At 65.7% G+C, this 57,671-nt stretch carries 48 protein-coding genes and 1 tRNA gene (1 of these 49 running past the window's edge); 6 read left to right on the top strand and 43 right to left on the bottom strand.

All coding sequences use genetic code 11. From position 1 onward, the window contains the following. Positions 1–464 carry the start of a heparinase II/III domain-containing protein gene (locus AC07WS_RS27970; RefSeq protein ID WP_494732214.1) on the bottom strand. Its footprint begins 1,639 nt before the window's first position, so 464 of the gene's 2,103 nt are visible here — the first part of the coding sequence; it begins with the start codon at positions 462–464; the stop codon falls past the left edge of the window. A 523-nt stretch (positions 465–987) separates the two neighbouring features. On the opposite strand from AC07WS_RS27970, the gene AC07WS_RS27965 reads away from it, so the two are divergent. Beyond that, on the top strand, positions 988–1,974 hold the full coding sequence (locus AC07WS_RS27965; protein WP_494732213.1) for a glycosyltransferase: 987 nt from the start codon (positions 988–990) through the stop codon (positions 1,972–1,974). Here AC07WS_RS27965 and AC07WS_RS27960 read toward each other — a convergent pair. From AC07WS_RS27960 to AC07WS_RS27880, 17 genes are all read right to left on the bottom strand, one after another. Further along, complete coding sequence (locus AC07WS_RS27960) at positions 1,966–2,901, bottom strand: beta-1,6-N-acetylglucosaminyltransferase (protein ID WP_494732212.1); 936 nt, start codon at positions 2,899–2,901, stop codon at positions 1,966–1,968. The two genes, AC07WS_RS27965 and AC07WS_RS27960, sit on opposite strands and share 9 nt — an antisense overlap. A gap of 41 nt (positions 2,902–2,942) precedes the next feature. After that, complete coding sequence (locus tag AC07WS_RS27955; RefSeq protein WP_494732211.1) at positions 2,943–4,049, bottom strand: glycosyltransferase; 1,107 nt, start codon at positions 4,047–4,049, stop codon at positions 2,943–2,945. Beyond that, positions 4,039–4,737: a glycosyltransferase family 32 protein gene (locus AC07WS_RS27950; RefSeq protein WP_494732210.1), complete on the bottom strand. Its 699-nt coding sequence runs from the start codon at positions 4,735–4,737 to the stop codon at positions 4,039–4,041. The genes AC07WS_RS27955 and AC07WS_RS27950 overlap by 11 nt, the downstream gene beginning before the upstream one ends. Further along, positions 4,734–5,999 (bottom strand): lipopolysaccharide biosynthesis protein, encoded by a 1,266-nt coding sequence (locus tag AC07WS_RS27945; RefSeq protein ID WP_494732209.1) that lies wholly within the window; start codon positions 5,997–5,999, stop codon positions 4,734–4,736. The genes AC07WS_RS27950 and AC07WS_RS27945 overlap by 4 nt, the downstream gene beginning before the upstream one ends. A gap of 6 nt (positions 6,000–6,005) precedes the next feature. Next, entirely contained in the window at positions 6,006–7,592 is a 1,587-nt protein-coding gene (locus AC07WS_RS27940; RefSeq protein ID WP_494732208.1) for a hypothetical protein, read from the bottom strand. Positions 7,593–7,673: 81 nt separating this feature from the next. Then, positions 7,674–8,357 (bottom strand): exosortase-associated protein EpsI, B-type, encoded by a 684-nt coding sequence (gene epsI / locus AC07WS_RS27935; protein WP_494732207.1) that lies wholly within the window; start codon positions 8,355–8,357, stop codon positions 7,674–7,676. Next, positions 8,354–9,265 (bottom strand): exosortase B, encoded by a 912-nt coding sequence (gene xrtB / locus AC07WS_RS27930; protein ID WP_494732206.1) that lies wholly within the window; start codon positions 9,263–9,265, stop codon positions 8,354–8,356. Before xrtB ends, epsI begins: the two co-directional genes overlap by 4 nt. Next, entirely contained in the window at positions 9,265–10,140 is an 876-nt protein-coding gene (epsG, locus tag AC07WS_RS27925; protein ID WP_494732284.1) for a chain length determinant protein tyrosine kinase EpsG, read from the bottom strand. Before epsG ends, xrtB begins: the two co-directional genes overlap by 1 nt. A 13-nt stretch (positions 10,141–10,153) precedes the next feature. Further along, a complete protein-coding gene (gene epsF / locus AC07WS_RS27920; protein ID WP_494732205.1) occupies positions 10,154–11,563 on the bottom strand; it encodes a chain length determinant protein EpsF in 1,410 nt (469 codons plus the stop codon). 51 nt (positions 11,564–11,614) lie between these two features. Further along, complete coding sequence (epsE, locus tag AC07WS_RS27915) at positions 11,615–12,403, bottom strand: polysaccharide export protein EpsE (RefSeq protein WP_494732204.1); 789 nt, start codon at positions 12,401–12,403, stop codon at positions 11,615–11,617. 39 nt (positions 12,404–12,442) lie between these two features. Further along, positions 12,443–13,399 carry an EpsD family peptidyl-prolyl cis-trans isomerase gene (locus AC07WS_RS27910; RefSeq protein WP_494732203.1) on the bottom strand — a complete coding sequence of 319 codons (957 nt, stop codon included), beginning with the start codon at positions 13,397–13,399 and terminating at the stop codon, positions 12,443–12,445. Positions 13,400–13,548: 149 nt separating this feature from the next. After that, positions 13,549–14,931 (bottom strand): undecaprenyl-phosphate glucose phosphotransferase, encoded by a 1,383-nt coding sequence (locus tag AC07WS_RS27905; RefSeq protein ID WP_494732202.1) that lies wholly within the window; start codon positions 14,929–14,931, stop codon positions 13,549–13,551. Between the two features lie 9 nt (positions 14,932–14,940). Continuing rightward, positions 14,941–16,125: an XrtB/PEP-CTERM-associated polysaccharide biosynthesis outer membrane protein EpsL gene (gene epsL / locus AC07WS_RS27900; RefSeq protein WP_494732201.1), complete on the bottom strand. Its 1,185-nt coding sequence runs from the start codon at positions 16,123–16,125 to the stop codon at positions 14,941–14,943. Positions 16,126–16,209: 84 nt separating this feature from the next. Then, the gene (locus AC07WS_RS27895) at positions 16,210–16,881 is read right to left on the bottom strand and encodes a CAAX prenyl protease-related protein (RefSeq protein WP_494732200.1); all 672 of its coding nucleotides are present in this window, start codon (positions 16,879–16,881) and stop codon (positions 16,210–16,212) included. 186 nt (positions 16,882–17,067) lie between these two features. Continuing rightward, on the bottom strand, positions 17,068–18,969 hold the full coding sequence (locus AC07WS_RS27890) for an ATP-binding cassette domain-containing protein (RefSeq protein ID WP_494732199.1): 1,902 nt from the start codon (positions 18,967–18,969) through the stop codon (positions 17,068–17,070). A gap of 182 nt (positions 18,970–19,151) precedes the next feature. Next, on the bottom strand, positions 19,152–19,700 hold the full coding sequence (locus AC07WS_RS27885) for a PEP-CTERM sorting domain-containing protein (protein WP_494732198.1): 549 nt from the start codon (positions 19,698–19,700) through the stop codon (positions 19,152–19,154). Positions 19,701–19,852: 152 nt separating this feature from the next. After that, a tRNA-Arg gene (locus AC07WS_RS27880) sits at positions 19,853–19,927 on the bottom strand. A gap of 117 nt (positions 19,928–20,044) precedes the next feature. Between AC07WS_RS27880 and AC07WS_RS27875 the strand changes: the two genes are divergently transcribed. Continuing rightward, positions 20,045–22,159 (top strand): acyltransferase family protein, encoded by a 2,115-nt coding sequence (locus AC07WS_RS27875; RefSeq protein WP_494732197.1) that lies wholly within the window; start codon positions 20,045–20,047, stop codon positions 22,157–22,159. 15 nt (positions 22,160–22,174) lie between these two features. On the opposite strand, the gene AC07WS_RS27870 is transcribed toward AC07WS_RS27875, so the two are convergent. The 14 genes from AC07WS_RS27870 to AC07WS_RS27805 all read right to left on the bottom strand — a co-directional run bounded on the left by AC07WS_RS27870 (position 22,175) and on the right by AC07WS_RS27805 (position 42,487). Next, a complete protein-coding gene (locus AC07WS_RS27870) occupies positions 22,175–23,206 on the bottom strand; it encodes a hypothetical protein (protein ID WP_494732196.1) in 1,032 nt (343 codons plus the stop codon). An 8-nt stretch (positions 23,207–23,214) separates the two neighbouring features. After that, positions 23,215–24,687 (bottom strand): MBOAT family O-acyltransferase, encoded by a 1,473-nt coding sequence (locus AC07WS_RS27865; RefSeq protein WP_494732195.1) that lies wholly within the window; start codon positions 24,685–24,687, stop codon positions 23,215–23,217. A gap of 128 nt (positions 24,688–24,815) precedes the next feature. Then, a complete protein-coding gene (locus AC07WS_RS27860) occupies positions 24,816–25,208 on the bottom strand; it encodes a RidA family protein (RefSeq protein WP_494732194.1) in 393 nt (130 codons plus the stop codon). After that, complete coding sequence (locus AC07WS_RS27855) at positions 25,208–26,371, bottom strand: acyl-CoA dehydrogenase family protein (RefSeq protein WP_494732193.1); 1,164 nt, start codon at positions 26,369–26,371, stop codon at positions 25,208–25,210. The genes AC07WS_RS27860 and AC07WS_RS27855 overlap by 1 nt, the downstream gene beginning before the upstream one ends. Beyond that, entirely contained in the window at positions 26,371–27,225 is an 855-nt protein-coding gene (locus AC07WS_RS27850; protein WP_494732192.1) for an enoyl-CoA hydratase family protein, read from the bottom strand. The genes AC07WS_RS27855 and AC07WS_RS27850 overlap by 1 nt, the downstream gene beginning before the upstream one ends. 11 nt (positions 27,226–27,236) lie before the next feature. Continuing rightward, positions 27,237–27,770 carry a MarR family winged helix-turn-helix transcriptional regulator gene (locus AC07WS_RS27845; RefSeq protein WP_494732191.1) on the bottom strand — a complete coding sequence of 178 codons (534 nt, stop codon included), beginning with the start codon at positions 27,768–27,770 and terminating at the stop codon, positions 27,237–27,239. A gap of 14 nt (positions 27,771–27,784) precedes the next feature. Next, the gene (locus AC07WS_RS27840) at positions 27,785–28,588 is read right to left on the bottom strand and encodes an SDR family NAD(P)-dependent oxidoreductase (protein ID WP_494732283.1); all 804 of its coding nucleotides are present in this window, start codon (positions 28,586–28,588) and stop codon (positions 27,785–27,787) included. 52 nt (positions 28,589–28,640) lie between these two features. After that, a complete protein-coding gene (locus tag AC07WS_RS27835) occupies positions 28,641–31,019 on the bottom strand; it encodes a bifunctional salicylyl-CoA 5-hydroxylase/oxidoreductase (protein WP_494732190.1) in 2,379 nt (792 codons plus the stop codon). A 10-nt stretch (positions 31,020–31,029) separates the two neighbouring features. Continuing rightward, on the bottom strand, positions 31,030–32,658 hold the full coding sequence (locus AC07WS_RS27830; RefSeq protein ID WP_494732189.1) for an AMP-binding protein: 1,629 nt from the start codon (positions 32,656–32,658) through the stop codon (positions 31,030–31,032). Between the two features lie 90 nt (positions 32,659–32,748). Next, entirely contained in the window at positions 32,749–33,465 is a 717-nt protein-coding gene (locus AC07WS_RS27825; protein ID WP_494732188.1) for a response regulator, read from the bottom strand. Positions 33,466–33,590: 125 nt separating this feature from the next. Beyond that, positions 33,591–38,576: a two-component regulator propeller domain-containing protein gene (locus tag AC07WS_RS27820; RefSeq protein ID WP_494732187.1), complete on the bottom strand. Its 4,986-nt coding sequence runs from the start codon at positions 38,574–38,576 to the stop codon at positions 33,591–33,593. 36 nt (positions 38,577–38,612) lie between these two features. Beyond that, entirely contained in the window at positions 38,613–39,788 is a 1,176-nt protein-coding gene (locus tag AC07WS_RS27815) for a patatin-like phospholipase family protein (protein WP_494732186.1), read from the bottom strand. Positions 39,789–39,836: 48 nt separating this feature from the next. Further along, on the bottom strand, positions 39,837–41,636 hold the full coding sequence (gene ggt / locus AC07WS_RS27810) for a gamma-glutamyltransferase (RefSeq protein ID WP_494732185.1): 1,800 nt from the start codon (positions 41,634–41,636) through the stop codon (positions 39,837–39,839). A 92-nt stretch (positions 41,637–41,728) separates the two neighbouring features. Beyond that, positions 41,729–42,487, bottom strand: coding sequence for a 3-hydroxyacyl-CoA dehydrogenase (locus AC07WS_RS27805; protein WP_494732184.1), 759 nt, complete (start codon positions 42,485–42,487; stop codon positions 41,729–41,731). Between the two features lie 142 nt (positions 42,488–42,629). On the opposite strand from AC07WS_RS27805, the gene AC07WS_RS27800 reads away from it, so the two are divergent. Then, positions 42,630–43,574 (top strand): acyltransferase family protein, encoded by a 945-nt coding sequence (locus AC07WS_RS27800; RefSeq protein ID WP_494732183.1) that lies wholly within the window; start codon positions 42,630–42,632, stop codon positions 43,572–43,574. A 167-nt stretch (positions 43,575–43,741) separates the two neighbouring features. Further along, a complete protein-coding gene (locus AC07WS_RS27795; RefSeq protein WP_494732182.1) occupies positions 43,742–44,209 on the top strand; it encodes a ribbon-helix-helix domain-containing protein in 468 nt (155 codons plus the stop codon). A 194-nt stretch (positions 44,210–44,403) separates the two neighbouring features. On the opposite strand, the gene AC07WS_RS27790 is transcribed toward AC07WS_RS27795, so the two are convergent. From AC07WS_RS27790 to AC07WS_RS27745, 10 genes are all read right to left on the bottom strand, one after another. Continuing rightward, positions 44,404–44,799 carry a VOC family protein gene (locus AC07WS_RS27790; RefSeq protein WP_494732181.1) on the bottom strand — a complete coding sequence of 132 codons (396 nt, stop codon included), beginning with the start codon at positions 44,797–44,799 and terminating at the stop codon, positions 44,404–44,406. A gap of 89 nt (positions 44,800–44,888) precedes the next feature. Beyond that, positions 44,889–45,359, bottom strand: coding sequence for a hypothetical protein (locus AC07WS_RS27785; protein ID WP_494732180.1), 471 nt, complete (start codon positions 45,357–45,359; stop codon positions 44,889–44,891). Next, positions 45,356–45,760 carry a hypothetical protein gene (locus AC07WS_RS27780; RefSeq protein WP_494732179.1) on the bottom strand — a complete coding sequence of 135 codons (405 nt, stop codon included), beginning with the start codon at positions 45,758–45,760 and terminating at the stop codon, positions 45,356–45,358. The genes AC07WS_RS27785 and AC07WS_RS27780 overlap by 4 nt, the downstream gene beginning before the upstream one ends. Positions 45,761–45,842: 82 nt before the next feature. Further along, the gene (locus AC07WS_RS27775) at positions 45,843–48,086 is read right to left on the bottom strand and encodes a sodium-translocating pyrophosphatase (protein WP_494732178.1); all 2,244 of its coding nucleotides are present in this window, start codon (positions 48,084–48,086) and stop codon (positions 45,843–45,845) included. 180 nt (positions 48,087–48,266) lie between these two features. Then, positions 48,267–48,923, bottom strand: coding sequence for an adenylate kinase (gene adk, locus AC07WS_RS27770; RefSeq protein ID WP_494732177.1), 657 nt, complete (start codon positions 48,921–48,923; stop codon positions 48,267–48,269). Positions 48,924–49,139: 216 nt separating this feature from the next. Next, positions 49,140–49,886, bottom strand: coding sequence for a 3-deoxy-manno-octulosonate cytidylyltransferase (kdsB, locus tag AC07WS_RS27765; protein WP_494732176.1), 747 nt, complete (start codon positions 49,884–49,886; stop codon positions 49,140–49,142). A 3-nt stretch (positions 49,887–49,889) separates the two neighbouring features. After that, on the bottom strand, positions 49,890–50,066 hold the full coding sequence (locus AC07WS_RS27760; RefSeq protein ID WP_117014700.1) for a Trm112 family protein: 177 nt from the start codon (positions 50,064–50,066) through the stop codon (positions 49,890–49,892). Next, positions 50,047–51,123 carry a tetraacyldisaccharide 4'-kinase gene (lpxK, locus tag AC07WS_RS27755; RefSeq protein ID WP_494732175.1) on the bottom strand — a complete coding sequence of 359 codons (1,077 nt, stop codon included), beginning with the start codon at positions 51,121–51,123 and terminating at the stop codon, positions 50,047–50,049. The genes AC07WS_RS27760 and lpxK overlap by 20 nt, the downstream gene beginning before the upstream one ends. Positions 51,124–51,134: 11 nt before the next feature. Then, positions 51,135–51,572 carry an ExbD/TolR family protein gene (locus AC07WS_RS27750; RefSeq protein WP_494732174.1) on the bottom strand — a complete coding sequence of 146 codons (438 nt, stop codon included), beginning with the start codon at positions 51,570–51,572 and terminating at the stop codon, positions 51,135–51,137. Positions 51,573–51,581: 9 nt separating this feature from the next. Further along, positions 51,582–52,187, bottom strand: coding sequence for a MotA/TolQ/ExbB proton channel family protein (locus AC07WS_RS27745; protein ID WP_494732173.1), 606 nt, complete (start codon positions 52,185–52,187; stop codon positions 51,582–51,584). Positions 52,188–53,547: 1,360 nt separating this feature from the next. Here AC07WS_RS27745 and xseA point away from each other — a divergent pair. Together xseA and AC07WS_RS27735 are read left to right on the top strand one after the other, a co-directional pair. Further along, the gene (gene xseA, locus AC07WS_RS27740; RefSeq protein WP_494732282.1) at positions 53,548–54,909 is read left to right on the top strand and encodes an exodeoxyribonuclease VII large subunit; all 1,362 of its coding nucleotides are present in this window, start codon (positions 53,548–53,550) and stop codon (positions 54,907–54,909) included. 80 nt (positions 54,910–54,989) lie between these two features. Further along, positions 54,990–56,615, top strand: a complete 1,626-nt coding sequence (locus AC07WS_RS27735; RefSeq protein ID WP_494732172.1) for a hypothetical protein — start codon at positions 54,990–54,992, stop codon at positions 56,613–56,615. Between the two features lie 25 nt (positions 56,616–56,640). On the opposite strand, the gene AC07WS_RS27730 is transcribed toward AC07WS_RS27735, so the two are convergent. Continuing rightward, positions 56,641–57,671: glycoside hydrolase family 3 C-terminal domain-containing protein (locus AC07WS_RS27730; protein WP_494732171.1), on the bottom strand; the 1,031-nt coding region annotated here is incomplete at its 5' end.

Raw genomic sequence — 57,671 nt, 5'->3', positions numbered from 1 at the left:
CTCAGGCCCACCAGGCTGATCGACTGCTCGGTCACGATGGGCACGGCGGTGATGTTGGCGTTGACCTCGTTGGTCAGCGCGGTCAGCGCGGCGCCGCGCGCGGAGATCATGGCCAGCGGCCAGCTGGCGTACGGCAGGAAGTTCTTCGACAACATGCGCGAGCGTCCATGGGCCAGGATGCGGGTGCGCAGGTCGGCGCTTTCCGGCACCTCAAAGGTCTTGGCGGTGGTCGGGATGTTGAAGGTGCGCGGGGTCGACCAGTCGATCACGCTGAGGTTGGGACGCACGCGCCAGCTGTAGCTGCCGGGGGCCATGGCCTTGCTGGGCAAATAGAAGTTGCGCGGCGCGGTGTAGCTGGCGACCAGGGTGGCGCCGGACCAGATTTCCAGGGTATAGCCGGGCGGCTTGGGGTAGACCGGATAACGCGGCCAGGTGAACGCCGGCGGGTTTTGCGGCTGGGGCATCAGATTGGTCGGCGCCGGCTGCATCGTATAGGGGTCGACGGCTGCCTTAGCTACCCATTCGACGACCGGTGCCGTTGCCGCCTGAGCTTGCCCGAGGGCGATTGCCGTCCCCATGAGCAGACCACAAACAAGACTTGATTTAAGAAAAGCCATGAGATTCCTCCGAGGGGAAGCGTTGACAGCACAAACATTAGCTACAGGCGGGCACGTGCACATCTGGCGGTGGGACTCGCTTGCATCGAAAAAGTTGCTTACAAGAACCAAAATTGCGCTTGAGAAATGAAAATATACACTAAAGCGGGCTGCTCGTGTTTATTCAGAAGCAACTTCCCGCAAAATTAGTGGGCATGGGGGTGTTTCGTGCGTTAAATCTTATTTTAGCGCATCCAATCTTGATTCCTAGCTGTATTTGTTTCCGTTTTGTTGCTTCCACGCCCAAGCCAGGCAATTCGGGCCGCACGCCAGGAATCGGCGGCGCGCCGGCGATAGTAATGCGATAATGTTATCTTTTTCGAGGTATTCCATGCTTTACGTCCTCCTCTCCAAGCCTGACAGCTATCGCGACATCACCAAACATCTGGAAGCCGGCGGCGCGCGGCTGCTGCTGGTGGGGTCGGACAAGCCGGGCCCGGCCATTCCAGGCAAGCTGGCCATCCTGGCCGGTATGTTGTCGCCGGCCCTGCTGCGGGCCCGCAAGACCTGGACCGCCAGCGACCGCGTGCTGGTGGTCGGGTGGCAGGCCCTGCCCGTCCTGGCCATGATACGGCTGGGACTATTGCCGCGTCCAGCCAAATTGCTGGTGATGGCCTGTTTCATCCACGGCCGCCGCGCGCGCCAGGTGATCAACCGCGCCTGGCGCCTGCTGAAGTTTCCCGGGCTGGGCTTCGTCACCTTCTCGCCCAGCGAAACGCGCAACCTGATCGAGGAGGTCGGCATGGCGCCGGCCGACGTCCACTTCCACCTGTGGCGCCAGGAACTGGACGGCAAGCCGGCCGCCGGCGCCATCGGCGACGACGGCTACATCTTCAGCGGCGGCTTCTCCAACCGCGACTACGACCTGCTGCTCAACGCCAGCCGCGAGCTGGCGGCGCCGGTGGTGCTGGTGGCCGCCGAGCACAACACCATCAACGCCGGCCTCAATCCGCGCGCCACCATCCACCGCAACCTGCCGGAGGCCCAGTTCGAGCAGCTGCTGGCGCGCAGCAAGGTGGTGGCGATGCCGCTGCGCAGCCAGGGCGAGGCCTGCGGCCAGAGCGTGCTGCTGCGCGTGCTGCGCAACGGCAAGCCGCTGATCGCCACCCGCCACGAGGCGATCGAGGCCTACTTGGGCAGCGACTACCAGGGCTTCGTGGCGCCGGACGACGCCGGCGCCATGCGCGAGCGCCTGCAGCGGGCGCTGGGCGACGACCAGTTCCGCGCCCAGCTGTCGGCCCAGATCGCGCAGGCGGCCCGCCAGCTGGACGGCCAGCACCGGCCGGGCCAGGAAATCGAACAGTTCCTGCTAGCTTGACGCGACCGGCTGGCCGGCTGCGCGCCGGCCGGCGTCCACCCGCTCCAGCAGGGCGGCCGAGCGGGTCTGGTCGAATTTGCGGGCGAAGAACTTGCCCGAGGCGGCCAGCCGCGGCAGGTCGCGCAACTCCAGCACCGCCGGGTTTTCGCGCGCCACGTCCCAGTCGATGTAGTGCAGCGACACCTTGTTTTCATTGCTGCCGGCCGGCTGCTGCAGGAACTCCTGGTAGCCGGCGCAGTGCGCCGCCAGCGGCGAGTTGAGCAGGATGGTCTGGAAAAAAATCTCGTCGGCGCCGGTCACCGAGCGGAAGAAGCGCAGCAGCGGCCGGTTGCGCGGCTGGCGCACGAACGCCAGCAGATAGTCCACCGCCGCCGCGCTCAGGCACCACGAGGTCGAGCCGCGGTAGGCCGTGTAGCCGGCCGGGAAGCGGCGCCTGGGCAGCAGGCGGTTGGCGCCGCGCACCAGCATGATGGCCAGCCGGCGCAGCGCCCCGGAGCGGATGCGCGCGTAGACGTCGCGGAAGGCATGGATTTCAATCAGGTGCGAGAAATCGGTGCCGGGCGCGAGCCGGTAGAAATTGATGTAGTTGCGCTGCGGGTCCTGCGCCAGCTGCGCCCGCAGTTCGGCGTTGCTGCGCAGCGGGTAGTCGCGTCCGCTGAGGAAGATGTAGTGGTCGTGGCCGTCCCGCGCTGCCGCCTCCAGCAGCTTGAGCATCGCCGCCACCTGCGAGTAGCCGCCCCAGTTGACCTCGATGGGCGGCTCGACAAAGCGCACCGGCAGCGCGCCGGCGGCGGCGCGGAACGGCTGGGCGTCCTGCTTGCCGTCGATGTGGGCATACAGGGTGGCGCCGTCGTGCTGCAGGGCGGCGGCCAATCGTCCGAACAATTGGGGTTGATCGTGAGCCAGGATCAGGTAGGCTATCTTCATCGTCTCGAAACTTTCTGCGTCAGGGCTGGTGGCTGTGTAGGTCAGCGCAAATCATATTCCAGTTCCTCGACGAAGCGGCGCTCGACTGCGGTGCGCGCATGCTCGCCCATGTTGTCGCGCTGGCGGGCGGCGGCCGCCGCCAGCGCCGGGTAGCGCGCGCGCAGCTGCAGCACGCCATCGTACAGCGCCTCGGCGCTCCAGCCGGTCACCACCGCGCTCTCGCCCACGTAGTCGGTGTGCGTGACCAGGTCGTTGCACAGCACCGGCAGGCCGGCCGCCATGTATTCGAAGATTTTTTGCGGCGGGCTGGCCGAATAGAATTTATTGCCGGCCAACAGGGACACGCCGGCCTGCATGCGGCCGTACATGCGCACCACCTCGCCGTACGGCATCGGCGGGTAGACGCGGATCGCCTGCGCCAGCTCGGGCGCCTCGGCCAGGGCCTGCTCCAGTTGCGCGTCCTCGCAGCCGACCAGGTGGAAGGTGGCCGCCACGCCGTCGGCCACCAGGCGGCGGGCGCAGGCCACGATCAGGTCCAGCCCCCTGCCCTGGCCGCCGGAGCCGGGATAGACGATGTTGAGCCGGCCGTCGGCGGACGCGGCCGGATGGCAGTCGCGGTACAGCGCCAGGTCCACCCCCATCGGGATCAGCGACACGCGCGGCACGCGCCCCTGGTAGAGCGCGGCCAGCTGGCGCGAGATCGCCATCACCGAGGTGACGCGCGCCAGGCCGCGCAGGAAGGTGGCCAGCTTGAGCGAGGCGACCGCGCGGAACGGCCGCTGCCGTTCCGGGCCGTAGGTCTGCTCGAAATGGGTGGGCGCGTACGCCACCACCGGGCAGCGCGGCCGGAAGAAGCCGAAGGTGGTCACGGCCGGCAGGCCGATCACGTAGATGAAGTCGTAGTCGCGCCGCTTCCACAACAGCGTCCACGCGGCCTGCAGCGAGAACAGCAGCGGATTGACGTGCGGGATCCGGTAGGTGCGGCGGCTGCCCTCGGCCCCGGTGGTGGGCGAGGTCAGCACGGTCGACACCGCATAGTGGCGGCGCAGGAAGTCGAAGCGCGCCATCTGGTCGGGGAAGCGCGCCAGTTCCCGCTCCGGCAGGTAGACCACCGCCAGGCATTGCTTTTTTTTCGACTCAGAACTCAAGCGTCAATCTCCAGTCGGGTTGACGGCTGAGCTTGTCGGTGATCATCGCCAGCCAGCGCGATTTCTTCTTGAAGTCCCACGACGAGGCGTAGTGGTGGATGCCGACCGTCTCCGGCACGATGTCGGAAAACAGCAGCTGGCCGGCGTTGAGCGGGTTGTTGTCATCGAAGGGATTGAACGGGTAAAAGCTCGGCGGCGCCAGGATGTTGAGCGGGCGGTCGCCGGCCACGTCGTCGACCGCGCGCTTGAGCACGCGCGGCGCGGTGGCGAACTTGCGGATCGGGATCAGGTTCTCGAGGATCAGCTGGCGCGCGCGCTGCATGATGGGGTCGTGCTGGACGGCGGCGATGAAGCCGGCACCCATCAGCCCTTCGCTTTCCCAGGCCGAGCAGAAACGGTCGTCGGTCAGGATGGTCGACAGCGGCTTGATCAGCTCGATGTCGGTGTCCAGGTAGACGCCGCCGTGGCGGTACAGGATGTCGAAGCGCACCCAGTCCGAGATGAAGGCCCAGTTGCGCTGGCGCGCGGCCTGGCGGCAGTATTCGTTGTCGATGTCGGAGTTCGACTCGTTCCACAGGATGATCTCGTACTCGGGGCTGTACTGCTTCCACGAGGCGATGCAGCGCTGCGCCATGACCGGCAGCGGATTGCCGCCGAACCAGCAATAATGGATTTTCTTCGGTATCATTTAACGGCTTCCTTCTCTTTCAATACCAGCGTAACCTTCACCACCACCACCAGCGTCACATGCAGCAGGAACGCGCCGATGGCGCCGGTGATGCCAAAGAAATGGCTGAGCACCAGCAGCTCGCCGATGTACAAAATATTCGCGCACACCGTCACCACCGAGGTCTGCTTGCGCTTGCCCAGCGCCCAGTAGAACGCGTGGGTGGTGATGAAGGAGCCGCCGATGACGGCGGTCAGCATCATGATGAACAGCTCCAGCCCGTAGTGGTCCAGCCCGCGGTAGATGACGGGCACCCACAGCGGCCGGCAGACAAAGGCCGACAGGCCGATGAAGCTCGACACCGGCAACAGGATCAGGATGGTCTTGCGCCACAGGGCGAACGCGCCGGCGCGGTCGCCGACGTTGAGCTTGTGCGAGAACTCCGGTATCGAGTTGGTGTACACCGGGCTGGTCGCCATCGAGATGATGGCGTACAGGCGCTTGAGGATGTTGTAGATGCCCAGCGCCTCGGGGCTGAGCGCCACGCCCACCAGCACCTTGTCGATGTAGGCCACCGGCAGGTCGGCCACGGCCAGCATGGTACTCCATTTGCCGGTGCTGAGGATGGCGCGCGGGTCCACCTGTGCGGCCTCGCTGCCGGGGTCGTCGTTCGGCTGGCGGTGGATGATCAGCGCCAGCAGCGCCAGGCGGCAGAACTCCGGCACCGCGTAGCACACGATCACCGACGACGGCGTCGGGCTCCACCGGGCCGCGGCCAGCAGCATCAGCAGGCGCAGCACGTTGGCGCACAGGCCGGCCATCAGCAGCACCTGGTATTTGTTGGTGAGCCGGTAGAACGCCACCAGCGATCCGAGCGAAGGCAGCAGCGTCGACACCACGATCAGCACCACGTCGAGCACGCCGAAGCCGTGGATCTGCGGGATGTGGAACACCGGCAGCAGCATCACCAGCACGGTGGCCAGCGCGGCCGCCATGCCGCCCAGCTCGAACAGCACGCTGCGCCGCACCTGGCGCTTGAGCGTGGTCACCGACGAGCTCTTGCCCGGCAGTTCGACCAGCAGGCCCTGCCAGTACTGCACGGTGGCCAGCGTGAAGGCGATCATCGCCACCGACTGCATGAAGACGAAGCTGCCGTAGTACTCGATGCCCATGATGCGCAGGGTGATCGGTATCGCGAAGAAGCTGATCGCCGTGCCCGAGACATTGAGCAGGAACGACATCACGCTATTTTTGAGCAAATTACCCTTGTTACCTGATTTCACACAGCCTCACCAGGTCAGCGTCGAGGCGGGCACGCCCGGCGACGGATGCTGCGCCGGCGCCGCGGGGCGCGGAACCCGGCGGCCGAAGCGGCACTGGTGCACCACGCAGCCGACGCAGAACAGGAACAGCAGCTGGGCCGGGGTCTCGTCGAGCAGCGAGCGGTTGTAGATCACCGTCGAGCTCAGCAGCACGAGGGTGGCGACGCAGGCTTCCACCATCGCCTGTTCATGGGGCGTGCCCTCGCCGTGCACCAGATAGCGCCAGCCCGACCAGATCGGGAACAGCAGCACGCCGCCGAAGGCCAGCGCGCCCAGCACGCCCACGTCCCACAGCAGCAAGGACAAGGCGGTCGAGGCGATCGCCAGCGGCCGGTAGCGCTTGGCGATCATGCCGCGGCCGGTGGTCTGGCTGACCGCGACGGCGCCGGGGCCGTAGCCTATCATCCGGTGCACCATGTCGACGGTGGGGTCGCGGTACCAGATATGCAGCGAGGCGAAGCGGCCCACCTCGCCCGTGTCGTAATGCACCTCGTAGGGGTCGAAGAAGTAGTTGCTGGCGTGCTGGGCCTTTTCGCCCACCGTGTTGCCGCTGATGGCGCCCTCGCCCCAGTACATGGCCTTGTAGGCGGTGAAGGTGCCGACCATGAACAGCACCATGACGGCGCCGTAGACGATCACCGTGCCGAGGTTGCGGAAGAAGCGTTCGCGCAGCACCAGCAGCAGCCCCACCGGCACCCAGATCATGACGGCCTTGACTTCGCCCAGCAGCATATTGGCCACGGCCACCACCACCAGCAGCGCCAGCAGCCACGAGCGCATCAAGCCGCGGCTCCACAGCGCCACCGCGTACAGCAGCGCGGCGATGCAGAACATGGCCATGACCGCGCTCATGCCGGGGCCGAAGGTGCCCACCACCGCGTCCCAGCCGATCCCGCCCATGCCGAACAGGTGCTGGTAGGCGACCAGCGGCAGCTGCGCCACCATGATGAACAGCACCAGCTTCCACAGGAAGCGCAGGCGGCCCTCGGTCAGGCGGGCGTTGGCCAGCAACAGCAGCACGCCGAACATCGGCAGGCCCAGGCGGATCGCCGAGATCAGCTGCGGCGTGGTGGCGCTGGTGGTGGCCAGGCCGAAGAAGAAGAACATCAGGTAGATGCCGGTGGCGATCATCACGGTGGCCGCGCCGGTCCAGCCGGAGACCTCGGTGCGGTCGCTCAGCTTGGTGAGGAACATTTCCAGCAGCACCCGCAGCAGGAACAGAAAGGCCAGGCCGCTGCCGACCCAGGCGATGGCGTTGATGTGCAACAGCGTGCTGACCATGCCCTGTATCATGAAGATGAACACGAACAGCAGCGGCAGCAGCGTGCGCGCGCTGATGAACCAGACCAGCGGGATCACCATCAGCACGCCGGCCACGACCGCGGTCAGGCGCAGGCCGCCCAGCGCCGCCACCAGGCCGAGAAAGACCGCGAAGAAGATCACCGCGATGCCGGCCAGGCCCAGCTTCCACCAGGCCGGGCCGGAACGCCCGCGTTTGCTGTAATTGCCCTGCGGCGGCAGCCCGGCCGCCGTTTTTTTCTTAAAGAATTTCATTCTTGCCTTCGTCTCAAACCGGCTCGGTTCAAATCGGGTTGTGAGGGGGAAGTCCGGCGCGGCGCGCCGGCACTACCGCGCTCAGCGGGCGCGGCCGCTGAAGTGGTCGCGCAGCTTGGGCGGGATCGCGGCCAGCATCTCGCCGACGAAGCGCTCTTGCAGGCGGTAGGAGGCGGCGCTGTCGCCGCCGATGCTCGACACCCGGATCAGGGTGGCGTCGGGGATTTCCATCTCCAGCGCGTAGGCCAGCCTGGCCTTTTTCAACTCCCACGAGTTGCGCACCGCCCGGTCGCCCACCACCACCCAGTAGGTGATCGGCTCGACCCGGTTGTTCAGGCTGGCCACCAGGCGGGTGGCGGGAATCTCGCCGGCCGCCGCGTTGAGCGTGCCGAAGCTGACCGGCGACACATTGAAGCCCTGGGCGCCGTAGCAGCCTTCCGGATAATGCACCGCCAGGTTGTCGCGCTGGTCGGTGCCGTAGGCGATCGCCAGCATGATGCGCTCGCCGTCCGGGTTGACGTAGGTGCGCGACAAGGTTTGCGCGTAGATGCGCTTGATCTCGGCGTCGACCTGGGGATTGATCACGGCCGACACCTGGTTCACGTCCTCGGCCCACTGGCCGAAGCGGGTGGGGATGGCGTCGGCCAGCACGATTTTTTCGTGCAGGTCGGCCAGGCGCACGGTCGGCTTGACCGCCTGCGCGGTCCAGGCCGTGGCCACCATGGCGGCGCACAGCACCCAGCCTGTCACTAGGGAAGTTTTCATGGGGTCGCCTTTACAACGGATGCGCGCTTGCCTTCGTGCCGGCGCACCAGCCACTGCAGGAAGGTGTCCAGGCTGAGGATCAGCACCAGGGCGCTGACGAACAGCACCATGCCGGCGAAGCCGTGCAGGAAGCCCTGCCCGGCGGCGTCGCCGAAATAATAGGTGATCAGCGTGAGCGTCATGACCCGCGTCACGTTCGCGGTAAACGAGATCGGGATGATCAGGATGGCCAGCGTGATGTTGCGGAACGCCGAGGTGTGCTGCACCACGTTCAGGTAGAACAGGCCCAGCGACTCGAGCGCCAGCAGGGTCTGCAGGCCGGCGCAGGCGTCGGCCACCAGCAGCTGGTACTGGCCGATCTGCAGGATCACGCCGCTGCGGGCGATCGGGTAGCCGGCCCAGAACAGCAGGTGCTCGGTGGTGTAGGACACCGCCATCTTCATCGGCATGGTCAGCATGGTCACCAGCGTGCCCGGCAGCGGCACCATGAACAGCATGAAGAAGAACGCGAACCACACGGTGCGCAGCGCGCGCAGGCCGAACTTGATGACGATCAGCGAGGCCATGGTGCCGATGAAGCCCAGCATCTCGGCCGACAGCACCTCCTGCGAGCGGCCGACGATGTAGAACAGCATGCTGACGACGAACAGCACCCAGCCGAAGGCCACGCCGGTGGGCGCGCCGGGCAGCGCGCGGATCTCGGGCGCGCGGCGGTAGATCAGCCAGGCCGACAGCATCAGGATGATGGGGCCGTGCGCCTGGTCTTCATGCATCCAGACGTCGCTGAAGTTGATCAGCGTCGGCACGAACAGCAGCAGGCAGCCCAGCACGATGGGCAGCCAGTCCAGCGCCAGCCGGCGCGGCGGCAGCGCTGAACTGATGCGGTCGGCGGAGGGCATGGGCATCATCAGAAATCAACCAGGACCGAGCCGACCACTTCGGCGCCGCTGTGCGCCATCTGCTCCTGCATCGCGTGGATGTCGCGCACATTGGTGTGGTTCTTGCGCGCCACCAGCAGCACGCCGCCGGTGCGGGCGGCCACGGCCAGCGCGTCCGAGCCGACCGAGAACGCCGGCGCGTCGTACAGCACGACGTCGAAGTTGGTCTGCAGCTGGATGCTGAGGTCGCCGAACGAGGAACGGCTGAGCATTTCCTGCGGGTTGGGCGGCAGCGTGCCGGCGCCCAGCACCGACAGCGCGACAAACGAGTCGATCTTGGTGATGGCGTCGGTGCCGGCGCGGCCGGCCAGCATGTCGGACAAGCCCTGGCGCGTCTGCAGGTCGAAGATCTGCTGCTGGCGCGGGGTGCGCAGGTTGGCGTCGACCAGCAGGGTTTTTTCGCCCAGCTGCGAGAACACGATGGCCAGGTTGGCCAGGAACAGGCTGGCGCCGTCGCCCGGGTTGATGCCGACCACGGCCAGCGATTTGCGGCCGCGCGCGAACCAGCGCAGCATCAGCTGGCTGCGCACGGCGCGCAGTTTTTCCACCTGCTGGCTGAACGGCTGGTAGGCCGCCACCAGCTCGGTCGGGAACTTGGCCTCGCCCTGCAGCAGGTAGGGATAGTCGAACTGGCGCGCCAGCACTTGCTGGATGTCGGCCTCGGTGATCAGGCCCAGGCGCTGGGCCGCCTCGCCGAAGCGCATGCCCAGTTCTTTTTGCATGCGCAGCACGCGTTCGGCGTTCTCCGGCGTGATCTTGCCCGAGGCCAGCAGCAGGCCGCCGATGCTGGAGTCGCGGCCCGGCTGCACGCTGGACGGAATGATAGGGGTGGCTTGCTGGTTCATCTTGTCGTCCATATTAGTTCAGGCGCATATTGCGGGGCAACACGGCATTGATCACGCGGTAGCGCTGGTGGGCCGGCGCGTTCCATTCGATGGCGCCCAGCACCGGGATGCCCAGCACATCGTTCAAATCGTCGCCCGAGCGCACGCGGCGGTCGAACATCTCGGCCAGCATGGCGATGCCCAGGCCCAGCAGCGAGCCCAGGAAGGCGGCCAACGCGGTGTTGAGCCAGACGCGCGGGCCGGCCGGCGAGGTCGGCACGATGGCCGGGTTGAGCACGGCGATGTCGGACTGGTCGGACTGCCCTTCGATCTTGGTCTGCGAGAAGCGCTGCGAAGTGGTGTCGAAGGCGCGCTGGGCGCTTTCGACATCCTTGGCCAGCACGTTCATCTCGTCGCGGGTGCGGTTCAGTTCGAGCACCTTGTTCTTTTGCTCGGCCAGCGCGGCGCGGATCGCGCCTTCGCGCTGGGCCAGGATGGCGGCGTTGTTGCCCACGCTGTTGGAGGTGATCTTCATCTGCAGCGCCAGTTCGCTGCGCATCTTGTCCACTTCGGCCTTGGCGCTCTGGTATTGCGGGTGGTTGGTGCCCAGGCGCTGCGCCACTTCGGCCAGCTTGGTCTCGGCGCCGCCCAGGCCCACCTTCAGGTTCTGGATCAGCGGATTGGTGGCCACGTCCGGCGATTCGGCCGACTGGGTGCCCTGCGCCATGTTGCGGCGCGAGGCCGCCTCCATCGACTGGCCCTGGGCCGCCACCAGCTGGGCCGACAGGTCGTTCAAGCGGTTCGATTCGACGTCCAGGCGGTTGTCGACGCTGACCAGGCCGTGTTCCTGCTGGTATTTGGACAGGCGGCTCTGGGCGGTTTCGACGTTGTCGCGCAGCAGCTTGGTCTGTTCGTTGAAGTAGACCGAGGCCTTCTTCATCGGATCGACCTTGAGCTGGATGCTGACGCGCTGGTACTGGTCGGCGAAGGCGTTGGCCACCGCGGTGACGAACTGCGGATCGCTGCCCTTGAAGCCGATCTCGATCACGCTGCTCTCGCGCGAGGGCACGATTTCCAGCTTGCTCAGCAACAGGTCGGCCAGCCAGTCCTGGATCGAGCCCACGCCGCGCGTGGCCTCGTTGAACTGGGCCACGACCGCCGGGCTTTCCGCCAGTTTCAGCTGGTCGACCACGCGGCGCGCGACGTTCATGCTGGTGATGATGTCGACCTGGGTCGCCATATAGCCGGGCAACAGCTGGCTGGGCATGGCCAGGCCGGTCAGCGGGTCGACGCCCTTATAGTTCAGCAGCAGCGAAGTCGACGCCTTGTAGGTCTTGGGCAGCAGCTTGCTGACGACCAGGGTCGCCGACACCGTGACCAGCAAGGTGATCAAAAATATCCACTTTCGCGCGCGCAAAATGAGGAAAAACTGGGAAAAATTCATGGCCACTCTCTTCTAAAAATGTCTAATCCAGGCAAGGCCGGCGGTGCCGGGTCAGAACAGGCTTTCCTTGACGTAGATGACGTCGTCCACCTGCACCAGGTCGTCCTGCTTGGCGTCGATCACCTGCAGCACGCCCTTGGCGTCGCGGCGCTTGATGCGGATGCCGCGTTCGGTGCCGCGCGGGGTCAGGCCGCCGCCGGTGCTCAGCGCTTGCAGCAAGGTCATCTGGCGTTCCAGGCGGAACGGGCCGGGACGCTGCACTTCGCCGTAGATGTAGAAGCGCGGCGCACGTTCGACGTACAGGATGTCGCCGCCCATGACCTCGAAATCGCGGGTGAAGTCGTTGCCGCGCACCATGTCGACGACGTCGATGGCGTCCTTGGTGGTGACGCCGTTGCGCTTGCGGATCAGGCTGACGATATCGCCGCCCTCGGCGCCGAAGCCGCCGGCCAGCGCCAACATGTCCATCAGCGTGCGCCGGCCCTCGATCGGGTAGCGGCCCGGGCGGTTAACCTGGCCCAGCACCGAGACCTGGGCGCTTTGCAGCGAGGTCACCAGCAGGTTGACCTGGGCCTTGCGGATGAAACCGCCGCTTTCCAGCATGCCGGCGATCTTTTTTTCCGCCGCCGCCACCGACAGCCCGCCCAGCTCGACCGTGCCGATCAGCGGGAAGGTGATCGAGCCCGTTTCGCTGACCCGGGTCTCCAGCGTCAAGTCCTGGTTGCCGTAGACCGACACCTTGACCACGTCGCCCGCCCCCAGCAGCACATCGGCCGCGCCGGCGGTCTGCGCCAACAAGGCCAGCATGCCGGCCACCATCCACATTGCAAGTCGCTTCATGATTTGCCTATTCCATTTTAGTTATAAAAACTCTGATGCTTATTTCAGGCCGGCCACGCCGCGCGCGTTCGAATCGCTGGCGGCGGGCGCGGCGGCGGCAGGCGCCGACGCGGCGGCCGACGCGCTGGCCGACGCGGCCGGCTTGTTCAGGTACTCGATCTTGGCGGCCGCGCGCAGGCGGGCCAGCTCGGCGTCGGCGGCGGCCTTGCTCTTCTTGTTGAACAGGAACTGGCCGATCTGGCTTTCCGACGCGCCCAGGGTCTGCGGCGCATCCTTGACGTCGGTGATCTGGATCAGCAGGCTGCGCTCGCCTTCCTTGATGATGAACAGCTGGCCCTTCGGCAGCGACTGCAGCTTGGTGCTCAGCTCGGGCGGCAGGTCGGCCGTGGTGCGGCTGATCTGGGCGCGGCTGTAGGCTACCTTGTTATTTTCCAGCCAGTTGGCCACCTCGTCCAGCGACTTGGCGCCGTCCATGGCCGCCTTCAGCTCCGGCGTCATGGCGCCGGTGGCGATGACCAGTTCCTTCATGTCGAACTGCTTGCGCTGCGAGAAGAATTCCGGATGCTGGTTGAAGTACTCGGTGATTTCTTCCTTGGTGGGCTTGGTGATCGTGCCCAGGCGCTTTTGCATATAGGACTGGGCGATGATCAGCGCCTTGGCGCGCTCGACCGCCTGCACCACCTTGGGATCGCGGTCCAGCTTGTCCTTGGCCGCTTCGTTGAGCAGCAGCTGGCGGTCGATCAGCGATTCCAGCAACTGCTTGCTGGCGGCCTCCTGCTGGGCGGCCTGGACGTTCGCGCGCTGCAGTTCCTCGTTCAACTGGGTGATCGTGATTTCTTCGCCGTTGACGCTGGCCAGCGACTGGCCAGGCTTTTTCTCTTTGCTGCCGCCGCAGGCAGTCAGGCCTGCCGCGGCGACCAACAGCAGCGCAGCGCACAGCACGCGCTTGTTCGACGGGATACCCTTGCCTACGACACGACCGGTGATAGCGTTCAAAATAATTCCTTCCAAGTACATTCTAAAAAGCGGGCAGCGCTGAAGCCCGGAACGAGAGATTGCGTTATTATAAAGAATGACACTTAATTTTACGTTAGACAACGCTGTTTATTTTTAATTCCGCCACAATATAAACAGTGGGCGCTTCCTCAGTGTGCGTTTTCCCGCTGGGCAACAACCAATACCGTCCGGGCGATAATCCACAGGTCCAGCAGCAGCGACCAGCGGCGCAGGTAGTCCAGGTCGTACTGGATGCGCGCCTCCATCTTGTCGAGCGTGGCGGTCTCGCCGCGCAGGCCGTTGACCTGGGCCCAGCCGGTGATGCCGGGCTTGACCTTGTGGCGCAGCATATAACCCTTGATCAGCTTGCGGTACTGCTCGTTGTGCGCGACCGCGTGCGGGCGCGGCCCGACTATGCTCATCCGTCCCTGCAGCACATTGATGAATTGCGGCAGTTCGTCGAGCGAACTCTTACGCAGGAAGGCGCCGACCCGGGTCACGCGCTGGTCGTTCTTGGTGGCCTGCACCACCTTGGCGCCGTCCTCGCTGACGGTCATCGAGCGGAATTTGTAGACGATGATCTCCTCGCCGTACAAGCCGTAGCGGCGCTGGCGGAAGATGGCCGGCCCCGGCGAGGACAGCTTGACGCACAGGCCGATGACCAGCATGAAGGGCAGCAGGCCGATCAGGATCAGCGTGGCCAGCACGATGTCGCTGGCGCGCTTGATCATGCTGTTGAAGCCGGTGAACGGGGTTTCGCAGATGGCGATCACCGGCATGCCGCCGACGTTGTCGAAGCGCGCCTGCATCAGGTCGAAAATATAGATGTCCGGCAGGAAGTACACGGAGGCGGTGGTGTCCTGCAGTTCGTCGACCAGCGTGCGGATGCGCGGCTGGGCCGAGATCGGCTGGCTGATGAAGATCATCTTGATGTTGTTTTCGCGCACGAAGCCGGGGATGTCGACCATCTTGCCCAGCATCGGGTGCTGCATGCCGGGCGGGCGGCGGTCTTCGGTGCGGTCGTCGAAAAAGCCGCGCACGGCCATGAACAGATTCGGGTTCTTCTCGATGGTCGACGCGAACTTCAGGCCGACGTCGTTGGCGCCGACGATGATCACCGAACGCACCTCGCTGGCGTTGCCCGGCGAGCTGCCGAGCTTGCGCACCGCCAGATGGCTCAGCAGCAGCAGGAAGGGCGTGGCCGCGAACCAGGCCAGCACCATGCGCGCATGGTAGTGGCGCGTCAGGCCGCTGGCCATACCCAGGAAGATCAGGATCGCCGCCGAGATGACCCAGCCGACGATGATGTCGCGCCCGTACGCCCACATGCGGCCGCTGCGCCAGGTGCGGTAGGGGTCGACGTGCTGGTACACCGACGAGGTGATGAAATACGACAGCGTCATCAGGATCAGATCGTATCCGGTGAACGGCTGGCCGAATCCGACTGAAAACAGGTACAGCGTCCCCATGATCAGCAGCGGGTCGAGCACCCGCTGGAAAAACGAAATTAATGGTATATCGTTGACAGTCATATTTTTCTTTTAGAACTGAATGCTGCCATTCAGCGAAATCGTGTTGGCCAGGTAGCTGCCCGAGCCCACCAGCGGGCTGCCGGTGCGGCGCTGCCGATTGGCGTTGAGGCTGATTTGCGAATGCGCGGTCGGCATATAGCTCAGGCCGGCCTGCAGCGAGCTGCTGCTGTCGCTGGCGCCGGGCGGCAACTGGGCGCCGGCCGCGGCGTTGAAGTCGCGCCGCTCGCGGATCACACGGGTGTTGACCATGATCTTGCTGGTCAGGTCCCACGACGCCGAGGCGCTGGCGCCCTTGTTCAGGCTGTTGTTGACCACCGTGCCCTCGACCGCCTCGTACACGCGCCAGCCGGAGAACGACAGGTGCAGGCGCGACGCCGGCGACCAGTTGAAGGTGGCGCGGCCGGTCGGCCCCTTGGAGTCGCGCGAGGTGATGGCGGCGTGGGTGCGGCGGGCATAACCGCCCAGCAACTGGAACTGGGTGGTGGCGCTGAACACCCAATTGATGTTGGCGTTGATCTCGTCCTGCTGGAAGCCGTTGTCGAACTGCTGGCCGCCGGCGAAGCGCTGCAATTCATAGTTGCCGCGCGTGTGGCGCAGCAGCAGGCCGACCCGCGACGAGCTGGAGGCGAGGAAATCGAGCCCGGCGTCGGTGGTGTCCTCGGTGCGGTTGTTGAAGCGCTGGGCCGACAAGTCGTATTCGAAACGGTTGCGGTCGAAGCCTGCATGCACCCGCCAGCTCGGATGGAACAGCCAGTTGGCGTCCACGTACTCGTGGCGCTGGATGCGCAGGTTGCGCTCGGTCGAGTGATAGTCGGTGAACGGCGTCAGCGTTTGCACATAGCCGAGGCCGGCATGGCCTTCGACATGGCTGCCGATGCGCCAGTGCAGATCGGCCAGGTAGTCGCGGCCATCGTAGTTGAAGCTGTCGTAGTGCTCGAAACTGACCTTGGACACCTTGACGTGGCCGCTCAGCTCCTGGCGGCCGATCGGACGCTCGAACAAAACGCCGACCTGCAGCTGGCGCATATTATCGTCGCGCTGCCCCAAAAAACCCGGAATACTGTCATCTATACGCAACAAATTGTCTTCATGGGTGTACGTGGCGGCAACAAACGGGTGGATAGTGTCGCTCAATTCGGCTTGCGCCGGCAGGGTCGTCAGGCCGAACAATGCCAGCGACAACAGGCTCCGCATTGGACGCAGGCTGCGGGAAGGAGTTTGGACAGGGCTTCGCATTATCGTTTTCTTTTGTGTGATCAATGTATTAGTGCTTGAATATTACCAATAAGTCCACTGGCCGGTCAGTACCACCCACCCGCCCAGCACGCCATTGGTAACCCCGTGCGCGATGATGGGCGCCCATAAATTACGACTACGCATGTACAACAGACTATAGGCCGCGCCGGCGACGATGCCGGCAAACCATAAATTGTGTTCGATACCAAACAGCACCACGGAAATGGCCACGGCCTTGAAGCCGACGCGCGCCGGATCCTGGCGCAGGAAGTCGCCGTGGGCAATCCAGCGCATCAGGAACGAGCGCCAGAACAACTCCTCCATCACCGGCACCACCAGCGCCGCGCCGGCGATGCGCAGGCCCACCAGCAGCCAGTCGATGCGCCCGCCGGTGCGCGGGTCGAAGCCGGCCGAACTGCCGACCTGCATCCAGGGGGCATCGAGCGTGATCCACAGCACCAGCACCACCAGGCCGGCCGCCACGGCCAGCGCGGCAGCGCCCCAGCCCAGGCGCCAGTCGCGCAATTCCTCGTAGCTGCGCCAGTACCACGCCAGCACCGCCAGCACCACCCCGATTTTGACCGGATAGAGCCAGCGCAGTTCCTCCTTGCCCAGGCCGAGACGCCCGGCCATGTCGGCAATGAAGATGAAGGCGAGATAGACAAAAAAAGGCAGGACCCGGCGCAGCGCCGCCGGCTCAAACACTGCCGGCACTCCCCCCGGCTGCGGCGCCCCGCCGCGGCGATAGCGCCGGCGGCGGGGAAAACGGCGTGTTGAAAGCGTAGCGCATGCGAGTCCCGTGTTTGCTATGGAAAAAGAAAATTGCCGACGTCCAACGTCAACTCAAAACCATGCACATACTACAACAAAACTGCGCTTTGTTGTTGCTACCGTGCGCACCTAGGCGCGGGTGGCGGCCTCGATCGCTTCCCAGCGTTCCAGCGCCGTCAGCAACTCCGTCTCGATCTCTTCCATGCGGCCGTTGACACGTTTGGCCTCGGCCGCGTTTTTCTTGTAGAAGTCGGGGTCGGACAGCTGCAGCGCCAGCGCGGTCTGCTCGTCCTCCAGGCGGGCGATCAGCGCCGGCAGCTCGTCGAGTTCGCGCTGCTCTTTGAAGCTGAGCTTGCGCTGCTTGGCGGGCGCCGGTGCGGCGGCCGGGGCCGGCTCAACCTTGGCAGCGGCCTTGGCCGGCGCCGCCGGCGCGGCGACCGTGCGCACCCGCTCCCAGTCGGTGTAGCCGCCGACGAATTCGCGCCACTTGCCCTCGCCTTCGGCAACGACCACCTGGGTCACCACATTGTCCAGGAAGGTGCGGTCGTGGCTGACCAGGAACACGGTGCCGGTGTAGTCTTCCAGCAGTTCTTCCAGCAACTCCAGCGTATCGATGTCGAGGTCGTTGGTCGGTTCGTCCAGCACCAGGCAGTTGGCCGGCTTGGCGAACAGGCGCGCCAGCAGCAGGCGGTTGCGCTCGCCGCCGGACAGCGACTTAACCGGCGAACGGGCGCGCTCCGGCGCGAACAGGAAGTCGCCCAGATAGCTCATCACGTGCTTGCGCTGGCCGTTGATCTCGACCCAGTCGCTGCCGGGCGCGATGGTGTCCATCAGGCTGGCGTCCTCGTTGAGCTGGGTGCGCATCTGGTCGAAATACGCCACCTGCAGCTTGGTGCCCAGGCGGGCGACGCCGCTGTCCGGTTCCAGTTCGCCCAGGATCATTTTCAGCAGCGTGGTCTTGCCGGCGCCGTTGGCGCCGATCAGGCCGACCTTGTCGCCGCGCAAGATGGTGCCGGTGAAGTCGCGCACGATGACGCGCTCGCCGAAGCTCTTGCTGACGTTTTCCAGTTCGGCGACGATCTTGCCGGAGCGCTCGCCGGCCGTCACTTCCAGCTTGACCTGGCCCTGCTGTTCGCGGCGGGCCGTGCGTTGCAGGCGCAGCGCCTCCAGGCGGCGCACGCGGCCCTCGTCGCGCACCCGGCGCGCCTTGACGCCCTTGCGTATCCACACCTCTTCCTGCGCCAGGAATTTATCGAACTTGGCGTTCTCCACCTCTTCGTTTTCCAGCTGCTCGGCCTTGCGGGCCTGGTAGGTGCTGAAGTTGCCCGGATAGGACAGCAGGCGGCCGCGGTCCAGCTCGATGATGCGGGTGGCCACGTTGTCCAGGAAGGAGCGGTCGTGGGTGATGAACAGCACGCTGCCCTTGAAATCGCGCAGCAAGCCTTCCAGCCACATGATGGAGGTGAAGTCGAGGTGGTTGGTCGGCTCGTCGAGCAGCAGCACGTCCGGCGCCGACACCAGCGCGCGCGCCAGCGCCACGCGCTTCTGCATCCCGCCCGACAGCGTTTTCATCAGCATGCCGGCGCTCAGGTTCAGGCGGTCCAGCACGGTTTCGACCTTGTTCTGCAGGCTCCAGGCGTCGGCCGCGTCGAGCTTGACCTGGATGTCGTGCATGCGCTCCATGACGGCGTCGTCATTGCCCTGGCCGAACTGGCCGGTCAGCGCATCGTATTCCTTGAGCAGATCCTGCAGCTCGCCCATGCCGGACGCCACCGCGTCGAACACGCTCATCTCCGGGTCGAACACCGGCTCCTGCTCGACATAGGCGATCTTCAGCCCCTGCTGCATGACCAGCAGGCCGTCGTCCAGTTTGAAGCGGCCGGAAATGATTTTCAGCAGCGACGATTTGCCGGTGCCGTTGCGTCCGATCAGGCCGACGCGTTCGCCGGTTTCCAGCGAGAATTCAGCATGATCGAGGAGCGCGACGTGGCCGAACGCCAGTTGCGCTGAGGAAAGAGAGATGACTGCCATAGTAGAATGAGGAGATCGAAGCGCACTGCGTGATGCGAGCCCGCCGATTTAGGTGAGTAAAGCACGCATTGTACCGATAGTCGGCTCACGCGCGCCATTTATTGCGGCCGGGTCGGCCAGGCGCGTCGCATCGATCAGCCGCAACGGCCGGGCGTGGCCCGGCCGCATTGGTTGCAGCCGGCTCAGGCGCGGCGGCGGCGGGCTGCCACGCCCAGGCAAGCCAGGCCGGCCAGCAGCATGGCGTAGGTGTCCGCCTCGGGCACCGGCGAGGTCAGCTCGAAACGGGTGTCCGAGGTCCACAGCATGGTGGAGTCGCTCGACCCGCCGGGCGTGTTCAGGTAGCGGTATTCCTGGTCGCCGGACTTGATCACCTGGCCGCGGGCGACGAAGCCTTCCGGGTCGGTCGAACGCATCCAGGTACCGAACGTCAGGGCGCCGTGGTTATAAGAGAAGTCCGACAGGCCGCAGGAAAAATAAGGAATGCCTGGATTGGCGCAGCTGGCGTATTCCACGCCGTCCACCAGGAAGCTGGAGATCTCGCTGCTATCGATGGAGCCATTGCCATTCCGGTCGCTGCCGACAAAGGCGCCGCCGATCGAATAAGCGGCGTCGAAGGACTGCGTGCCTTCATTGTAGAAGCCGGTAAAGCTGAAAGTCCAAGTCTGATCCGCAGCCTGGGCAGCGGTGGAACATACCAATGCGGCAACAATTGCAAGGATTTTACTTTTCAAGATACCGCTCCCCGATGAAGAAATTAGCTAATTAGCATGGATAGTATAATGCAAATGAACAAAAGAACAATCCGTATTACATTTTTTTTTGTAATGATGCAACGGTGCCGCGATACGCTGGCAAGCGGCATAAACAGCGGGTCGGAGGGGAATGGTGTCGCCAACAGGAATCGAACCTGTATCTGATTCTTAGGAGGAACCTGTTCTATCCGTTGAACTATGGCGACACGCTGAAAGAGCCGCCATTGTAGCCGCTAACCATCGCGCCGCACAGGGGCAAGCAAGGGCGTCGTGAAGTTTTTCACCGGAACCGGCCCGCGCCGGCGAAATGGCCCGCAAACCGCATGGCCGGGACCTCCGGTGCGGCTGACTACCTGAAGTATAATGGCAAAATTTACAATCTCACCAGACAGCCGAGCCCCCACGTCATGCGCATGCAAGAGAATAATCTATTCGACCAGTCCACGAATGTCGCGTCCAGATTCCGACGGGACATCAACGGCGTCCGGGCCTGGGCGGTCGTTGCCGTGGTCCTTTATCATTTCGGGCTGCCTGGATTTGGCGGGGGCTTTTCCGGCGTCGACATCTTCTTCGTGATTTCAGGCTTCCTGATGACCGGCATCGTGGTCGGCGGCCTGGAGAAGGAATCTTTCTCGCTGCTCAAGTTCTACATGGCCCGGGGCAGCCGGATATTGCCCGCGCTGATAGCCTTGTGCGTGGTCCTGCTGGCGTTCGGCTGGTTTGTCCTGACGCCGGCCGACTACGACGCCCTGGGCGCGCAAGAGCTGTTCAGCATGACCTTTTTGTCCAACATAAAATATTGGACGCAAACCGGTTACTTTAACGTGGCGGCCCACGAGAAATGGCTGCTGCATACCTGGTCGCTGTCGGTCGAATGGCAGTTCTACCTGCTGCTGCCGCTGGTCTTGCTGGCCGTCTGGAAGCTTCGTCCCGGCCGCCAGCCGCTCACCGTGGTGCTGCTGGCCGGCTTGCTGGCCTCGCTGGCGCTGTGCATCGTGCTCACGCCCGCCAAGCCTTCGACCGCGTTTTTCCTGCTCCCCACCCGGGCCTGGGAAATGCTGGCCGGCGGCCTGACCTTCCTGCTGCAGGGACGATGGCAGTGGTCCCGGCGCCAGGGCCGCGCGCTCGAGGCGCTGGGCCTGGCCCTGGTGATCGCCGCCATCGTGCTGCTTGACGCCACGGCGCAATGGCCGGGCTATCTGGCGCTGATCCCGGTGGCCGGCACCGTCCTCGTGCTGCTGGCGGCGCAAACCAATTCCCCATGGACCGGCAACCCGGTCGCGCAATGGCTGGGCACGCGCTCCTATTCGCTCTACCTGTGGCACTGGCCGATCGTCGTCGCCCTGTTCTTCGTCGATCGCGAACACGACAGCGCGGCGATCGGCGCCGGCCTGCTGGCGACCCTGGTGCTGGCCCAGTTGTCCTATCATTTCGTGGAGGCGCCGGCGCGCCCGGCCTTGAGCCAGCGCGGCGTGCGCAAAGGCGGCCTGATCCTGCTGGCGACGCTGGCGCTGGCGGTGGCGCCGGGCGGCTTCATTCAGCTGCGCGACGGCGTGCCAGGCCGCCTGCCGGCGGCGGTCGAAAGCACCTTCAACGAGTCCAGCAACGTCAAGCCGCGCCGCGACGAGTGCTTTGCGATGACCGGCGCCAAGTCGCCGTCCTGCATGTACGGCGGCGCCAACTTGCGCGCCATCCTGCTGGGCGACAGCCACGCCGACGCCGTCACCACGGCGCTGGCCGCCGCGGTTCCGCAGGCCGGCGACGGCGTGATGGACTGGAGTTACGTCAGCTGCCCGACGATATTCGGCGTCAAGAAGGCTTCCTGGCGCCCCAACATCGGCGGCCAATGCAATGAATTCATGGCGTGGGTCGGCCAGCAGCTGGCCGATATTCCCACCACGGTTCCGCTGGTGATCATGAACCGGACCAGCATGTACGCCTTCGGCTACAACGATTGGCGCCCCGACTGGCGCCGCCCGGCGGTGTATTTCAGCCGTGAGCACAAGACCGCCGATCCCGAGTTCTTGCGCGAATTCTCCGAGCAGTTTACCGAGAGCACTTGCCGCCTGGCGAAAGACCGTCCCGTCTATCTGGTCCGCCCCATCCCCGAAATGGGCGTCGACGTGCCGCGCGCGATGGTGCGCGCCATGCTGCTCGGCGGGAAGCGCGATATCTCGATTTCGCTGGACGAATACCACCAACGGCACCAGTTCGTCTGGGCGCTGCAGGATGCCGTGCACGCGCGCTGCGGCGTCAAAATTCTCGACCCCCTGCCCTATCTGTGCAAGGATGGGCGCTGCAACGCCAGCAAGGCGGGCCGCCCCTTGTACTATGACGACAACCATCTGAGCGAATTCGGCAACCGCCTGCTGGTGCCCATGTTCCAGCAAGTCTTTGCGCCGGCCGACGACGCGGCGCGCGCCAGCGCGGCCAGGTAGTCCGGCGCCGGCGGCTCAGTCGCGCGCGGCCAGTTGCGGCACAATCTGCTGTGCCGCCAGCGCGTGCGCCAGCTTGTTCCAGTGGCCATCCAGCGGTTCGAAATCAAACCGCTCGTGCCGCTGCTGCCAGTATTGGGTGAACGTGGGCTGCAGGTCGACAATCGCGAAGCCGCTGTCGCGCACATTTTGCACTATCCACTCGCGGTCGCCTGGCTGCCAGCCGATGCTGCGCGGGCTGTTCTTGTAGATGCGTTCGCGGTCGGCGTCGATCAGGAAGATCACCTTGCTGCCATACTGCGCCGACAGCTGGCGCAGCTGGTCGAAGCAATAGTCCAGCATCTGGCGGCGCTGCGCGGTCTGCGCGCGCAGGTCCGGCGCCGTCTGCGGCGCTGCCGGCCGCAACGCGGCCAGCTTGACGCCGAGCCAGTTCGGCAGCTTGAGGCTGGAGAGCGCATAGCGCGCCAGCGCCGAACGCAGCACCAGCGTCTTGATCTTCGATTCCTGATAGTCGCTGTGCTCTACGCCGACCACGCCGCCGCGGATCGTAAACCCGCTGTGGCCGCGCTGCGGCGCCTCCAGCAGCGTGCTGACGTCGTACGCCTCGACAAACACGACGACGTTTTTCGGATGGATCCTGGGCCCGAGCTCGCGCAGCTGTTGCAGCGCGTCGGCCAGGCCGTTGCCCGACGCCGCCGCCGCGTAGACGCCGCCGCCCAGCGTCCGGTCCAGCTGGCCTTGCACCGTATCGGGATAATCCAGCATCAAGCTCTCGATATAGCTGTCGCCCAGCACCAGGACCTTCGCGTGGTCGCGCATGACCGCCGAATTGTTGAAGCCGTCATGATTGACTTGGCCGTGGCGCGCGTTGTCCATGGCCCAGCCCACGGAATACGTGTAGCGCTGGTCCGGCACGAAGCGGGAAACCGGATCAGCCGCGCTGGTCGGCTGCAAGTGCAGCCCGGAACTGACGGGCGCCAGTTGCAGCAGCGCTTCCAGCACGGCCAGAAGGCAGACCATCCCCAGGAAAAAGTACAGTGAAGTTCGCATGCGGCCGTCTAGAAATTGAAGTATAAAAATTCGGAAGTGCCGCGCGTCTCGCCGATCGCCAGCAGCGCCAGGCACAGCGTGAACAAGACGCCCAGCACAAACGCGCCCAGGCGCGCTCCGAGTTTGGCTTCGCGCCCGCGCAGCAGGCCACGCCCCAGCACCTGATAGACGTTGGGCAGGCAGAACGCCACCAGCGCGCACACCACCAGCCAGCCGCCGCACGCCGCCATATTCATGATGCGATTGACGCCCAGCGCCGGCGCGCCGGCCGACACGAGATAGGTGCCGCCCCACATCGCCCGCAGCACGTCCAGCGCGATACCGATCGAACTGGCGCGGAAGCATACCCAGCCAAGCACCACCGCCATGAACGTCGCGGCGCCGCCGGCCAGCTTCAGGCCGGGCCACTGGCGCTCTCCCAGCACGCGGCGCAAGCCGTGGTTGATCGCGAGATAGAGGCCGTGCAGGCCGCCCCAGGCCAGGAATGTCCAGTTGGCGCCGTGCCACAGCCCGCCGAGCAACATGGTGATCATCAGGTTGACGTAGCGCTGCGCGCCGCCGCGGCGGTTGCCGCCCAGCGGAATGTACAGGTAGTCGCGCAGGAAGGTCGACAGCGTGATATGCCAGCGGCGCCAGAACTCGATGATCGAGAACGAGCGGTACGGCGAATTGAAATTGATCGGCAAGATAATCCCGAACATATAGGACAGCCCGTAAGCCATGTCGGAATAGGCCGAGAAATCGAAATACAGCTGGAAGGTGTAGGCCAGCGCGCCGGCCCAGGCTTCCAGCTGGGTGAGCTGGGCGAAATGCACGTCGAACACCGGCCCCACATAGCGCGCCACGCCGTCGGCGAGTATCACCTTCTTGAACAGGCCCACGGTGAAAAACAACATGCCGACCGCCAGCCGCCCCTGCGTGAAGCGATGCGACTCCGGCTGGTCGAACTGCGGCATCATGTCCTTGTGGTGCAGGATGGGGCCGGCGATCAGGTGCGGGAAATAGGTCACGAACAGGCCGTAGTTTTCCGGCCGGTATTCGCGCACCTTGCCCTGCCGGCTATCGACCAGATAGGCGATCTGCGTGAAGGTGAAGAAGGAAATGCCGATCGGCAGCGCTATCGGCGCCACCTCGTTGGGCACGCCGGTCAGGGCCGCGAGGTTGTTGAGGAAGAAGTTGAAATATTTGAAGAAGAACAGCACGCCCAGGTTCAGCGCCACGCCGGCGATCAGCCAATGCCGGGCGGCGCGCACCTGCTGGCGTTCGACACGGCGGGAAATATGGCGGCCCAGCGTAAAGTTGCCCATCACGGACAGCGCCAGCAGGGGCAGGTAGCGCACGTCCCAATAGCAGTAGAAAGCCAGCGACGCCGCCATCAGGAATACCGTCGACGCCCGCAAGGAATAGCGCGACAGCCGGAAGTAACCTAGCAAGGCCAGCGGCAGGAAGACCAGGAAGAAGGCAAAGGAATTGAACAGCACGTCTAGTTTGCCCTTGGACAGGAATCGGCGCCGCAGCCGGTGGCCGGGCGGACAGGTGAAATTTATCTCATCATAAACTAAAATGTATAAGTTAACAACAATGTTGCTGACTATTCACCCTGCCGCCGTCACAGCGGCACCACCGCCGTCACCTCGATTTCCACCCGCGCCCTGTCCTCGACCAGCCCGGCCACCTGCACCGCCGTCATGGCCGGGAAGTGCAGGCCGATGAGCTCGCGATAAGCCTCGCCGACGGCCTTGTAAGCGCCCACATACTCTTTTTTGTCCAGGACATACCAAGTCATGCGCACGATGTGCTCGGGCCGCGCACCGGCCTCGGCCAGCACCTCGACCGCGTTCTGCAGCGCCTGGCGCACCTGGCCGGCGAAGTCGTCGGTGTGGAACACGCCCTGTCCGTCCCACCCTATCATGCCGCTGACGCAGACCACGCGTCCGCTGGCGGCCACGCCGTTCGAATAGCCACGCGGCCGCACCCAGCCCGGCGGTTGAAGAAATTCCATCATGCTTCCTTAGTGTTGGCCGCGCGCAGCAGTTCGCGCGCGATGATCAGTTGCTGCACCTCGGTGGCGCCCTCGTAGATGCGCAGCGCGCGGATCTCGCGGTACAGCCGCTCGACCGGCTGCTCGCTGACCACGCCCAGGCCGCCGAACATCTGCAGCGCGGCGTCGATCACCTGCTGCGCCGTTTCGGTGGCGGTCAGCTTGGCCATGGCCGCCTCCTTGGTGACGTTGCGGCCCTGGTCGCGCTGCCAGGCGGCGCGATAGGTCAGCAGCGCGGCGGCGTCGATGCCGGTCGCCATCTGCGCCAGCTTGGCCTGCGTCAGCTGGAAATCGGACAGCATCTGGCCGAACATCTTGCGCTGCGTGGCGTGCGCCAGCGCCTCGTCCAGCGCGCGCCGCGCGAAGCCCAGCGCGGCCGCCGCCACCGAGGTGCGGAACACGTCCAGCGTGGACATCGCCACCTTGAAGCCCTGCCCCGCCTCGCCGATGCGCTGCGCGGCCGGAATGCGGCAGTCGCGGAACACCAGCCGCGCCAGCGGATGCGGGGCGATCACCTGAATGCGCTCGGCGATCCCGAAGCCCGGCGTATCGGCGTCGACGATGAAGGCGCTGATGCCGCGTGCCCCCGGCTGTTCGCCGGTGCGCGCAAACACCACGTAGAAATCGGCGATGCCGCCGTTGGAGATCCAGGTCTTCTCGCCGTTAAGCACATAGTGGTCGCCATCGCGCGCGGCCGCGCACTGCATGGCGGCGACGTCGGAACCGGCCTGCGGCTCGGACAGCGCGAACGCGGCGATCGCCTCGCCACGCGCCACGCGCGGCAGGTAGGCCGCCCGCTGCGCGGCCGTGCCGTGCAGGCTGATGGCGCCCGAGCCCAGGCCCTGCATGGCGAAGGCGAAATCGGCCAGGCCGTTGTGGCGCGCCAGCGTTTCGCGGATCAGGCAGATGGCGCGGGTATCAATGCTGCCGCCCTCGGCGCCGGCGATGGCGTGATGCAGCCAGCCGCCCTCGCCCAACTGGCGCACCAGCTGGCGGCAGGCCGCGTCGACATCGGCCTCGTGATGCTGCGCGATGTGCTGCGCGGCCCAGGCAGCGAGCTCGCGCTCCAACGCGGCGTGGCGGCCGTCGAAGAACGGCCATTCCAGATAGGTCTTGTCGCTCATCAGTCGCCTTCGAATTCAGGTTTTTGCTTGGCCACGAAGGCATGGTAGGCGCGGTGGAAATCGTTGGTCGCCATGCAGATCGCCTGCGCCTGCGCTTCCGCTTCGATGGCTTCGTCCACGCCCATATTCCATTCCTGCTGCAGCATCTTCTTGGTCATGCCGTGGGCGAAGGTCGGGCCGTCGGCCAGGCCTTGCGCGAAGGCGCGCGCGGCGTCCAGCAGCGCTTCCGGTTCCTGCAGGCTGTTGAAGAAGCCCCAACGCTCGGCCTCCGCGCCGGACATCGAGCGCCCCGTGTACAGCAGCTCGGCCGCGCGGCCCTGGCCGATCACGCGCGGCAGCAAGGCGCAGGCGCCCATGTCGCAACCGGCCAGGCCGACCCGCGTGAACAGGAAGGCCGTCTTGCTGCGCGCCGTGCCGAGGCGGATGTCGGAGGCCAGCGCCAGGATCGCGCCGGCGCCGGCGCAGATGCCGTCCACCGCCGCCACGACGGGCTGCGGGCAGGCGCGGATGGCTTTCACCAGGTCGCCCGTCATGCGCGTGAAGGCCAGCAGTCCTGGCATATCCAGCTTGGTCAGCGGGCCGATGATGTCGTGTACGTCGCCGCCGGAGCAGAAGTTTTCGCCGGCGCCGGCGATGACGACGGCCTTGACGTCGTCCGCGTAGGCCAGTGCGCGGAACAGGTCGCGCAGCTCGGCGTAGGAATCGAAGGTCAGCGGATTTTTGCGCTCGGGACGATTGAGCGTCAGCGTGGCCACGCCGCCGCTGACTTCAAACAGAAAATGGCTGGCCTGGTAATCGGCCAGCGCGGCGCGGTTGCCGGGCAGTTGCTGCGCTTGGCCGGGAAGATATCGCATGGTGTGGTTCCTTATTTTTCGTCCGAGGCGTTCAGGTGCTGCTTCATCTGCGACAGCAGTTCGATCAGCTGGTTCTTGTCGGCGCCGGACATGTCCTGCAGCAGTTCGGCGATCCAGCCTTCGTGTTCGGCCGCCATGATGGCGAAAGCCTTGCGGCCGGCCGATGTCAGCTTGACGCTGTAGGCGCGGCCGTCCTTCGGGTCCGGCACGCGCACCACCAGCTTCTCCTGCTCCAGCTGGTCGGTGATGCCGGTGATGTTCCCGCCGGTGACCATCATGCGCTTGGACAGCTCGCCCATGCGCAGGCCTTGCGGATAACGCTCCAGCTGCGCCATCAGGTCGAAGCGCGGCAAGGTGATGCCGAAGCTGGCGCGCAGCCGGCTGCGGATTTCGTTTTCGATCTTGACGGTGCAGGACAGCATGCGCAGCCACAGCTTGAGCGATTGATGGTGGTCCTGCGTCAGGCGGCTGGCCAAGTCGAGCACCGGCGCCTCACCGTCCTCGATCGGGTTTTGATTGTCGTCGTTGTCTGAAAATGGTGGCATAGCTTCCTCGTGCTTCACATTACTTCGCCGCCGGCGACGGCGACGGATTGTCCATTCATGGCGCCCGCCTCGGGCAGGCAAAGCCAGGCCACGGCGCTGGCGACTTCCTCGCTTTGCACCAGCCGCTTCTGCGGATTGCCGGCGGCCAGTTCGGCGCGCGCCGCGTCCTCGCTACGGCCGGTCCTGGCGACGATGTTGGCGACCGCCTCGCGCACGATGTCGGTTTCTGTGTAGCCGGGACAGACGGCGTTGACCGTCACGCCCTTGGTGGCCACCTCCAGCGCCAACGCGCGCGTCAGCCCGATCACGCCGTGCTTGGCGGCGACGTAGGCCGACACATAACGATAGCCTACCAGCCCCGCCGTCGACGCCACGTTGACGATGCGCCCCCACCCCGCCTCGATCATGCCGGGCAGCGCGGCCTGGGTGCAGTGGAAGGTGCCGGTCAGATTCACGTCCAGCATGCGCTGCCACAGCGCGGCGTCGGTCTTGCCGAACGGCGCGGGCGCGGCCTGGCCGGCGTTGTTGACCAGGATGTCGATGCGGCCGAAGCGCTCGACCGCGCCGGCAAAGCCGCTGCGCACCGATGCTTCATCGGTCACGTCCAGCACCTGCATGGCGACCGCGCCCCCCAGAGGCGCCGCGACGGCGTTCATGGATTCGACGGCGGCCGCCAGCGCCTGCGCGTCGCGCCCCGCCAGCGTGACGCGCGCGCCGCGCAGCAGCAAGGCCTGTGCGCAGGCGGCGCCGATGCCGCGCGCGCCACCCGTCACCAGTGCGTGCTTGCCCGACAGCGGCAGGCTCGCGCCAACTGCCATCGAACCTGGCGCCAGATAGGCGGCGCGGGCTTTGTTAGTGGTGCTCATCGGCCTATCCTTCCAGCAGCTTGGCCGCGACCTGCTGCGGCGTGAGGCCGGTATTGGCCGCCGCCAGTTGGCGTTCGCGTTCGAGGTTGCGTTCCAGCTGCTGCTTGGCCGGCAGGTATTGCCTGGGCCAGGCGACGCCGGAGTAGCCGATCTTCGCCGCTTCCGCCAGCGTCCACGCGGGATTGGCCAGGTGCGGGCGGCCGACGGCGCACAGGTCGGCGCGGCCGGCTGCGATGATGCCGTTGGCATGGTCGGCTTCGAAGATCGAGCCGACCGCGATCGCGCCGATGCCCGCCTCGTTGCGGATGCGATCCGCGAACGGGGTCTGGAACATGCGGCCATAGACCGGCTTTTCCAGCTTGCTGACCTGCCCCGACGAGCAGTCGATCATGTCGGCGCCGGCGGCCTTGAACAGCCGCGCGATCGGCACCGCGTCGTCCGGCGTGATGCCGCCTTCCACCCAGTCGTGCGCCGAGATGCGCACGCTCATCGGCTTGTGCTGCGGCCAGGCGGCGCGCATCGCGGCGAACACGCGCAGCGGATAGCGGCAGCGGTTTTCCAGACTGCCGCCATATTCGTCGCCACGCTCGTTGGTCAGCGGCGAGATGAACGACGACAGCAGGTAGCCGTGGGCGCAGTGCAGCTCCAGCCAGTCGAAGCCCGCTTCGTCGGCGGCCCGCGTGGCGCGCACGAAGTCGGCTTCGATGCGGTCCATGTCGGCCTGCGTCATGGCGCGCGCGGTTTGCGAGATGCCGGCCAGGTACTGCTGCGGCGAGGCGGAGACCAGCGGCCAGTTGCCTTTGTCCAGCGGCTGGTCGATGCCGTCCCACATGGCGCGGGTCGAGCCCTTGGCGCCGGCATGGCCCAGCTGCAGCGCGATCTTCGCGTCGCTGTGCTGGTGGACGAAATCGACGATGCGCTTCCAGGCCTGCGTGTGCTCCGGCGCGTACATGCCGGGACAGGCCGGCGTGATGCGCGCATCCGCGGACACGCAGGTCATCTCGGCGAACACCATCGCCGCGCCGCCCAGCGCGCGCGCACCGAGATGGGCCAGGTGATAGTCGCCGGCGACACCGTCCACGGCGCTGTACTGTGCCATCGGCGAGACGACGATGCGGTTTTTCAGCACAAGCTCGCGGACTTTGAAAGGCGTGAACATCGGCGGCGCGGACTTCGCCGGCGGCAGGCCCGCCTGTTCGCAGGCGCGGGCGGCGAACCAGCGTTCGTAGTCCGCCACGTAGGCCGCATCGCGCAGACGCAGGTTCTCGTGCGACAGGCGCTGGCTGCGCGTGAGCATCGAGTAGGCAAACTGCGGTGCTTCCATCGCCGTGTAGCGATCGACGTTCTCGAACCACTCCATCGAATTGCGGGCCGCGCTTTGCAGCTTGATGACCTCCACCGCCCGCACCGACTGATACGCCGCCAGCGCGCCGGCGGCATCGGCATGCTCGCCGAAGCAGCGCGCCAGTTCGATCGCGTCCTCCAGCGCCAGCTTGGTGCCGGAGCCGATCGAGTAATGCGCGGAGTGCGCGGCGTCGCCCATCAGCACCACCGGCACACGTTTGGCTCCAACCGCGTTCCAGTGCACCCACTGGCCGCAGACGATGCGCGGGAACTTGATCCACATGCCGGAGCCGCGCAGGTGCGCCGAATTGGACATCAATCCGTGGCCGTCCAGCCGGTCCGCGAACAGCTGTTCGCAATACGCGATGGACTGTTCGGCGCTCATGTCCTCCAGTCCCGCCGCGCGCCACACCGATTCCGGCGTCTCGACGATGAAGGTCGATGTGTCGCCGTCGTACTGGTAGATGTGGGCCTGGAACCAGCCGTGCTCCGTCTGTTTGAAGGCGAAGGTGAAGGCGTCGAACTTCTTGCGCGTGCCCAGCCACACGAAGCGGCACTGGCGCGCTTCGATCTGCGGCTGGTAGCTGTCGGCGTAGCGCGTGCGGGTGCGGCTGTTCAAACCGTCGGAGGCGATCACCAGGTCGGCGCCGTAGCGGGCGGCGATCTCCTGGTCGTCCGCCACCTCGGTCTCGAACACCAGCGACACGCCCAGTTCCTCGCAGCGCTGCTGCAGGATGTTGAGCAGGCGCTTGCGGCCGATGCCGCAGAAACCGTGGCCGCCGGACGTGACCCTTTCGCCCTTGAAGAAGACGTCGATGTCGTCCCAGTGGTTGAACGATTGCAGGATGGCGCGCGCGGTCGGCTCGTCGGCGTTCATCAGGTTGCCCAGCGTCTGGTCGGAGAACACCACGCCCCAGCCGAAGGTGTCGTAGGGACGGTTGCGCTCCACCACCGTGATCTGGCGGGACGGGTCCTGCTTCCTCATCAGCAGGCTGAAATACAGGCCGGCGGGGCCGCCGCCTATGCAAACAATATTCATGCGGTTCTCTTCATTCGGTACGTAGTTTGAAGCGCTGCAGCTTTCCGGTTTCGGTGCGCGGCAGCGCCGTCAGGTAGCGGATCGCGCGCGGATACTTGTACGGCGCGATCTGTCCTTTGACGAACTCCTGCAACTGCGCCGTCATTTCCGCCGACGCCTCGTGGCCCGGCTTGAGCACCACATGGGCCTCGACGATCTGCCCGCGCTCCTCGTCCGCCCGTCCGATCACGCCGCATTCGGCCACGGCGGGATGGCGCAGCAGCGCGTCCTCCACCTCCGGGCCGGCGATGTTGTAGCCGGCCGAGATGATCATGTCGTCGGTGCGCGAACGGTAGTAGAAATAGCCGTCGGCGTCCATCTCGTAGGCATCGCCGGTGAGGTTCCAGCCATTGAGCACGTAGTCGCGCTGGCGCTCGTCGGCCAGGTAGCGGCAGCCGGTCGGCCCCTTCACGGCCAGCCTGCCGATCACGCCCGGCCCGACCGGATTGCCGTCGTAGTCGAGGATGCAGGCCTGGTAGCCCGGCACCGGCTTGCCGGTGGCGCCAGGCCGTATCTGGTCGCCCGAGGCGGAGATAAAGATGTGCAGCAGCTCGGTCGCGCCTATGCCGTCTATCATCGCCAGCCCGGTCGCCTGGCGCCAGCTCTCGCGCGTGGCCAGCGGCAGCGCCTCGCCGGCGGAGACGGATTTGTGCAGGCTGGCGATGTCGTATCTGGCGGCCAGCGGCGCCATTTGCCGGTAGAAGGTGGGCGCGGTGAAACAGACCGTGGCCCGGTATTTTTCTATCGCCTGCAGCAGCGTTTCCGGCGTCAGCTTTTCCAGCAGCACGGCGGTCGCGCCCACCCGCAGCGGGAACAGCAGCAGGCCACCGAGGCCGAAGGTAAAGGCCAGCGGCGGCGTGCCGATGAAAATGTCGTCGGGCTGCGATCCCAGCACCGAACGCGGGAAGCAGTCGCAGATCGCCATCACGTCGCGGTGGAAATGCATGGTCCCTTTCGGGATGCCGGTGGTGCCGGAGGTGAAGCTGATCAGGCACACGTCGTCGGCCGCCGTGTCCACCGCGTCGAAGCTGGCCGGCTGCTGCGCCATCAGCGCCTCCAGCCCGGCGTCGGCGGCGCCGAAGCACAGCGTCTTCGCCTTGACGGCGGCGGGCAGGTCCACCGCCTCCATTTCTGCGCGCAGGCTGTCCGCGCACAGCACGGCGTTGATCTCGGCCTTGGCGGCGATGGTGCCCAGTTCGCGCGCGCGCAGCAGCGGCATGGTGGGCACGGCGATGCAGCCGGCTTTGAGCACCGCCAGCACGCAGGCCGCCATCATCGGATGGTTCGCGCCGCGCAGCAGCACCCGGTTGCCCGCCTCCAGGCCCAGCGGGCCGCGCAGCACATGGGCGATGCGGTCGACCTGCTCCATCAATCGGGTGTAAGTCCAGCTGAGTTGTTCGCCGCGGATCGCGATGCGCCCGGCCGCACCGCCGGCCAGCGCGCCGTCGAACAGCGCCGCCACGCAATTGAGGCGCGGCGGATATTGCAGCTCCGGCAGGTCGAAGCGCAGCTCGGGCCACAGTCCGGCCGGCGGCAAATGCTCGCGCGCGAAGCTGTCGGTATGCGCGCTGTGGTTGTTGGAGACGGAGATGCTGGTCATGGTCGCCCTGAAGTTGGAGGTCGTTCGGTATCCGCTGCTCACGCAGAAGATACTTTAAACCTAAACTATCTCAACATCAAGTGCTATCGTTCAGGCGGCGGCGCCCTGCCGTATCAAGCCCGATTGGTGGATCACGGCGCGCACCACGTCGGCCAGCACGGCCTGCACGGCCTCGTTGGCGAGGCTGCCGGGTTCGAGGTCCTTCAGCACGGCGGCCGCGCCGTCCAGCCCCAGCGTGACGCAGCCGGCGTGCAGGCGCTCGATGCGCGCCTGCGCTTCCTGCTGCTGCCCCTTGCCCAGCAAGACCTCCAAATCGCCGCTGGCCGCGGTCAGCTGGTTCTGGAATCCGCTCAGGTAGACCAGCAGGCGCTCCGCGTTGATGCCCAAGCGGCGCAAGGTGTCGGCGGGATCTTCGGCATGGTGGTCGTAGCCGCTGGCCGCCTGGTCGAGGAAATTGACCAGGTGGACGCGCACCTGCTCGGCCTGGAACGGTTTGACGATGTAGCCGGCCGCGCCTGAATTGGTCGCCTCTTGCACGGTATCCTGGTCATTGGCGGACGTCACCAGCACGAAGGGCATGGTGTTGAGTTCCGCATGCCCCTTCACGCGCTGGAGCAGCTCCATGCCGGACAGGCGCGGCATGCGCAGGTCGCAGAAGCAGATCGCAGGACGCAAGCCGTCTTCCAGCTGCTGCCAGGCGTCGGCGCCATCTTCCGCTTCGACGATATCGAATTTGCCGCAGCTGTCGATCAGGTGCATCAACACCATGCGCGAGACGACGTCGTCGTCGACTACCAAAACTTTCATGAGACTCCCTGTGCCCTTAACGACTACTTTAGTGTGACCTCAGTACGGCACTTAGCAACGATATTACATGAAAAACAGGGGCAAGATGTCCTGGACGACGCAGGATTTGTGCGAATAACCTCAGCTTACAAAGTGCTAGCCGCGCCGGCCCGCCCCAGCAGCGCGCGCAGCTGGGGCATGGCCTCGGCGATGCGCGTCCAGTTGCCATGGTCGGCGTCGAGTTCCAGTTCGCCGCACAGCGCCTGCAATTCCTGCTCTTCCAGATAGCCGGCGCTGCCCTTCATGCCGTGCAGCAGACGGCTGGCGGTGTCGGCGTCGGCCAGCACCACGGCGCGCTCCAGGTCCGCCAGCCGCAGCGGCGCGTCCTGGTGGAAGGCGCTGCGCAGGCGCAGTTTCAGGTCGCCGCCGCCGCTGTGCTGGGCCAGCCGGGCCGGCTCCTCGGAGGCGGGCGCCACGCCGAACAGCGTGTCCAGCTCCGGCGTGCCGAGCGCCGGATTGTGGCGCGGCTCCATGCGCGGCAGCTGGAAGCCCCGCTGCAGCTGGCGTTCGATGGCGCGGCTCAATTGGAAGTGCAGCTTGTCCTCGTCGATAGGCTTGGTGAGGAAGTCGTCCATGCCGGAGGCCAGGTAGCGGCTGCGGTCCTCCTCGCTGGCGTTGGCGGTCAGCGCGATGATCATCAGTTCCTGGTCGCGCACCGGCGCCGCCTCGGTGCCGCCCGAGCGGATCACGCGGGTGGCGCTGGCGCCGTCCATCTCCGGCATGCGGCCGTCCATCAGGATCAGGTCGTAGCGCGTGAGCGAGCAGGCCTTGACGGCCAGCGCGCCGTTGGCGGCGATATCGACCTTGTGGCCCAGGTCTTCCAGCATCATGCGGATGATGATCTGGTTGGTCGGGAAGTCCTCCGCGCACAGCACCTTGAGCTGGTGGCTGTGCGGTTCGCGCGGCACGTGCGGCACCAGCGGCGGCGGCACGCCGTTCGCCAGCGGCAGCTCGAACGAGAACACGCTGCCCTCGCCCGGCGCGCTGACGGCGTTGATGCCGCCGCCCATCAGCTCGACCAGCTGGCGGCAGATCGCCAGCCCCAGGCCGGTGCCGCCGTAGCGGCGCGTGGTGGAGGCGTCGGCCTGCTCGAACTGCTGGAACAGGCGCGGGATCGCGGCGGCCTCGATGCCGATGCCGGTGTCGGCCACGCTGAAGCGGATGCGGTTGAGCGCACCCTTGTAGCCGGCGCGGGCGCGCGCGTCGTCCTCCTGCGGCACGCGCTCGACGCGCATGCGCACCGACCCGTGCTCGGTGAACTTGAAGGCGTTGCCGACCAGGTTGACCAGCACCTGGCGCAGCCGCGTCGGATCGCCGACCACGAACTGCGGCAAACCGTCGCCGAACTCCAGGCTGAATTCCACGCTGTGCGCGGCGGCCTGCTCCTCGAACAGGCTGACCACGTTCTCGACCGCCGCCGACAGCGAGAAGTCGATGTTCTCGATGGTCAGCTTGCCCGCCTCGATCTTCGAGAAGTCCAGCAGGTCGTTGATGATCGACAGCAGCGACTGCGCGCTGGCCTGGCCGCGCAGGATCTGCTCGCGGGTGCTGGCGGCCAGCCGGCTGTCGCGCAGCGCGAAGCTCAGCATGCCGATCACGCCGGCCAGCGGGGTGCGCATCTCGTGGCTCATATTGGCCAGGAACTCGGACTTCTGACGCGTGGCGTCTTCCGCCTTTTGCTTGGCCAGGCGCAGGCGTTCGTCGTTCTCCTGCAAGGCGCGGTTGGCCAGCGCCAGCTCCTCGGTGTGCAGGCGCACCTGGCGCTCCTGCTGCAGCAGCTGTTCCTGGGTCAGGCGCAGCTGCTGCAGCGTTTCCTCCAGCTGCTGGTAGGCGCGCGCGTTTTCCAGGCCGGCGGCGGCGTGCGAGGCCAGCGTCTGCAGCATGTCCATGTGCACCTGCTGGTAGCGGTTCTTTTCCACGCTCTGCACGCACAGCAGGCCGACCACCTTGTCGTTGGCCACCAGCGGCGCGTACATCATCGACTGCGCCACGGCGGCCGGCACGCCGTCCTCGCGCACGCAGGCCACCAGCGTGTCCAGGCCCGATTCGTCCATGTAGTTGCGGTACTCGGCCTGGAAGTCGTTGATGAACACCGGCTTGCGCTGCGTCAGGCACCATACCGCCAGCTGGTTGGGCTGGTCCAGGCGGCGCTGGTAGGCCAAGGTGCGCACGCCGGCGTCGATGGCGAAGGGGAAGTCGATCACGCCCTCGTCCTCGCGCACGAAGCCGATGCCGAAGATCTGCGCGTCCATCAGGTGGTGCACGTGGCGGTACAGCGTGCGCATGGAGGTCTCCATGTCCAGCGTGGCGCTCATCTCGCGACCCAGTTCGCTCAGCACCGAGATGTTGCGGTGCGCCTGTTCGACGTTCTCCTTCTGCCGCTCGACCTCCACCTTCTGGCGCTCGGTGTCGACGCGGCGCTGCTCGGCCTCGGCGCGCTGGGCCTCGGCCTCCAGGCGGCGCTGTTCCAGTTCGCGCTTCTGCTGTTGCAGCAGCAGGTTCTTTTGTTCGACTTCCGCCGTGCGCGAACCGACCAGCTCCTCCAGCCGCTGCTGCTGGTGGTGCAGGCTGCGCACGCGCGCGTGGTAGGCGGCCCAGGCGGCGCCTGCCAGCGCCAGGCCGAACAGGCCGCGGAACCACCAGGTCTTCCAGAACGGCGGCAGGATGGTGATCTCCAGCGTGGCGGCGTTGTCGTTCCAGATGCCGTCCTTGTTGGCGGCCTTGACGCGGAAGGTGTACTGGCCCGGATCGAGGTTGGTGTAGGTGGCGAAGCGCTTGGTGGAATCGGTGACCACCCAGTCCTCGTCGAAGCCCTGCAGCTGGTAGGCGAAGCGGTTGCGCTGCGGCGCGGCGTAGTGCAGCGCCGCGAACTCCAGCGAGAACACGGAATCGTCTTCGAGCAGCGTGAGCGCGCTGGTGTGCTCGATCGCCACCTTCAGCACGTCGGGATGCTCGCCCTGCCCCGGCTTGAGCGACTTGTTAAAGATCTGGAAGTCGGTGATGGCGACGGTCGGCGCCACGCTGTTCTCGCGCACCTCCGGCGGCGCGAACGCGGTGATGCCGTTGAAGCCGCCGAAGTACAGCGTGCCGTCCGGCGTGCGCAGCGCGGCGCCGTCGAAGTAGGCGCCTTCGATGGTGCCGTCGGCGCCGCCGTAGTTGCGCACCAGCCCCGTCTCGGTGTTCAGGCGCGACAGGCCGCTGTTGGTGCTCAACCAGAGATTGCCCGCGTCGTCCGGCAGGATGGAGGCGATGGCGTCGTCGGCGATGCCGTCCTTGCGCAGGTAGCGGCGGAAGCGGATGGCGCCGTCGGCCGCCACCTCCATCTTGTTCAGGCCCGCCGCCGTGCCGACCCAGATGGTGCCGCGTCCATCCTCGTACAGGTAGTGCACCTCGTCGTGACTGAGGCTGAACGGGTCGGCCGGGTCGCGCCGGAAGTGGCGGAACTTGCCGCTCTTGCGGTCCAGCAGATCGAGGCCGTTGAAGGTGCCCACCCACAGCTGGCCCTTGCGGTCCTCCAGGATAGGCCGCACCACGTTGTCGGCCAGGCTGCTCATGTCGGACGGGTCGTGGCGGAAGGTGCGCACCTCCATGGTCTGCGGGTCGAGCCGGTGCAGGCCGCCGCGCGAGGCGATCCACAGTATGCCGCCGCGGTCGCCGACGATGTTGCGGATGGTGTCGCTGGCCGGATCGCCGCGCACGAAGGACAGCGCCTTGATCGCGCCGCTCGCCACGTCCAGGTGGTTGACGCCGGCCCGCCCGCCTATCCACAGATTGCCGTTCTTCTCGCGCCACAGCGCGGTGACCTGGTCGTCGCTCAAGCTGTTGGCGCGCAGCGGATCGTGGCGCCACACCTTGCCCTCGCCGCTGACCGGGTCGTACAGATTCAGGCCGCCGCTGCTGCCCAGCCACAGCAGGCCGCGCGCCTCGGCCACGATGGCGCGCACCTTGTTGTCCGACAGGGTGTTGGGGATGTCGGCCTGGCGCACGATGCGGGCGAAGCCGCCGCTGCCAAGATCGACCCGGCTGGCGCCGTCGTTCCAGGTGCCGACCCAGAAGGTGCCGACGCGGTCGCGGAACAGCGCCGAGATCTGGTTGTCCGCCACGCTGTGGCTATCGCTGAATTGATGCAGATACTGCACCAGCCGGTTCTCCGCCGGCAGCCAGCGCAGCAGGCCGTCGGCCTGGGTGCCGACCCAGACGTTGGTCTCGGCATCGACATACAGCGTGGTGACGCTCATGCCCGGCTTCATGCCCTCGCGCGCGCCGAGGCGGCGGCGCTGCGGCTCCTTGCCCAGCAGGCGCCATTGTTCCAGGCCGCCCAGCGTGCCCACCCACAGCGTCTGCGCGCTGTCGACCTGCAGCGCCAGCACGGCGTTGAATTTGCTGTCGCCGTGGGCGTCTATGGTGAAGTGCTGGAAGCGCGACTCGCCCGGCGCCAGCATATCGAGGCCGGTGGCGGTGGCCACCCACAGGCGGCCGGCGGCGTCGCGCGCCAGCGCGTTGACCTGGTCGTTGGCCAGGCTGCCGGCATCGGCCGGGTCGTGGTGCCAGCTGGTGAAGCGCTTGCTGGCCGGGTCGAAGTGGTGCAGGCCGTCGGCGCTGGCCAGCCACAGGCCGCCCAGGCCATCGTCGGCGATGGCGCGCACGTGGCGGTTGCCGTTGCCGCGCTGCGCCGATTCGTGCGGCAGGAAGTGGATGAAGGTCTTGGTGGCGGGGTCGTAGCGATCCAGGCCGCCGTCGGTGCCCACCCACAGCTGGCCGGAACGGTCCAGGTGCAGCACGCGCACCCAGTTGTCGGCCAGGCTGTGCGGATCGGACACGGCGCTCTTGTAGGTGACGGTGCGGTAGCCGTCGAAGCGGGTCAGGCCGGCCTGGGTGCCCAGCCAGACGAAGCCCTGCTTGTCCTGGGCGATGGCCAGCACCGATTCCTGCGCCAGCCCGTGTTCGACGCTGAGCTGCTCGAAGCGCAGCGTGCGCGGCGGCGCGCCGGCCCATGCGGCGGCCGCGCCCAGGCCCCACAACAGCAGGGCGGGCAGCAGCAAACGGCGGCAGAGGCGTATCAAAAACTGCAAGAAAAGTCCCGTGGGTCAGCTATCCATGCGCAAAATTCAGGATTCGAAGAAGGCCAGCACATCGTCCTTGCGCGCTTGCGTGTCGCGCTGTCCGAGGCGGATCAACTCGCAAGTATATGTCGATTCGAACAATAGGTACGACGCAAGTGCGGCGCCGCGGGTTTCGGTGGCGCCTATCCCGGACAGCATGGTGCGTATCGGCGCCGGCAAACTGGCGATGTGGCGGCTGGCGATGTCGTCGAGCCGCTCGGACGGCGCGATCACCAGCAGCTGCACCGGCTTGAGCGGCGTCTTCTCCAGCAGCTCCGGCGGCAGCATGGAGAGCGTCTTGTTGATGCGCTCCAGCCGCTCGATGTCCACCGCCAGGCTGTCGAGGAAGATCGACGACAGCGCGTGGCCGGCGATCTGCGCCAGGCTGGGGTAGCGCGCCGCGCTCTTCTCGGCGGCGCTGCGGGCCGGCTCGGTCAGGCGCCCCGCCCCGACCACCAGCACCTTGCTGGCGCCCAGGTGGATGGCCGGCGAGATCGGCGCCAGCTGGCGCATCGAACCGTCGCCGCAGTATTCGCGGTGGCCGCCCATGTACAGCGGCGTGGCCGGGAAGATGAACGGGATCGCCGACGACGCCAGCAGATGCTCGACGCCGATCTGGTCCTGCAGGGCCACGCGCTGCATGCGTATCCACGGCGCGATGTCGGCGGCGGTCTGGTAAAACGTCATGTGGTTGCCGGCGGTGTAGGACGAGGCGGTGACGGCCAGCGCGTGCAGCAGCCCCTCGGACAGCACCGAGTCCAGGCGCGGCAAGTCGAGCATGCGGTGCAGCAGGCCGACCAGCGGGGTATTGTCCAGCAGCGAGTTGGGCGGCGCGGCGCGCCATTTGCGCAGCAGCCAGCCGAACGACAGCAACGACAGCCAGCGCGCGCCGGAGCGGATCACGCCCAGCGAATCGGCGCGGTAGACCTGGCCCACTTCGATGTTCTGCCAGACGTCGAGCAGCTTTTGCACGCCCTCGCCGAAGTTATCGGCGCGGCAGGCCAGCGCGGTGGCGTTGATGGCGCCGGCCGAGGTGCCGCAGATGATGTCGAACGGATTGCGCGCGGGCGGCCAGCCCGCTTCCCACAGTATCTCCGAGATCGCCTGCAGCACGCCGACCTGGTAGGCGGCGCGGGCGCCGCCGCCCGTCAGGATCAAGCCTGTTTTCTTTTGAATTCCCATGCGACAAGATTAGCAGGGTATGCCGGATTTGGGGAGCGTTTGACGGCTTTAGTCGCCTAATACGACACCTTCGCGGCGGGGATCGGCGCCGCCGAACCACTGCTCCTTGCCGCCGGCCGCGCGCCGCTGGATGCCCTGCAGACCGGAGTTGAGCTCGAACTCGCGCACCTGGTGGCCGCGCGCCTTGAGCTGCTCGATCACCGCCGGCGCCACGCGGCCCGCTTCCAGTTCGGTGGGGCCGTTGCGGCTGCCGAAGTTGGGCAGGCTGATGGCCTGCTGCACGTCGAGCTTCCAGTCCAGCGTGCCGACCAGCACCTTGGCCACGTAGTTGATGATGGTCGAGCCGCCCGGCGAGCCGGTGGCCAGCACCAGCTTGTGCGTGCCCTTGTCGAACACCAGCGTCGGCGACATGGCGCTGCGCGGGCGTTTGCCGGCCTGCACGCGGTTGGCGATCGGGCCGTTTTCGTCCTGCGCATCGAAGGAGAAGTCGGTCAGCTGGTTGTTCAGCATGAAGCCGTCGACCATCTGGCGCGCGCCGAAGGCGTCTTCCACCGAGGTGGTCATCGACAGGCCGCCGCCGTAGGCGTCCACCGCCACCAGGTGCGAGGTGGATGGCTTGTCGATGGCGGTGTCGGCGCCCCAGGCGACCTGCATCGAGGCCGGCGTGCCGTAGTTGGCGCGGCCCATGGAGTGCTCGCCGATCAGCGCGGCGCGCTGCTTCAGGTAGCCCTTGTCCAGCAGCGCGGCCACGCCCTTGCCGGGCAGCGGCACGAAGTCGGTGTCGGCGACGTAGCGGTTGCGGTCGGCGTAGGCCAGGCGTCCGGCCTCGGTGAACAGGTGGATGCCCTCGGCCGTCAGCATGCCGTTGACCGGCTTGTACGGGCTGATGTCCTTCACTTCCAGGATGCCCAGCATCTGCGCGATGGCGATGCCGCCCGACGACGGCGGCGGCGCGCCGCACACGGTCCACGCCTTGTAGTCGCTGCAGATTGGCGTGCGTTCCCTGGCCTGGTAGCCGGCGATGTCGGCGGCGGTCAGCTTGCCGGGATTGGTCGGATGGCCGGCCACCTTGGCGGCGATGTCGCGGGCGATGCGCCCCTGGTAGAAGGCGTCGGCGCCGCCGTCGGCGATTTCGCGCAGGGTGCGCGCCAGTTCGGGGTTCTTCAGCAGGTAGCCGACCGGGCGCGGTTTGCCGTCCTCGCCGAAGAAGTAGGCCTTGGCGACCGGGTCGCGCGCCAGATAGCGGTCGTAGTTGAGCAGCGCGTTCAGGCGCGGACTGACATGGAAGCCGTCTTCGGCCAGCTTGATGGCCGGCGCGAACAGCGCCTTCCACGGCAGCTTGCCGTGCTCCCTGTGCGCCAGCTCCAGCATGCGCAGCACGCCGGGCGCGCCGACCGAGCGGCCGCCGATCACGCCGGTCTCGCGCGAAACCGGTTTGCCGTCCTGGTCCTGGAACAGATGTTCGTCCGCCGCGGCGGGCGCGGTTTCGCGGCCGTCGTAGGATTGCACGCGCTTGCCGTCGGAGTACAGCAGGAAGGAGCCGCCGCCGATGCCCGACGATTGCGGCTCGACCAGCGTGAGCACCAGCTGGGTGGCGATGGCCGCGTCGATCGCGGCGCCGCCCTGCTTGAGCATCTGGTAGCCGGCCTGGGTGGCCAGCGGATTGGCCGCCGCCACCATGAATTTTTGCGCGGACTTGCCGGCCTTTTCGGCGTAGCCGGTGGCGATTTCGGGCGCCACGTCGGCGCCGGTGCGTTGTGCATAGGCCGGCGCGGGCAGCGCGGCCAGCAGCGGAAGGGACAGCGCGAGGCTCAGCGCCAAAGGCTCGATACGAATCTTGCGGAACATGGACTCTCCAAAATAAGAGGCGCGCGGCCAGGGCCGCGCGCCCGATCACTCTGGCATCCTACACGAAATCGAGTAAATCGTTTACGCGCCGCTTACTTCGGCTGCATGCGGATGGCGCCGTCCAGGCGGATGGTCTCGCCGTTGAGCATGGTGTTCTCGATGATGGTCCTGGCCAGGTGGGCGTATTCGTCCGGACGGCCCAGGCGCGGCGGGAACGGCACCATATTGCCCAGCGCGGTGCGCACTTCTTCCGGCATGCCCATCAACATCGGGGTTTCGAAGATGCCGGGGGCGATGGTCATCACGCGGATGGCGCTGCGCGACAGGTCGCGCGCCATCGGCAGGGTCAGGCCGGCCACGGCGGCCTTGGAGGCGGCGTAGGCGGCCTGGCCGATCTGGCCGTCGAAGGCCGCGACCGAGGCGGTGTTGATGATCACGCCGCGTTCGCCGCTGTCGGTGGCGGCGGTCTTGCCCATGGCGTCGGCGGCCAGGCGCGCCATGTTGAAGGTGCCCACCAGGTTGATGTTGACGGTGCGCTGGAACACGTCCAGCGGGTGCGGGCCGTCCTTGCCGACGGTCTTGACGGCCGGCGCCACGCCGGCGCAGTTGACCAGGCCGCGCAGCGTGCCCAGCGCGAGGGCGGCGTCGACCACGGCCTTGCCGTCCGCTTCCGAGGTGACGTCGCACTTGACGAAGACGGCCTTGAGCTCGGCGGCCAGCGCCTCGCCCGGCTCGACCTGCACGTCGGCCAGCACGACCTTGCCGCCCTGCTCCACCAGCATGCGCGCGGTGGCGGCGCCCAGGCCGGACGCGCCGCCGGTGACGATGAATACGTTGTTCTGAATTTGCATGTGTGTCCCTATCTGTTTTTATTTGACGTTTACGTTAACGTCACATCGCAATTGTAGCGAATTTTTCATCGGGGTTGAGGAAAAAGCGCAAAGTGACGCCCGGCCCGCCATGCTACCGTTTGCGTCCGACTGCGGAGGAGCCATGGACGCCAGGATCAGCCTCAATTTTTCCATCGCCAAGGTGGCCGCGATCTTCACCGTGCTCGCCGGCCATTGGTTTTCGCCATCGATTTTGTGGATACCGGTGACGGTCGGGCTGTTTGTGTTCGCGTTTTCGTCGGGCTACTTCACGGCGCGGCGATACGGGCCCAAGCTCGACATCCGGCGTTTTTGGGGAAACAAGCTGGAGCGGCTGGCCGTACGCTACTGGCTCATCCTGGGATTCCTGGCCATCATGGTCGCGTTCCGTGGCGGGACGCTGTTTCACTGGCACACGCTGGTGCATTTTTTCGGGCTGTCGGGCCTGCTGAACTGGATGGGCGTGCGCAACCGCAGCGGGCTGGGCGCGGGCCTGTGGTTCTTCACGCTGTTGCTGGTGTTTTATGCGGCGTATCCCCTGCTTGCGAAGCTTTGCCGGTCGAAACAGCGCGCGGCGGTGGCCGCGGCGGTTTCAACCGCCATGGCGATTTACATTGAAGAGCACTCCGATATCGGCCATGAGCTTTGGCTGACGTCGCTGGGTTTTATCCTCGGCGTGGCGTACGGCATGCAAGGGCCGACGCTGCGCGCCTGGCCGGTGGCCGCCAGCGCCGCGCTCGGGGGCACCGGCCTGTTTGTGGCGCACCGCACCGGGCTCCAGGGCGCCAATACAAGCCTCATCGCCATGACGAGTATCGCCTGCACCATCTGGCTGGCCAACGCCACCCGCTTCAATTGGCGCGGTCTTTCACGGCTGGCACGCCTCGAAGATTATCTCCTCGAAATTTTCCTGATTCACAGCTATCTGTTTTTGCACCCCAGCCACAACGCCCTGCTGGACCTGTCTGTTTCGGTCACGGTCATCGTCGCGGTGGCCGCAGGCCTGCACCGCGCCGGAAACTGGATATCGTCAAAAATCGTGTCGCGCCGCGCAACCGCGAGCGCCTGATTTCCAATGCCCGCAAGGAGTATGCATAGGGGGTGGGCTTCCTGCGTCCTTCTAGCAAACCTTCGATTTCCTGTTCGATTTTCTTCGATTTTTTCAAGCTTTGAACTATTTCCGGACTTCCCGGTCTAAATATGGGAAAGCCGAAGAAAATAGGGGGAGAAAATCGAATGAATACCACAATGAGCGTGAAACTGCCCACCGATACCCTGCTCAAGCTGATCGAGAAATTGCGCCGCCGTGGCGGCTCGCAAGACCTGTCGGAGGCCATGACCCAGGCCATCGAATGCTGGCTGTCGGACCCAGCCAAGTTCGAGCCGGGCGCGGACCTGTCTGGCCTGCACGGCTACCAATGGAAATCCCTGTTCCTCCCCGAAGGCACCGTGTTGAAAACATGGAGCTACGGCGAAAACAACTACGCGCGCGTCGAAGGCGACCAGATCATCCACAACGGCCACGCCCTGGTCCCCGTCCCTGCCGCAGTCCCCCCATTGCCTGCTGCGTCAGCGCCAGCATCACCCGCACCACAGGCGGCGCCGGCGGCCACCGCCCCAGCGCGCAACACCGACCGAGAGCCCGGCTGGGACTTGCCGGAGCGCCGAAAATTCCGCTACCGGCTGGAAGACGTCGCCTATTAGTTCAGCAAAACTCCTGCTGCGCACCTGCTTCGTCAACCGGCCGATGGTTGGCCTGTGTCAAACGCCAATTGGTCGGCAAACGCCCGCTTGTACACGGGGCGCGCTTCGCCGCCGTGGCCTTAACCGGATCGGAAACTGGATGTCGTCAAAAATCCCGGCGCGCCGTGCGGCAGCGTGCGCTTGACAGGCGTTCTTCAGCCCGCACAGTTCAGCATCCACTGCACGCCAAAGCGGTCGGTCAATTTGCCGTAGTAATCGCCCCATATCTGCATCGCCAGCGGTGTGGTGACCACGCCTCCATCTGCCAGTTTTTCAAAAATCTGCTTCGTCAACTGCCGGTCATTCATCTGCATGATGTGGGCCGATCCTCGCATCGGCTCCGCATCGACATTGTCGGAGGCAAAGAACAGAACACCCGGCCCCTCGAATCTGGCGTGCATGATTTTCCCCCGCATGGCTTCGTTTGGAACCGGCATCCCGTCCAACCCGAACCGCAGCACATCGGTGATTTTGCCCAGGCCGCAGCGGGTATAGAACTCCAAGGCTTGCTCGCAATTCGTAGTAAAGAAGAGGTAGTTAGATAATTGCATCAATTCATCCGTGATGTGGTTTTAAACAGCCAGACACGAATATTGTCATAAATGCATTTCAAATACAACAACCAACGTGGCGCAGGCAATCAGCACTGCAGCCAGACGCCGTTGCGATTGCAGAGTTTGCCCGAGGGGGAGATGACGGTGCCGGGACCGGCGTTGTTGAGGTGGGCGCCGTTGGCGTCGTTGCAGCCGGTGGGGCCGCAGTTGTTCAGGGCCTTCGGTGCGTTGGGAGGATTGAGCAAGGTTTGCAGCGATGGCGATGGCGGCGCGGCGGGCATCGCTACCTGCGGCGCCTGCTTGACGGCCGGCGTGCGCTGGATGATTTGCGGGACGGGCCGGCGCGGCATCGGCTTGCGGGCCGGCGCGGTGCGGCAGGGTTCGACGGCCAGCCGCAGACCGTCCGCACTCAGCGTGCAAACCGGCAGCTTGGCGTATTCGCGCAGCTCGGCGCTGGCGGAGGCTGATGCTGATGCTTGGGCCGCGCCCGGCGCTTGGGCGCCGGCCAGCGCACCGGGCAGCGCCAGCATCAGGCAGAGCGCGGTGCGCAGCGTCATGGCGGCGGCACCACGGTGGCCGTCAGCACGCGCCACGGCAGCAGGCAGGCGGTGACGTTGGGATAGTAGCCGCGCGGTTGGTCGCAGTAGTACAAGCGCCGCGACGACAGGCCCGCGTCGGGCGGCGGCAGGTACAGCGGCGCATCGGCGTAGTAGCCGGGCGGGTAGTAGTAGCCGTCGTAGTAGGGACCGTAGTAGCCGTAGCGCGGCCAGTACAGCGGCGCACCGATGAACAGGCCGCCGCGCACGTAAGCGTGCCCGTGATGATAGCCGTGGCCCCAGCCGCCATGGAAATGGCCATGTCCGCCGCCTCCATGCCCATGGCCCTGCCCCCAGGCATACGGGCAGGTCAGCGCTCCCAGCAGGAAGACCGACAGCAGCGCCGGTTTTAACAGGTTCATGGCTTCACCTCGCGTAGTGCTACACCTTTCATTATTAGCAGGTGTAGCACCAGAGGGAAGCGCCTGAAACAATTGGTAACGCTTACTTGCCTGGCGGTGGCTGATCGGCCGGCGCGGCCGGCGCGCCCTGCCCCGGCTGCGCGCCTTCGGCCAGCGGCGCCGATGCCGGCGGTGGCGGCGGCGCGTCGGCCGGCTTCATCATGCCCGCGCCCGGCGCCACCATCATGGTGGGCGCAGGCGCGGTGATCGCCGAGACCGGCGCCGGCGCCGACACCGCCAGCCAACCGGAAGCCGGCAGCAGCGGCACCAGCAGCAAGGCCACGATGTTGATGATCTTGATCAGCGGATTGACCGCCGGGCCGGCCGTGTCCTTGTACGGGTCGCCCACGGTGTCGCCGGTCACGGCCGCCTTGTGGGCGTCCGAACCCTTGCCGCCGAAGTGGCCGTCCTCGATGTATTTCTTGGCGTTGTCCCAGGCGCCGCCGCCGGTGGTCATCGAGATCGCCACGAACAGGCCGGTGACGATGGTCCCCATCAGCATGCCGCCCAGCGCGGCCGCTCCCAGCAGCATGCCGACGATGATAGGCACCACCACCGGCAGCAGCGACGGGATGATCATTTCCTTGATCGCCGACGCGGTCAGCATGTCGACCGCCTTGTCGTACTCCGGCTTGCCGGTGCCGTCCATGATGCCCTTGATGTCGCGGAACTGGCGGCGCACCTCCACCACCACGGCGCCGGCCGCGCGGCCCACCGCCTCCATCGCCATCGCGCCGAACAGGTAGGGGATCAGGCCGCCGATGATCAGGCCGACGATCACCATCGGGTTCGACAGGTCGAAGGTGATGCTCTTGCCGGTCGATTCCAGCGCGTGCGTGTAGTCGGCGAACAGCACCAGCGCGGCCAGGCCGGCCGAGCCGATCGCATAGCCCTTGGTGACGGCCTTGGTGGTGTTGCCCACCGCGTCCAGCGGATCGGTGATGGCGCGCACCGATTCCGGCATGCCGGACATTTCTGCGATGCCGCCGGCGTTGTCGGTGATCGGGCCGTAGGCGTCCAGCGCCACGACGATGCCGGCCATCGACAGCATCGCGGTCGCCGCGATCGCCACGCCGTACAGCTGGCCCAGCTGGTACGACACCAGGATCGCCGCGCACACCGCCAGCACCGGATAGGCGGTGGACTTCATCGACACGCCCAGGCCGGCGATGATGTTGGTGCCGTGGCCGGTGGTCGACGCTTCGGCGATATGCTTGACCGGCGCGAAATCGGTGCCGGTGTAGTACTCGGTGATGTAGACCATCAGCCCGGTCAGCACGATGCCGACCACGGTGCAGCCCATCATCTTCATGCGCATGGCCTCGTCCGGCCAGATCTGCCAGGTGACGACGGCGAAGCCGACCAGCGACAGGCCGGCCGCCCACCACAGCCCGGTGTACAGCGCCGACATGATCTTCTTGCCCGGCTTGGCCTTGACCATCGAGCAGCCGATGATGGACGCGATGATGGACACCGCGCCCAGCAGCAGCGGATAGACGATGGCCGAGGTCGGCGCCGACGTGATCAGCAAGGCGCCCAGCAGCATGGTGGCGATCAAGGTCACCACATAGGTTTCGAACAGGTCGGCCGCCATGCCGGCGCAATCGCCGACGTTGTCGCCGACGTTATCGGCGATCACCGCCGGATTGCGCGGATCGTCCTCGGGGATGCCGGCCTCCACCTTGCCCACCAGGTCGGCGCCCACGTCCGCGCCCTTGGTGAAGATGCCGCCGCCCAGACGGGCGAAGATGGAAATGAGCGAGGCGCCGAAGGCCAGGCCGATCAGCGGCTTGATCACATCGTGCGGATTGAGCGGCGGATTCGGCGCGCCCGGCGCCATCCCCGTCAGGAACATATAGAACAGCACCACGCCCAGCAGGCCCAGGCCGACCACCAGCATGCCGGTGATCGCGCCGCCCTTGAAGGCGACGTCGAGCGCCTCGTTCATGCCCTTGGTGGCCGCCTGCGCCGTGCGCACGTTGGCGCGCACCGAGACGTTCATGCCGATGAAGCCGCAGGCGCCGGACAGCACCGCGCCGATCAGGAAGCCGACGGCGGTCTTCATGTCGAGCAAGGCGGCAATGAGGATGAGCAGCACCACGCCGACGATCGCGATGGTGCGGTACTGGCGCGCCAGATAGGCGGCGGCGCCCTGCTGGATGGCCAGTGCGATTTCCTGCATGCGGGCGTTGCCCGCGTCCTGGCGCAGAATCCAGCTTCGAGACCATAAACCGTAAATCACGGCGATAACGCCGCACGCAACTGCAAACCAAAGACTAGCTGCCATAGTGTCCCCTTATTTTTATTGATCGAGCCTACAAACCCACACTTCAGAAAACCAACGCCCGCCGGGTAGGCAAGCGCAGCCAACTAAACCTGCGAACTGCAACACTTCATAAAACGGGATGGCATCCAGCCGATTTCAGGCGCAAAAAAAGCGGACACTCGGTCCGCTCTACTTTAACGCTTATTCCGCCAGCGCGGCAAACGCGCTGTCGCGAATTTGCTCGACGGGACCGACGCCGGCGATGCGGCGATATTTCGGCGCGCCTGGCTGGCCCGATTGTGCCCAGTTGTTGTAGTAGCTCAGCAGCACTTCGGTCTGGTTATGGTAGACGTCCAGGCGCTTCTTGACGGTTTCGGCCTTGTCGTCGTCGCGCTGCACCAGCGCTTCGCCGGTGACGTCGTCCTTGCCTTCGACCTTGGGCGGGTTGAACTTGACGTGGTACACGCGGCCCGAGGCCGGATGGCTGCGGCGGCCGTCCATGCGCTCGATGATCGAGTCGTCCGGCACGTCGATTTCCAGCACGTAGTCGACCGCCACGCCGCTGTCCTTCATCGCATCCGCTTGCGCGATGGTGCGCGGGAAGCCGTCGAACAGATAGCCGTTGGCGCAGTCCGGCTCGGCCAGACGGTCCTTGACCAGGCCGATAATGATGTCATCCGATACCAAACCACCCGCATCCATCACCTTCTTGGCGGCCAGGCCCATTTCCGTGCCCGCCTTGATCGCGGCGCGCAGCATGTCGCCGGTCGAGATTTGCGGAATGTTATATTTTTCCTTGATGAAATTAGCCTGGGTGCCTTTGCCGGCTCCTGGTGCTCCTAAAAGAATAAGACGCATGAAAAATTCCTAAAACAGATATGGATGTGGGTTAGTTGGTATTGGATCGTACGAAACTTACCACAAAACTTCGTCTCAACGCCAATTTGTGACGGTTTGAACCGTTCTTAGCTGGCGAAACCGGGGTGCGGAGAGATATTCCGTATGAATATCGCACCGTTGTCTTCGTTATATCAGTTGTTACTGACTGCTGGCTGACGGGTTGTTTGATACAAATCAATAGAACTGTCGGACGCGGGCCAGGTCTTCCGGCGTATCCACCCCGGCCGCCGGGGCCGAGTCGGTCACGTGGACCGCGATGGGATAGCCGTGCCACAGCACGCGCAACTGCTCCAGCGCTTCGATCGATTCCAGCGGCGACACTTCCAGCGCCGGATAGGCTTGCAGGAAGTCGTTGCGGTAGGCGTACAGTCCGATGTGGCGGAGCGGTACGTAACCGTCCGGCAGCGTGGATTTAGACTGCGCAAAGGCGTCGCGGTTCCAGGGTATGGTCGCGCGCGAAAAATAGAGTGCCCGGCCGGCCTTGTCCAGCACCACCTTGACCACGTTCGGGTTGAAGGCGTCGGCGGCGTCGTGCAGAGGGTGGGCGCAGGTGGACATGGGCACGTCGGCGCCGATGCGCGCGGCGGCCGCCTGCAGCAGCGCCGGGTCGATCAGCGGCTCGTCGCCCTGCAGGTTGACGACCACGGCGTCGGCCGGCAGGTTCAGCGCGCGCGCCACCTCCGCGATGCGGTCGGTGCCGGACGGATGGTCGGCGCGGGTCATGCACACTTCCACGCCGTGCTGTACGCAGGCGGCGCGGATGTCCTCGTGGTCGGTGGCGACGATGATGCGGGCGGCGCCGGCCTGCTGCGCGCGCTCGGCCACGCGCACCACCATGGGCTTGCCGCCCAGGTCGGCCAGCGGCTTGTTCGGCAGGCGGGTCGAGGCCAGGCGGGCCGGGATGATGACGATGAAGGACACCGGCTAGTCCGCCTTGTCCTGCAGCGTGCGCGCCTCGTCGGCCCACATGATGGGGATGCCGTCGCGGATAGGGAAGGCCAGGCGGTCGCCCTTGCAAATCATTTCCTGGGCTTTTTTATCGTACTCCAGGGGGCCTTTGCAGACCGGGCATACCAGGATATCAAGCAATCGAGCGTCCACGACATTTCTCCACAATTTGTTCGGCCAGCGCGCCGTCGAGGTGCGCCGTCACCGGGACGACCCATAGTCGCGGGTCGTCTCTGAGTTCTTCAATTTGCGCACATTTTACTGCATCCTTCTCGGTCATCAAGATCAGGTCCGCATCGAGCGCGGCAAACGGGCGGTCCTGGAAGTCGTGATGGTCGGGCAAAGGCAGTTCCGTGATCCGCAGGCCGGCGGCCTTGAGCATGCCGAAGAAGCGCGCCGGGTTGCCGATGCCGGCGGCGGCGGCCACGCGCAGGCCGGCGCCGTTGCTGGCCTCGGCCAGTTCGGTGAGCGCGCGGCGCTGGCCGCGGTCGCGCAGCTGCTCGGCGTGCGCGCCGGCCAGCGTCATCTGGACAGGCGCGGCGCCGCCCGCGCCGACCGAGCGCGCCAGTTCGTCGGTCAGCACCGGCGTGTTGATGACGGTGAAGTCGCGCCGGCGCGATACCGGCTCGCGCAGCGGGCCGGCCGGCAGCAGCCAGCCGTTGCCGGCGCCGCGTCCGTCGAACAGGATGATCTCCACGTCGCGCTGCAGGGCGTAGTGCTGCAGGCCGTCGTCGGTCAGCAGGATGTCCACCTCGGGATGGGCGGCCAGCAGCGCGCGGCCGGTGGCGGCGCGGTCGCGGCCGACCAGCACCGGACAGCCGGTGCGCTGTTTGATCAGCAGCGGCTCGTCGCCGACCTGCGCCGGCGTGGATGCGGCGCCCACCTCGCGCGCTTGGCCGCCATCGCTGCCGTGGCCGCGCGAGATCACGCCCGGCCGCATGCCGGCCGCCTGCAGCGCTTGCACCAGCCAGATGGTCAGCGGCGTCTTGCCGGTGCCGCCGATGTAGATATTCCCCACCACCACAACCGGCACCGGCAGCCGCGAGGACTTCAGCAGGCCGGCGCGGAACAGGGCCGCGCGCAGGCCGCTGAGCGCGCGGAACAGCAGCGACACCGGCCACAAGACGCAAGCGAGCGGGCCGCGCCGCAGCCAGTTGCGCGTCAGCGTGGTTTCAAGCGCCGACGCTTTGGAGGGAGTGGATGTGGACACGCGGACTGCGATTACTTTGACGCGCCACTGGTCTGCGCGGCGAAGGTCAGCTTTTCGTAGCCGGCGATGCGCGCCGCTTCCATCACGTTGATGACCATCTGGTGCATCGCGAACTGGTCGGCGTTGACGATCACCACCGGCGACTTGCCGGCCGCGCCGCCCTTGTCGGCGGCGTTCTTCATGGCCTGCGCGAAGCCGGCCACGTCATGGAACGATACCGGCTCGCCGTTGATCGTGTAGTTGCCCTTGGCGTCCACCGTCACGTCCAGCTCGAACGGCTTGTCGGCCGCCTTCTGCGCGTCGGCGGTCGGCAGCGTGATCTGCAGTTCGGTGAACTTGCTGTAGGTGGTGGTCACCATCAGGAAGATCAGGATCACCAGCAGCACGTCGATAAACGGGATCAGGTTGATCTCGGGGTCTTCGCGATGCCGGCCTTTGCGGAAGTTCATGCGTCGTCCTTACTTGCGCTTGCAGTGCACGACATCGACAAACTTCACCGCCTGCTGCTCCATCTCGATGATGAAGCTGTCCACCAGCGCGCGGAAGTGGCGATAGAAGACCAGCGTCGGCATCGCGATCGCCAGACCGAAGCCGGTGTTGTACAAGGCCACCGAAATACCGTGCGCCAGCTGCGCCGGATTGGAACCGGTGGCGTTCTGCGCGCCGAAAATCTCGATCATGCCGACCACCGTGCCGAACAAGCCCATCAGCGGCGCCAGCGTCGCGATGGTGCCCAGCGTGGTCAGGAAGCGCTCCAGCGTGTGCGCGACGCCGCTGCCGGCCTCCTCGATGGATTCCTTCATCACCTCGCGCGGCGAATCGATGTTGCGCAGCGCGGCCGACAGCACCACGCCCAGCGGCGAACTTTTCTCCAGCTTGTCGATGACGTCCGCCGTGATATTGCCGCCACGGTAGACCTGCACCACCTCATCGAGCAGCTTTTTCGGCAGGATCTTGCTGCGGCGCAGATAGAGCAAGCGTTCGATGATCAGCGCGGTCGCGACGATCGATGCGACCAACAACAACCAGATAGGCCAACCGGCGGCTTGTAATATGGCGAGCAAAAGGAACTCCTGTCTAGATAAACACCCGAAGGCGCAATGTATCTTGTTGGGCCGTCCACGGCAAGTGGCGGATGACAGGCGGAACGCCGCCCCCGGAGCGCCCGCGCTGGCGCCGCACGAGTTCTGCACATTTTCTGTGGACAATTGTGTGCGCAATGGCCAGCCAGACCATCCAAGCCATTGATTTTAAACAAGAAAATATTAAAGCTCAAAAATAGCGCAATTCAAGCGCCCCGGCCCGCTTTTTGCCCAGCAAAAGTTGTGCCCAGTTATGCCCATATTCTGTTGATAAGATTGTGCGCAAGGCACGCCATGCATATTCAACTCATTGATTTCAATCAATTTTCTTTCCATGCGTAAAAATCTGGCATATGGAGTTATCCACGCCCAAAGCATTGCCTTCTCAACAATTTCAGCCACCAAAAGTGGCCGGCAAGCCCGGCGTGTGGAGTTCTGCACAAAAAATGTGGATAAGATTGTTAGCAAGGATAGCCACTCCCAGCAAAGCCTTTGATTTATAAGGATATTTTTTCCATGCGTAAAAATAGCGCAGGAAAAACCGGCCAAAATTGCGCTGCCGGCGGGCTGGTATGGTTGTGGACTTCTGCACACATAATGTGGATAAGATTGTGAGCAACGCCTCCCACATAGTGAAAGATCGTTGATTTATAAGGGATTTTTTGCCGTGAGTAAAAATAGTGCAGGCCGGCGTTTTTGACCATTTTTCATAGCTAAAACCGGGTTTTCCACCGGCCCGCCAAAGTCCGCTAGCGATAATGCCCGGCTATCGGCGCAAAGCAGGCAGTTCTGCACATTTTGTGTGGATAAGATTGTGAGCAAGGCCGTACAGCATGATCAAAGCCATTGATTTATATCGTTTTTATTGCCCTGCGCAAAAATGAAGCAGGCAGTTTTTTATCCCCAGCCCGGCCGGCGGCCCACACGGACCACTCCGCCGCCCTCATTCACCGCCATACGTCGCCTGGGGGCAAGTCGGGAGTTTTGCACATCTTCTGTGGATAAAAGTGTGCGTAATGCCCTGCATCACTATCTAAGTCATTGATTTGTCACAATATACTTTCTCTGCGTAAATTTTAGGCATGATAAAATCAACAAGAAGAAAATAGCTATCGCTCACCAAAGTTCCACACATCTTTTGTGGATAACTTTGTGCGTAACTGCCGGTGGCTGTGTCAAAGTGCTTGATCCATAAGGGTTTTTCCCCGTTGCACGCAAATACGGCAGAAATGTTTACCCTTTAAAATCATATACCTACCTATAATACTTACCGCTTTAGATGCTCTATGACCGCTGTGTGACTGAAATCGCAAAGTGTGGATAGTTTCCTTTTTTGAAACCTATGATCTTCGACGACCACAACGCCCCCGCCCCTGCCGCCGCCCCCGTGATGACCGTTACCGCGCTCAACCAGGCGGTTGCGCGGCTGCTGGAGCGCACCTTCCCGCTCACGTGGATATCCGGCGAGGTGTCCAACTTCACCAAGGCCAGCTCGGGCCACTGGTACTTCACGCTCAAGGACGACGCGGCCCAGGTGCGCGCCGTGATGTTCCGCGGACGCGCCCAATACGCCGGCTTCATCCCGCGCGAGGGCGACAAGGTCGAGGTGCGGGCGCTGGTCACCCTGTACGGCGCGCGCGGCGATTACCAGATCAATGTGGAAGCGATACGCCGCGCCGGCGTCGGCTCGCTGTTCGAGGCCTTCCAGCGGCTCAAGGAGAAGCTGGACGCGGCCGGCCTGTTCCACCCCGAGCGCAAGCGCGCCTTGCCGCTGTTCCCGCGCACCGTGGGCATCGTCACCAGCCCGCAGGCGGCCGCGCTGCGCGACGTGCTGACCGCGCTGAAGCGGCGCGCCCCGCATGTGCATATCGTGCTGTATCCGACGCCGGTGCAGGGCCAGGGCGCGGGCGAGAAGATCGCCGCCGCCATCGACACCGCCTCGCTGCGCAACGATTGCGATGTGCTGATCGTCTGCCGTGGCGGCGGCAGCATCGAAGACCTGTGGTCCTTCAACGACGAGGACGTGGCCTACGCTGTGGCCAACTGCCGCATGCCGGTGATCTCCGGCGTCGGCCACGAGACCGACTTCACGATCTGCGACTTCGCCGCCGACCTGCGCGCCGCCACGCCGACCGCCGCCGCCGAACTGGCCGTCACGCCGCGCGCGGACTGGCTGGCGTCCCTGCGCGCCGACGTGGTCGACCTGCGGCGCGCGATGCGGCGCAGCGTCGGCGAAGCGTCGCAGACTCTGGACAACTACACACGGCGCCTGCTGAGCCCCGGCGCGCAGATCCGCCAGCAGCGCCTCAGGCTGCTGGCGCTGTCCACCGCGATGACGCACGCGAACCGCGCCCCGCTGTCGCAGGCGCGCTTCCAGCTGGACCGCCTGAGCGGCCGCCTGGGCGCACGCAAGCCGGATGTGACGGCGGCTCGCGCAAGACTGTCGGACTTCCAGCACCGCGCCGCGATGAGCGTCTCCACGCAGCTCACGCAGCGGCGCGACGCGCTGGCCGCGCTGTCGTCGCAGCTGGAGCTGCTCAATCCACAGCGCACGCTGGAACGCGGCTACGCCATCGTCACCGACGAGCAAGGCGCCATCGTCCGTGCGCCGGCGCAGCTGAAGCCGCGCAGCACGCTCAATGTGCGCCTGGCCGAAGGCAGCGCCAAGGTGGGCGTGGAGTCCGTGCAGCCTTCGCTGGACTAAATCCAACGCGCGTCGCAACCAGCTTGTGCCGCGTCGGAAGTCGTGATATTTTTCGCAACCATTCACGACTTTTGATAGCCATGAAAAATCCGCGTACCTGGCTGCACCTGCTGGGCGCAGCGCTGCTGCCGCTCACCGCCCATTCGGCATCGGTGGACGTCGACATCAAACTGCTTTCCGCCGACGCGCTGGAAGTGAGCTTCGCGCTGCCCGAACACTGCACCGCCCTCGCCTTCCTCAAGGACGGGCGCGGCGGCCAGGAGATCCGCGCCGCATGGCAGAAGCAGAACGATTGCGCCGCCGCCGAGGGCGATCAGCTGAAAAGCGCCGGCGCCTGCACCGCGCGCTTCCGCGTGCCGGCCACGATGCAGAAGATCAGCGGCTATCCGGGTTCCTTCCCCGCCCCCGGCGGCATGTACGTCCACAGCTCCAACTACGCGCTGGCCGACAGCTGCGGCCCCGTGACCTACCGCTACCACGCGGCGGACATCGTCATGGACGGGCACCGCTACCGCGATACGGCCACCGCCAACGCGGCCGCCGGCGGCGACACGCCCGCCATGCTGATGCTGGCGCCGCAGACCACTGCCTCGCTGGACTACTTCGATCCGCGCCTGTCGCCAGCGACGGTCGCGCAGATCCGCGAGGTGGCCGATGGCACCATCGCCTACCTGAGCAAGCAGCTGCCGCTGGCGGTCTTCAGCCGTCCCGTGATCGCCGCCATCGCGGCCAGCGAGCCAGGCGGCCCGAATGTCGGCGGCGATGCCGGCAACATCCTGCGACTGGCGCTGTTCAACTGGCCGCAGGCGCCGGGGCCGGATGAGAAAGCCAAATTGACGCTGCTGGTCTCGCACGAATTCAGCCACCGCTTCCAGCTGCGCGACGCGGTCGATGTCTATCCCGATGCGCGCCTGGTCAACGAAGGCGGCGGCGAGTTCCTGCGCTGGCTCACGTCGGTGCAGCAGGGTTGGCTCAGCCGGCAGCAAGCGGCGGCGGACGTGGACAAGGCGCTGGCCGAATGCATGCTGTACACCGAAGGAAAAAGCTGGCGCGCACTGACGCCGCGCGAGATCGGCAGCCAGCGGCTGGAATACCTGTGCGGCTTGCCGGCCTACGTCTACGGCCTGGCGGCGCGCCAGGGATCGGGAAGCGCGCTGGCGCGCTTCGACGGCTTCTACCACCAGCTGCGCCAAGGTCAGGTGCCGGACTTCCCGCAGGCGCTCGAATGCGGCGACACGGCTGGCTGCAAGGCGCAAGTTCTGCCGGCGCTGCTGTCGTCCGGCGCGACCATGGAACGGCAGTGGAACGACGTGCTGCCCAAGACCGGGCTGGCGGCGCTGCGTCCACCAAGCCAGCCGCTGCGCGACCGGATGATCCTGCGCGCCGTCGTCAAATTGATGAAGGACGATTGCGCGGGCCGCAGCGGCACCACCGAGACGCCGCAGGGCATCATCCTGGACGGTATATCGGTGTGCAAGTCCATCCACCAGGACAGCTACGCGACCAGCATCGAAGGCCATCCGGTGTTCGGCGACGCCGCCACCGGCCCGGCCATGACCAATGCCTGTCAAACGCGGCACGAAGTAGCGTTTGGCTTGAAGGACGGCGGCAAGCTGGTGGTCCCCTGCCAGACGCCGTACCAGATGCACACGGCGTTCTACGCGATCGACATCGATAAGGCGCTGGCCGCGTTGATGCGCCAGTAGGGAACCTTCAGCTTGCCCGCGACGCTCAGGGCTTGAACGTGCGCGCCTCCAGTGCGACGTTGACGCTGGCCGCATCCGCATCGGCCGCGCTGCGCGCCAGCAGCACCTTGTAGCTGCCCTTGGCGATGCGCCAGCCCTTGCTGCCGCTGTCGTACATCGCCAGCAGGCGCGGATCGACGGTCACGCTGACTTCCCGGCTTTCGCCCGGCGCCAGTTCAACCTTATCCCAACCGGCCAGGCGCTTGGGCGCTTCCCACTTCGCGCCTTGCGGCGCCACGTACAGCTGCGGCACGTCCTTGCCCTTCACCGCGCCAGTGTTGGTCACCTTGAAGCGCAGCTGCAGCTTGCCGTCCTGCTGGCTCGCGGCCAGGCCGGAGTAGGCGAACTGCGTGTACGACAGGCCGTGGCCGAACGGGAACAAGGGCTTCAGTCCCTTCAGGTCGAACCACTTGTAGCCGACCGCCGCGCCTTCGTGATAGTTCACGTCGAAGCGCTTGCTCTCGTCCTTCGGATCGCCGTCGAGCACAGGCCGTGGCAGCTGGCTGGCCGAGACCGGGAAGGTCGCAGGCAACCGGCCCGACGGATTGACCTCGCCGAACAGCACACGGGCGATGGCCTCGCCGCCGCTGGTGCCGGCGTACCACGCCTGCACCACCGCGGCGCTCTGCCCCAGCCACGGCATCAGCACCGGGCCGCCGGTCTCCAGCACCACCACCGTCTTCGGATTGGCCTTGGCCACTGCGGAGATCAGCGCATCCTGGTTGTCCGGCAGCGACAGCGAGGCGGCATCGACCGACTCACCCGTCCACTGCTGCGCGAACACCAGCACCACGTCGGCGTCGGCCGCCGCGCGGGCCGCCGCTGCGGCGTCCACGCCGTCGTGATAGACCACGCTGGCGCCCGGCGCGCGCGCCTGGATCGCCTTCAACGGCGACGACGGATGGTAGACCACGGGGCCGGGCCAGCTGGCCGGGCCGACGCCGGTGACGGCGCTGCCGCCCACCGGATACACCAGCGACGAACCGCCGCCGGCCAGCACGCCCACATCCGCATGCG

Source organism: Duganella sp. GW821-FHT01E12 (assembly GCF_059422325.1).
This window is presented reverse-complemented; position numbering and strand designations above follow the sequence as displayed.

What these genes read in the sequence shown, in the direction of transcription:
- AC07WS_RS27965 (WP_494732213.1), top strand. Translation starts at nt 988, where the DNA reads ATGCTTTACGTCCTCCTCTCCAAGCCTGACAGCTATCGCGACATCACC.
- AC07WS_RS27960 (WP_494732212.1), bottom strand. Translation starts at nt 2,901, where the DNA reads ATGAAGATAGCCTACCTGATCCTGGCTCACGATCAACCCCAATTGTTC.
- AC07WS_RS27950 (WP_494732210.1), bottom strand. Translation starts at nt 4,737, where the DNA reads ATGATACCGAAGAAAATCCATTATTGCTGGTTCGGCGGCAATCCGCTG.
- AC07WS_RS27940 (WP_494732208.1), bottom strand. Translation starts at nt 7,592, where the DNA reads ATGAAATTCTTTAAGAAAAAAACGGCGGCCGGGCTGCCGCCGCAGGGC.
- epsI (WP_494732207.1), bottom strand. Translation starts at nt 8,357, where the DNA reads ATGAAAACTTCCCTAGTGACAGGCTGGGTGCTGTGCGCCGCCATGGTG.
- xrtB (WP_494732206.1), bottom strand. Translation starts at nt 9,265, where the DNA reads ATGATGCCCATGCCCTCCGCCGACCGCATCAGTTCAGCGCTGCCGCCG.
- epsG (WP_494732284.1), bottom strand. Translation starts at nt 10,140, where the DNA reads ATGAACCAGCAAGCCACCCCTATCATTCCGTCCAGCGTGCAGCCGGGC.
- epsF (WP_494732205.1), bottom strand. Translation starts at nt 11,563, where the DNA reads ATGAATTTTTCCCAGTTTTTCCTCATTTTGCGCGCGCGAAAGTGGATA.
- epsE (WP_494732204.1), bottom strand. Translation starts at nt 12,403, where the DNA reads ATGAAGCGACTTGCAATGTGGATGGTGGCCGGCATGCTGGCCTTGTTG.
- AC07WS_RS27905 (WP_494732202.1), bottom strand. Translation starts at nt 14,931, where the DNA reads ATGACTGTCAACGATATACCATTAATTTCGTTTTTCCAGCGGGTGCTC.
- epsL (WP_494732201.1), bottom strand. Translation starts at nt 16,125, where the DNA reads ATGCGGAGCCTGTTGTCGCTGGCATTGTTCGGCCTGACGACCCTGCCG.
- AC07WS_RS27890 (WP_494732199.1), bottom strand. Translation starts at nt 18,969, where the DNA reads ATGGCAGTCATCTCTCTTTCCTCAGCGCAACTGGCGTTCGGCCACGTC.
- AC07WS_RS27875 (WP_494732197.1), top strand. Translation starts at nt 20,045, where the DNA reads ATGGCCGGGACCTCCGGTGCGGCTGACTACCTGAAGTATAATGGCAAA.
- AC07WS_RS27870 (WP_494732196.1), bottom strand. Translation starts at nt 23,206, where the DNA reads ATGCGAACTTCACTGTACTTTTTCCTGGGGATGGTCTGCCTTCTGGCC.
- AC07WS_RS27860 (WP_494732194.1), bottom strand. Translation starts at nt 25,208, where the DNA reads ATGGAATTTCTTCAACCGCCGGGCTGGGTGCGGCCGCGTGGCTATTCG.
- AC07WS_RS27855 (WP_494732193.1), bottom strand. Translation starts at nt 26,371, where the DNA reads ATGAGCGACAAGACCTATCTGGAATGGCCGTTCTTCGACGGCCGCCAC.
- AC07WS_RS27850 (WP_494732192.1), bottom strand. Translation starts at nt 27,225, where the DNA reads ATGCGATATCTTCCCGGCCAAGCGCAGCAACTGCCCGGCAACCGCGCC.
- AC07WS_RS27845 (WP_494732191.1), bottom strand. Translation starts at nt 27,770, where the DNA reads ATGCCACCATTTTCAGACAACGACGACAATCAAAACCCGATCGAGGAC.
- AC07WS_RS27840 (WP_494732283.1), bottom strand. Translation starts at nt 28,588, where the DNA reads ATGGCAGTTGGCGCGAGCCTGCCGCTGTCGGGCAAGCACGCACTGGTG.
- AC07WS_RS27835 (WP_494732190.1), bottom strand. Translation starts at nt 31,019, where the DNA reads ATGAATATTGTTTGCATAGGCGGCGGCCCCGCCGGCCTGTATTTCAGC.
- AC07WS_RS27830 (WP_494732189.1), bottom strand. Translation starts at nt 32,658, where the DNA reads ATGACCAGCATCTCCGTCTCCAACAACCACAGCGCGCATACCGACAGC.
- AC07WS_RS27825 (WP_494732188.1), bottom strand. Translation starts at nt 33,465, where the DNA reads ATGAAAGTTTTGGTAGTCGACGACGACGTCGTCTCGCGCATGGTGTTG.
- AC07WS_RS27815 (WP_494732186.1), bottom strand. Translation starts at nt 39,788, where the DNA reads ATGGGAATTCAAAAGAAAACAGGCTTGATCCTGACGGGCGGCGGCGCC.
- ggt (WP_494732185.1), bottom strand. Translation starts at nt 41,636, where the DNA reads ATGTTCCGCAAGATTCGTATCGAGCCTTTGGCGCTGAGCCTCGCGCTG.
- AC07WS_RS27805 (WP_494732184.1), bottom strand. Translation starts at nt 42,487, where the DNA reads ATGCAAATTCAGAACAACGTATTCATCGTCACCGGCGGCGCGTCCGGC.
- AC07WS_RS27800 (WP_494732183.1), top strand. Translation starts at nt 42,630, where the DNA reads ATGGACGCCAGGATCAGCCTCAATTTTTCCATCGCCAAGGTGGCCGCG.
- AC07WS_RS27795 (WP_494732182.1), top strand. Translation starts at nt 43,742, where the DNA reads ATGAATACCACAATGAGCGTGAAACTGCCCACCGATACCCTGCTCAAG.
- AC07WS_RS27790 (WP_494732181.1), bottom strand. Translation starts at nt 44,799, where the DNA reads ATGCAATTATCTAACTACCTCTTCTTTACTACGAATTGCGAGCAAGCC.
- AC07WS_RS27785 (WP_494732180.1), bottom strand. Translation starts at nt 45,359, where the DNA reads ATGACGCTGCGCACCGCGCTCTGCCTGATGCTGGCGCTGCCCGGTGCG.
- AC07WS_RS27780 (WP_494732179.1), bottom strand. Translation starts at nt 45,760, where the DNA reads ATGAACCTGTTAAAACCGGCGCTGCTGTCGGTCTTCCTGCTGGGAGCG.
- AC07WS_RS27775 (WP_494732178.1), bottom strand. Translation starts at nt 48,086, where the DNA reads ATGGCAGCTAGTCTTTGGTTTGCAGTTGCGTGCGGCGTTATCGCCGTG.
- adk (WP_494732177.1), bottom strand. Translation starts at nt 48,923, where the DNA reads ATGCGTCTTATTCTTTTAGGAGCACCAGGAGCCGGCAAAGGCACCCAG.
- AC07WS_RS27750 (WP_494732174.1), bottom strand. Translation starts at nt 51,572, where the DNA reads ATGAACTTCCGCAAAGGCCGGCATCGCGAAGACCCCGAGATCAACCTG.
- xseA (WP_494732282.1), top strand. Translation starts at nt 53,548, where the DNA reads ATGATCTTCGACGACCACAACGCCCCCGCCCCTGCCGCCGCCCCCGTG.
- AC07WS_RS27735 (WP_494732172.1), top strand. Translation starts at nt 54,990, where the DNA reads ATGAAAAATCCGCGTACCTGGCTGCACCTGCTGGGCGCAGCGCTGCTG.